Annotated in this window: 52 protein-coding genes, 5 pseudogenes and 1 riboswitch (1 of these 58 running past the window's edge); of the genes and pseudogenes, 36 read left to right on the plus strand and 21 right to left on the minus strand. The window is 63.6% G+C overall.

Annotation, left to right across the window (positions count from 1 at the left end):
• Positions 1 to 92: 92 nt before the first annotated feature.
• Entirely contained in the window at positions 93 to 2,048 is a 1,956-nt protein-coding gene (locus tag ACP7A3_RS17795) for a polysaccharide biosynthesis protein (RefSeq protein ID WP_426256784.1), read from the minus strand.
• 54 nt (positions 2,049 to 2,102) lie between these two features.
• Positions 2,103 to 2,663 carry a sugar transferase gene (locus ACP7A3_RS17800; RefSeq protein WP_426256783.1) on the minus strand — a complete coding sequence of 187 codons (561 nt, stop codon included), beginning with the start codon at positions 2,661 to 2,663 and terminating at the stop codon, positions 2,103 to 2,105.
• Between the two features lie 97 nt (positions 2,664 to 2,760).
• Here ACP7A3_RS17800 and ACP7A3_RS17805 point away from each other — a divergent pair, with 97 nt between their 5' ends.
• From ACP7A3_RS17805 to ACP7A3_RS17885, 17 genes are all read left to right on the plus strand, one after another.
• Complete coding sequence (locus tag ACP7A3_RS17805) at positions 2,761 to 3,618, plus strand: NAD-dependent epimerase/dehydratase family protein (RefSeq protein ID WP_426256782.1); 858 nt, start codon at positions 2,761 to 2,763, stop codon at positions 3,616 to 3,618.
• Between the two features lie 21 nt (positions 3,619 to 3,639).
• Entirely contained in the window at positions 3,640 to 4,869 is a 1,230-nt protein-coding gene (locus tag ACP7A3_RS17810) for a glycosyltransferase family 4 protein (protein WP_426256781.1), read from the plus strand.
• The gene (locus ACP7A3_RS17815) at positions 4,866 to 6,158 is read left to right on the plus strand and encodes a hypothetical protein (RefSeq protein ID WP_426256780.1); all 1,293 of its coding nucleotides are present in this window, start codon (positions 4,866 to 4,868) and stop codon (positions 6,156 to 6,158) included. Before ACP7A3_RS17810 ends, ACP7A3_RS17815 begins: the two co-directional genes overlap by 4 nt.
• A 71-nt stretch (positions 6,159 to 6,229) precedes the next feature.
• Complete coding sequence (locus tag ACP7A3_RS17820) at positions 6,230 to 7,498, plus strand: flippase (RefSeq protein ID WP_279333288.1); 1,269 nt, start codon at positions 6,230 to 6,232, stop codon at positions 7,496 to 7,498.
• An 82-nt stretch (positions 7,499 to 7,580) separates the two neighbouring features.
• Positions 7,581 to 8,567, plus strand: coding sequence for a hypothetical protein (locus tag ACP7A3_RS17825; RefSeq protein ID WP_426256779.1), 987 nt, complete (start codon positions 7,581 to 7,583; stop codon positions 8,565 to 8,567).
• Between the two features lie 5 nt (positions 8,568 to 8,572).
• Complete coding sequence (locus ACP7A3_RS17830) at positions 8,573 to 9,916, plus strand: hypothetical protein (protein WP_426256778.1); 1,344 nt, start codon at positions 8,573 to 8,575, stop codon at positions 9,914 to 9,916.
• A gap of 14 nt (positions 9,917 to 9,930) precedes the next feature.
• A complete protein-coding gene (locus tag ACP7A3_RS17835; protein WP_426256777.1) occupies positions 9,931 to 10,425 on the plus strand; it encodes an acyltransferase in 495 nt (164 codons plus the stop codon).
• Positions 10,426 to 10,593: 168 nt separating this feature from the next.
• Positions 10,594 to 11,619 (plus strand): glycosyltransferase family protein, encoded by a 1,026-nt coding sequence (locus ACP7A3_RS17840; RefSeq protein WP_426256776.1) that lies wholly within the window; start codon positions 10,594 to 10,596, stop codon positions 11,617 to 11,619.
• Positions 11,620 to 11,642: 23 nt separating this feature from the next.
• Positions 11,643 to 12,758, plus strand: a complete 1,116-nt coding sequence (locus ACP7A3_RS17845; protein WP_426256775.1) for a glycosyltransferase family 4 protein — start codon at positions 11,643 to 11,645, stop codon at positions 12,756 to 12,758.
• Positions 12,759 to 12,820: 62 nt separating this feature from the next.
• The gene (locus tag ACP7A3_RS17850) at positions 12,821 to 13,834 is read left to right on the plus strand and encodes a glycosyltransferase (protein ID WP_426256774.1); all 1,014 of its coding nucleotides are present in this window, start codon (positions 12,821 to 12,823) and stop codon (positions 13,832 to 13,834) included.
• Between the two features lie 20 nt (positions 13,835 to 13,854).
• On the plus strand, positions 13,855 to 15,243 hold the full coding sequence (locus ACP7A3_RS17855; RefSeq protein WP_426256773.1) for an O-antigen ligase family protein: 1,389 nt from the start codon (positions 13,855 to 13,857) through the stop codon (positions 15,241 to 15,243).
• A gap of 54 nt (positions 15,244 to 15,297) precedes the next feature.
• Positions 15,298 to 16,008, plus strand: a complete 711-nt coding sequence (locus ACP7A3_RS17860; protein ID WP_426256772.1) for a polysaccharide biosynthesis/export family protein — start codon at positions 15,298 to 15,300, stop codon at positions 16,006 to 16,008.
• 10 nt (positions 16,009 to 16,018) lie between these two features.
• Positions 16,019 to 18,229 (plus strand): GumC family protein, encoded by a 2,211-nt coding sequence (locus tag ACP7A3_RS17865; RefSeq protein ID WP_426256771.1) that lies wholly within the window; start codon positions 16,019 to 16,021, stop codon positions 18,227 to 18,229.
• Positions 18,230 to 18,234: 5 nt separating this feature from the next.
• Positions 18,235 to 19,449: a hypothetical protein gene (locus tag ACP7A3_RS17870; RefSeq protein ID WP_426256770.1), complete on the plus strand. Its 1,215-nt coding sequence runs from the start codon at positions 18,235 to 18,237 to the stop codon at positions 19,447 to 19,449.
• Between the two features lie 160 nt (positions 19,450 to 19,609).
• Complete coding sequence (gene gmd / locus ACP7A3_RS17875) at positions 19,610 to 20,737, plus strand: GDP-mannose 4,6-dehydratase (RefSeq protein ID WP_426256793.1); 1,128 nt, start codon at positions 19,610 to 19,612, stop codon at positions 20,735 to 20,737.
• 10 nt (positions 20,738 to 20,747) lie between these two features.
• Positions 20,748 to 21,701 carry a GDP-L-fucose synthase gene (gene fcl, locus ACP7A3_RS17880; RefSeq protein WP_426256769.1) on the plus strand — a complete coding sequence of 318 codons (954 nt, stop codon included), beginning with the start codon at positions 20,748 to 20,750 and terminating at the stop codon, positions 21,699 to 21,701.
• Between the two features lie 58 nt (positions 21,702 to 21,759).
• A complete protein-coding gene (locus ACP7A3_RS17885) occupies positions 21,760 to 22,122 on the plus strand; it encodes a hypothetical protein (RefSeq protein WP_426256768.1) in 363 nt (120 codons plus the stop codon).
• A gap of 369 nt (positions 22,123 to 22,491) precedes the next feature.
• On the opposite strand, the pseudogene ACP7A3_RS17890 reads toward ACP7A3_RS17885, so the two are convergent.
• Positions 22,492 to 23,282, minus strand: a pseudogene (locus ACP7A3_RS17890) (IS630 family transposase).
• Positions 23,283 to 23,337: 55 nt separating this feature from the next.
• On the opposite strand from ACP7A3_RS17890, the pseudogene ACP7A3_RS17895 reads away from it, so the two are divergent.
• Positions 23,338 to 24,142: pseudogene (locus ACP7A3_RS17895) on the plus strand (IS5 family transposase).
• 26 nt (positions 24,143 to 24,168) lie between these two features.
• On the opposite strand, the pseudogene ACP7A3_RS17900 reads toward ACP7A3_RS17895, so the two are convergent.
• From ACP7A3_RS17900 to ACP7A3_RS17930, 7 genes and pseudogenes are all read right to left on the minus strand, one after another.
• Positions 24,169 to 24,917: pseudogene (locus tag ACP7A3_RS17900) on the minus strand (IS5 family transposase).
• A gap of 202 nt (positions 24,918 to 25,119) precedes the next feature.
• Complete coding sequence (locus ACP7A3_RS17905) at positions 25,120 to 25,890, minus strand: hypothetical protein (protein ID WP_426256767.1); 771 nt, start codon at positions 25,888 to 25,890, stop codon at positions 25,120 to 25,122.
• 167 nt (positions 25,891 to 26,057) lie between these two features.
• A pseudogene (locus ACP7A3_RS17910) lies at positions 26,058 to 26,832 on the minus strand (IS5 family transposase).
• Positions 26,833 to 26,891: 59 nt separating this feature from the next.
• Positions 26,892 to 27,161: a ribbon-helix-helix domain-containing protein gene (locus ACP7A3_RS17915; RefSeq protein ID WP_426256766.1), complete on the minus strand. Its 270-nt coding sequence runs from the start codon at positions 27,159 to 27,161 to the stop codon at positions 26,892 to 26,894.
• Entirely contained in the window at positions 27,158 to 27,820 is a 663-nt protein-coding gene (parA, locus tag ACP7A3_RS17920; RefSeq protein ID WP_426256765.1) for a ParA family partition ATPase, read from the minus strand. Before parA ends, ACP7A3_RS17915 begins: the two co-directional genes overlap by 4 nt.
• Before the next feature lie 247 nt (positions 27,821 to 28,067).
• Positions 28,068 to 28,865: a helix-turn-helix domain-containing protein gene (locus tag ACP7A3_RS17925; protein ID WP_426256764.1), complete on the minus strand. Its 798-nt coding sequence runs from the start codon at positions 28,863 to 28,865 to the stop codon at positions 28,068 to 28,070.
• A 658-nt stretch (positions 28,866 to 29,523) separates the two neighbouring features.
• Positions 29,524 to 30,456 (minus strand): replication initiator protein A, encoded by a 933-nt coding sequence (locus tag ACP7A3_RS17930; RefSeq protein ID WP_426256763.1) that lies wholly within the window; start codon positions 30,454 to 30,456, stop codon positions 29,524 to 29,526.
• Positions 30,457 to 30,783: 327 nt separating this feature from the next.
• Here ACP7A3_RS17930 and ACP7A3_RS17935 point away from each other — a divergent pair, with 327 nt between their 5' ends.
• The 8 genes from ACP7A3_RS17935 to ACP7A3_RS17970 all read left to right on the plus strand — a co-directional run bounded on the left by ACP7A3_RS17935 (position 30,784) and on the right by ACP7A3_RS17970 (position 37,418).
• Positions 30,784 to 30,960: a hypothetical protein gene (locus ACP7A3_RS17935; protein WP_426256762.1), complete on the plus strand. Its 177-nt coding sequence runs from the start codon at positions 30,784 to 30,786 to the stop codon at positions 30,958 to 30,960.
• Positions 30,961 to 31,006: 46 nt separating this feature from the next.
• Positions 31,007 to 31,147 carry a hypothetical protein gene (locus ACP7A3_RS17940; protein WP_426256761.1) on the plus strand — a complete coding sequence of 47 codons (141 nt, stop codon included), beginning with the start codon at positions 31,007 to 31,009 and terminating at the stop codon, positions 31,145 to 31,147.
• A gap of 52 nt (positions 31,148 to 31,199) precedes the next feature.
• Positions 31,200 to 31,290, plus strand: a riboswitch (glycine riboswitch).
• A 119-nt stretch (positions 31,291 to 31,409) separates the two neighbouring features.
• Complete coding sequence (locus ACP7A3_RS17945) at positions 31,410 to 32,816, plus strand: L-serine ammonia-lyase (RefSeq protein ID WP_426256760.1); 1,407 nt, start codon at positions 31,410 to 31,412, stop codon at positions 32,814 to 32,816.
• A gap of 80 nt (positions 32,817 to 32,896) precedes the next feature.
• Positions 32,897 to 33,967, plus strand: coding sequence for a dTDP-glucose 4,6-dehydratase (rfbB, locus tag ACP7A3_RS17950; RefSeq protein WP_426256759.1), 1,071 nt, complete (start codon positions 32,897 to 32,899; stop codon positions 33,965 to 33,967).
• Between the two features lie 10 nt (positions 33,968 to 33,977).
• On the plus strand, positions 33,978 to 34,547 hold the full coding sequence (locus tag ACP7A3_RS17955; protein ID WP_426256758.1) for an NUDIX domain-containing protein: 570 nt from the start codon (positions 33,978 to 33,980) through the stop codon (positions 34,545 to 34,547).
• 23 nt (positions 34,548 to 34,570) lie between these two features.
• On the plus strand, positions 34,571 to 35,491 hold the full coding sequence (rfbA, locus tag ACP7A3_RS17960) for a glucose-1-phosphate thymidylyltransferase RfbA (protein WP_426256757.1): 921 nt from the start codon (positions 34,571 to 34,573) through the stop codon (positions 35,489 to 35,491).
• An 81-nt stretch (positions 35,492 to 35,572) separates the two neighbouring features.
• Positions 35,573 to 35,902, plus strand: coding sequence for a WGR domain-containing protein (locus ACP7A3_RS17965; protein WP_426256756.1), 330 nt, complete (start codon positions 35,573 to 35,575; stop codon positions 35,900 to 35,902).
• Between the two features lie 85 nt (positions 35,903 to 35,987).
• Positions 35,988 to 37,418, plus strand: a complete 1,431-nt coding sequence (locus ACP7A3_RS17970) for a M20/M25/M40 family metallo-hydrolase (protein WP_426256755.1) — start codon at positions 35,988 to 35,990, stop codon at positions 37,416 to 37,418.
• A 21-nt stretch (positions 37,419 to 37,439) separates the two neighbouring features.
• Here the strand turns inward: ACP7A3_RS17970 and ACP7A3_RS17975 are convergent, their stop codons facing one another.
• The 3 genes from ACP7A3_RS17975 to ACP7A3_RS17985 form a co-directional block, all read right to left on the minus strand.
• Entirely contained in the window at positions 37,440 to 38,474 is a 1,035-nt protein-coding gene (locus ACP7A3_RS17975) for a phytase (RefSeq protein ID WP_426256754.1), read from the minus strand.
• Entirely contained in the window at positions 38,471 to 41,272 is a 2,802-nt protein-coding gene (locus tag ACP7A3_RS17980; protein ID WP_426256753.1) for a TonB-dependent receptor, read from the minus strand. Before ACP7A3_RS17980 ends, ACP7A3_RS17975 begins: the two co-directional genes overlap by 4 nt.
• Positions 41,273 to 41,498: 226 nt before the next feature.
• On the minus strand, positions 41,499 to 42,533 hold the full coding sequence (locus ACP7A3_RS17985; RefSeq protein ID WP_426256752.1) for a mannose-1-phosphate guanylyltransferase/mannose-6-phosphate isomerase: 1,035 nt from the start codon (positions 42,531 to 42,533) through the stop codon (positions 41,499 to 41,501).
• 249 nt (positions 42,534 to 42,782) lie between these two features.
• On the opposite strand from ACP7A3_RS17985, the gene galU reads away from it, so the two are divergent.
• Positions 42,783 to 43,652 carry a UTP--glucose-1-phosphate uridylyltransferase GalU gene (gene galU / locus ACP7A3_RS17990; RefSeq protein ID WP_426256751.1) on the plus strand — a complete coding sequence of 290 codons (870 nt, stop codon included), beginning with the start codon at positions 42,783 to 42,785 and terminating at the stop codon, positions 43,650 to 43,652.
• A gap of 196 nt (positions 43,653 to 43,848) precedes the next feature.
• Here the strand turns inward: galU and ACP7A3_RS17995 are convergent, their stop codons facing one another.
• From ACP7A3_RS17995 to ACP7A3_RS18025, 7 genes and pseudogenes are all read right to left on the minus strand, one after another.
• Positions 43,849 to 44,571, minus strand: coding sequence for an RES family NAD+ phosphorylase (locus ACP7A3_RS17995; protein ID WP_426256750.1), 723 nt, complete (start codon positions 44,569 to 44,571; stop codon positions 43,849 to 43,851).
• A complete protein-coding gene (locus ACP7A3_RS18000; RefSeq protein WP_426256749.1) occupies positions 44,564 to 44,899 on the minus strand; it encodes an antitoxin Xre/MbcA/ParS toxin-binding domain-containing protein in 336 nt (111 codons plus the stop codon). Before ACP7A3_RS18000 ends, ACP7A3_RS17995 begins: the two co-directional genes overlap by 8 nt.
• A 144-nt stretch (positions 44,900 to 45,043) precedes the next feature.
• A complete protein-coding gene (locus ACP7A3_RS18005) occupies positions 45,044 to 45,442 on the minus strand; it encodes a VOC family protein (protein ID WP_426256748.1) in 399 nt (132 codons plus the stop codon).
• A gap of 251 nt (positions 45,443 to 45,693) precedes the next feature.
• Positions 45,694 to 46,530 (minus strand): annotated as a pseudogene (locus tag ACP7A3_RS18010) (transposase); the annotation flags it as partial.
• A 367-nt stretch (positions 46,531 to 46,897) separates the two neighbouring features.
• Entirely contained in the window at positions 46,898 to 47,980 is a 1,083-nt protein-coding gene (locus ACP7A3_RS18015) for an Abi family protein (RefSeq protein WP_426262742.1), read from the minus strand.
• 165 nt (positions 47,981 to 48,145) lie between these two features.
• Positions 48,146 to 48,388 (minus strand): zincin-like metallopeptidase domain-containing protein, encoded by a 243-nt coding sequence (locus tag ACP7A3_RS18020; protein WP_426256746.1) that lies wholly within the window; start codon positions 48,386 to 48,388, stop codon positions 48,146 to 48,148.
• Positions 48,389 to 48,420: 32 nt separating this feature from the next.
• Positions 48,421 to 48,648 carry a hypothetical protein gene (locus ACP7A3_RS18025; protein ID WP_426256745.1) on the minus strand — a complete coding sequence of 76 codons (228 nt, stop codon included), beginning with the start codon at positions 48,646 to 48,648 and terminating at the stop codon, positions 48,421 to 48,423.
• Between the two features lie 130 nt (positions 48,649 to 48,778).
• Between ACP7A3_RS18025 and ACP7A3_RS18030 the strand changes: the two genes are divergently transcribed.
• The 4 genes from ACP7A3_RS18030 (at position 48,779) to ACP7A3_RS18045 (ending at position 52,468) form a co-directional block, all read left to right on the plus strand.
• Positions 48,779 to 48,961 (plus strand): CsbD family protein, encoded by a 183-nt coding sequence (locus tag ACP7A3_RS18030; RefSeq protein ID WP_137788361.1) that lies wholly within the window; start codon positions 48,779 to 48,781, stop codon positions 48,959 to 48,961.
• Between the two features lie 130 nt (positions 48,962 to 49,091).
• Positions 49,092 to 51,185 (plus strand): catalase, encoded by a 2,094-nt coding sequence (locus ACP7A3_RS18035; protein WP_426256744.1) that lies wholly within the window; start codon positions 49,092 to 49,094, stop codon positions 51,183 to 51,185.
• A 58-nt stretch (positions 51,186 to 51,243) separates the two neighbouring features.
• Positions 51,244 to 51,477 (plus strand): hypothetical protein, encoded by a 234-nt coding sequence (locus ACP7A3_RS18040; protein ID WP_426256743.1) that lies wholly within the window; start codon positions 51,244 to 51,246, stop codon positions 51,475 to 51,477.
• A 61-nt stretch (positions 51,478 to 51,538) separates the two neighbouring features.
• Complete coding sequence (locus tag ACP7A3_RS18045; protein WP_426256742.1) at positions 51,539 to 52,468, plus strand: NAD(P)/FAD-dependent oxidoreductase; 930 nt, start codon at positions 51,539 to 51,541, stop codon at positions 52,466 to 52,468.
• A gap of 67 nt (positions 52,469 to 52,535) precedes the next feature.
• Here the strand turns inward: ACP7A3_RS18045 and ACP7A3_RS18050 are convergent, their stop codons facing one another.
• The gene (locus ACP7A3_RS18050) at positions 52,536 to 53,291 is read right to left on the minus strand and encodes a Crp/Fnr family transcriptional regulator (protein WP_426256741.1); all 756 of its coding nucleotides are present in this window, start codon (positions 53,289 to 53,291) and stop codon (positions 52,536 to 52,538) included.
• A gap of 172 nt (positions 53,292 to 53,463) precedes the next feature.
• On the opposite strand from ACP7A3_RS18050, the gene ACP7A3_RS18055 reads away from it, so the two are divergent.
• The 5 genes from ACP7A3_RS18055 to ACP7A3_RS18075 form a co-directional block, all read left to right on the plus strand.
• Positions 53,464 to 53,793, plus strand: a complete 330-nt coding sequence (locus ACP7A3_RS18055) for a hypothetical protein (protein WP_426256740.1) — start codon at positions 53,464 to 53,466, stop codon at positions 53,791 to 53,793.
• Position 53,794: 1 nt separating this feature from the next.
• Positions 53,795 to 55,171, plus strand: a complete 1,377-nt coding sequence (locus tag ACP7A3_RS18060; RefSeq protein WP_426256739.1) for a mechanosensitive ion channel — start codon at positions 53,795 to 53,797, stop codon at positions 55,169 to 55,171.
• On the plus strand, positions 55,168 to 55,527 hold the full coding sequence (locus tag ACP7A3_RS18065) for a hypothetical protein (RefSeq protein ID WP_426256738.1): 360 nt from the start codon (positions 55,168 to 55,170) through the stop codon (positions 55,525 to 55,527). Before ACP7A3_RS18060 ends, ACP7A3_RS18065 begins: the two co-directional genes overlap by 4 nt.
• A gap of 356 nt (positions 55,528 to 55,883) precedes the next feature.
• A complete protein-coding gene (locus ACP7A3_RS18070; RefSeq protein WP_426256736.1) occupies positions 55,884 to 56,810 on the plus strand; it encodes a DUF389 domain-containing protein in 927 nt (308 codons plus the stop codon).
• 53 nt (positions 56,811 to 56,863) lie between these two features.
• Positions 56,864 to 57,671, plus strand: the 5' portion of a protein-coding gene (locus tag ACP7A3_RS18075) for an L-lactate dehydrogenase (protein WP_426256735.1). 161 nt of this gene lie beyond the right edge of the window; only the first 808 of its 969 coding nucleotides appear in the window; the start codon lies at positions 56,864 to 56,866; its stop codon lies off the right edge, out of view.

Raw genomic sequence — 57,671 nt, forward strand, 5'->3', positions numbered from 1 at the left:
TCTTCTTCCGCGTTCGGGGTTTTGTTGTGGGGGCGGGGGGGGGGGGGGGGGGGGGGGCCCCCCCCCCCCCCCCCCCCCCGACCCCGTGGCGCTCAACAGGGGGGCAAGCCGGCCCTGTTCTCTTCCTGGCGTAGGGTGACGAAGTCGACGAGCGGACTGGTAGGGCTGAACTCCACGACGAGTTTCAGTAGCAACTCGCGTGCTGCCTCCGGTTCTCCACATTCGATCATCTGCTGAAGCTCTGCGATTTCGTCGCGCAATATGTTCCAGTTGATAAAGGGTTCGTTCGCACGCAGGATGCGCGCATGCCCCGAAGGACTGGGGCTGTTGCCGATCAACAACTCCTCATACAGTTTTTCACCTGGCCGCAGCCCGACATACTCGATCGCAATATCGCCATCGACCGACCCTTCCTCTCGGACACGCAGCCCGGACAGTTCGATCATCGAACGGGCAAGGTCAACGATCCGCACCGGCTCGCCCATGTCGAGCACGAACACATCGCCCCCCTGCGCCATCGCACCGGCCTGGATCACAAGCTGCGCAGCTTCGGGAATAGTCATGAAATAGCGCGTAATCTCGGGATCGGTGATCGTGATTGGTCCGCCCGCGGCAATCTGACTGCGGAATAAGGGAACAACCGACCCGCTCGACCCCAGGACATTGCCGAACCGTACCATGCAAAATTGTCCGGCCGTCCCGTCGGCATGAAGCGCCTGGATGATAATTTCGGCGAGCCGCTTCGTCGCGCCCATCACATTGGTCGGCCGGACTGCCTTGTCCGTGCTGATGAGAACGAAGCTCGCGACGTCGTGCACGCGTGCCGCGGTGGCGACATTCAGCGTGCCGAGAACATTGTTGGCAAGCCCTTCGAGAATATTATGCTCGACCAGCGGCACATGCTTATAAGCCGCAGCGTGATAGATGGTATAGGGCCGCCACGTCGCGATGATCTCATCGATCCTGCGGTAATCGCGCACGGTCGCCAGTAGCGGAACCAGGTGATGGGCGTTTGCCGTGCCCGCAGCCATGCTGCGGAGCAATTCCTGGTGAATCGCATATAGATTATATTCGCTGGAATCGACGATAAGAAGAATTTCCGGCGACAGGCGTGCGATCTGTCGGCAGATCTCGCTGCCGATCGACCCGCCCGCACCCGTCACCAGCACGACTTTGCCGGTGATGTTCCGACGCAGCAGCCCCTGGTCCGGCGGGATCGGCGCGCGGCCGAGTAGATCCTCGATCTCCAACTCCTTGAGGTCGCTGAAGGATACGCTGCCGGTTGCCAGCTGATCGACGCCTGGAACGGCGCGGACATGCATTCCGGACCGTTTCAACTGAGCAATGATCTCGTTTCGTCGGGCACGGCTTGCCTTGTTGATGGCCAGCAGGACGTCGGTCGCCCCCTTACGATCACGCAGGAAATCAATTTCGGTCGGCGAATAGACCCTCTTGCCGTTGATCGTCGCTTTCCACAGTGAACGATCGTCGTCCACAAAGCCGAGGACATGGACCTGACCGCTGAGCTGAAGAGCCGATGCAACCTGCCTGCCCGAAAAACCGGCGCCGTAGATCAACACTCGCGGCATGTCCTTGGCCGTGCTTCGGCCGGCGTCGCCACTGCGATAACTGTGCCCCAACCATCCACCAGCGGTCGCACGAAATCCCACGACCATAAGCAGCAAGACGATAGGCTGTAACAACCCGAGCGTGCGTGGCACGCCGGGAATGCCGATATAAGTATAGATCAGGATATAAGGAATCGAATAGATCGCGACCGCTTTGGTGATGGTGAGCATCGCGGCATTTCCCGTATAACGGAAAATAGCACGATACAGCCCCAGGCCGATGAAGATCGGTAGGGCGAGCAAGATGGCGGTGACGACCGCGTAGGCCGTGGGACCGAAAAGCGGCGCCCACTCGTTCGTTCGCAGATAATAAGCGACATGGACGCTTGTCGCGCAGAGCAATGCGTCACCGGCTAACACGATCAGCTTTTTAGCAGGGCGCGGCAAGGCAAGAATACGCTCGGAAACCGATACAGCCACGGTGACTTTATCCTAAAAAATACATATAGCTTCGTTCGATTTCTACCTGGACAATCAATGTGTCACGCTTTTATCGCCCAGAAGCCTTGCGGCAGTCTTCAGGATTATGGCTAAGTCCATCACTAGGGAGTGCCGCTCCAGATATTCACGATCATAGGCGACCTTAACCGGGATAGACAGTTCGTCGCGTCCGTTGATCTGCGCCCATCCGGTAATCCCGGGGCGCAGCGCGTTGACGCCGGCCTTCTCGCGCAAAGAGATCAGGTCGTCCTGATTGAACAAGGCGGGACGCGGTCCGACAAAGCTCATTTCCCCACGAAGGACGCTCCACAATTGCGGGATCTCGTCCAGGCTTGTCCGGCGCAGGAAACCGCCGATCGGGGTCAGAGCCGCACGGGCGTCCTGCATCAGATGGGTGGCCAGCGCCGGAGTACCGACACGCATGGTCCGAAACTTGGGCATGCGGAAGATGCGTCCGTCCCGACCGACACGATCGGACCAGTAGAGAGCCGGACCAGCAGACGTCCAGCGGACAGCAATCGCGATTGCCAGGGCGACCGGCATCAGGACAATCGCCGTCATTATTGCCAAAGTCAGATCGATGGTCCGTTTCACGATGGCTCCTGCCCCCTAATCCCTATTGCGCAATATTCGGTCGCGCAGTTGAGGGAAAGGGCTGTTATTACGCCAATGCCCGACTATAGCGGCAAGGATGAGGCCGGATGCGGAAATCCTGGTGATTGGTGGCGGCAGCCGGATTGCCGCCCTTCTCGCCGATCATCTGGGCGACCGGGCTGCATGCGTCACACGAAGGCCCACGGGGCGCAACAATGAAATCCTTGTCGCCGATTATGCCGATGTCCCGCCGACCTGCTTTGCCAGCCGGCGATGCGTCGTCAACTGCGTCGGCACGAGCGAGGGCGATGCGGCGACCCTTGAGCAGGTCAATGTCGCCACCCCGCTCGCGATCGCCCGTGCCGCAAGGGATGCCGGTGTGCGGCACATGATCCATATTTCCTCATTTTCGGTTTATGGGGCCGCGCGGACGATCGATCGGACGACCACCGAGCGGCCAACCGGGGATTATGGTCGATCCAAGCTCGCCGCGGATCGCGCACTCCGCGATCTTGCGACGCCCGATTTCGACGTGACGCTTTTGCGTCTCCCCTTGGTTTATGGCGGGCGGACACGAGGGAAGCTCGAACAATTGATCGGCCTGTGGTCGCGCCTGGGTATTTTGCCGGTTCCTGCGGTCGATGTGCGACGCGCCATGATCGGTGTCGACCTATCGGCGCAGGTCGTGCTTCAGCTTATCGACGCACCGAAAACCCATGTGGTGCTTGCGGCGGATCCATCCCCGTTCACCTATTCCGGTGTCGCTCAGGTACGCCCCGGACTTCGCCGCCTACCGCTCGGACGGGCCGTGACCACACTGGTCGAACGCCTTGCCCCTAGTATCGGTAGCCGACTGTTCGCCGACAGCGCTTTGGCGGATAGTGACAACGCCGCCATACGCTATGGCCTGTCGTCGCGATTATATCGTGATATTGCGGCGATCGCCCCCCTCTGACCGAATGATGCGAGCGAGCCGATGCCGAAGCCACGCCTGTGGGTCGTGTCCGAACTTTATTATCCCGAACAGACATCGACTGGCTATTTCCTGACCGAGATTGCCGAAGGCCTGGCCGATGTGTTCGATGTGCAGGTCATCTGCGGCAAGCCGAGCTATAGCGAACGGGGCATCGCCGTCGTCCGTACCGAAGAGCGGCATGGGACGGTCATCCACCGGATGCACGCCACCCATTTCAACAAGGATCGGCTCGTTCTGCGGACCGTCAATGCGTTGACGCTGGCGGTTGCCGCCTCTGTCTTCGCCCTAGTGCGATTGCGACGCGGCGACCGGATGCTGATTGTCACCAACCCGCCCACCTTGCCGCCCATTCTGGCGCTGATCGCCCGGCTGCGCGGCGTTCGCAGCTATCTGCTGGTGCATGACGTCTATCCCGAAGTGCTGGCGGCTACGGGCATGATGAAGCCGAGCGGGACCGCGTGGCGTATCGCAGGGGCATTCTTCAATCGCACGCTGGGCTGGTTCGACAGGATCGTGGTCCTCGGACGCGACATGCAGTCGCTGATCGATCGCAAGGTCGCTGCAGGCCATGGTCGCGCGGCAACGACCATCATTCCCAATTGGGGCGACGTCGACGAAATCCGTCCTATCGTCCGCGCCGAAAATCCCTTTGCGATCGAGCATGGTCTGGTTGACCGCTTCGTCATTCAGTTTTCGGGCAATATCGGTCGGACCCACGATGTCGAACTGCTTCTGGACGTCGCGCGACGTGTCGAGGACCTACCGCATGTCGTGTTCCTTTTCGTCGGCTATGGCGGGCAGGCGGGGACGGTTGCAGCGCGCGGGGGCGCGAACCTGCGCTATCTGCCGCGGCAACCGCGCGAACGGTTGAATGCCATGCTTGCCTGTTCCGATGCGACGGTTATCGCGTTCAAGCCCGCAATGAACGGGGTGTCGGTGCCGAGCCGCATGTACAATGTGATGGCCGCTGGCGTGCCGATCGTCGCGATCGCCGATGCCGATGCCGAACTGTCGCGCACCGTGGTCGAGAACGACGCCGGGTGGCAGCTTGCGTCGGGCGATGCCGATGGCCTTGAGGCACTGATCCGCCACCTGGCCGGACCGGATGGCCGTACCGAGGCAGCGACCCGCGGTTTGAACGCGCGTCGCGCACTCGAACCCCAATACACCTTGCCGCGCATCGTCGCGCAATATCGCGCGCTGCTGTCCGACCCGCAGGCCGGCGCATGAGCGAACTCGTTCGGCGACAGATACTAGGCGGGCTGCTTGCCGGATCGGTCTCGGCCTCGACCGCGACTGGTCCCGGGACGTTCGACAAGGCTGCGTCCCATCCCTGGCTGGCGCTGCTAGCCGCTAGTGCGACGTCGGTCTTGGACTTTATCCCGGAACGGCTTCATGCCACGATCCGTGCCGAGCGCTGCGCCGAGGATTTGGCGCCATATATCAATGCGGCGGTCCGTGCCGTTCTGGCTCAACCGAGCGGGGGCACGCTGTTCTTTCCGCGTGGCGCCTACCCCGTCAGCGAAATCGATGCGACGAACAGCGACCCCGCGCAATTTTCCAAGGCCCTCTCGATCGTCGGTGAGGGGCGCTTTGCCACGTCGATCCGTCCGGCGGGACCAGGGGCGGTCCTGCTGAATGCTGCCGGACGCAACAACATGATGGTCCAGTCGATCCAGTTCCTGTCGGCCGCTCATGAATCGCAGGCCGCCATCTATCTGTGCCGTACGGAGGCCAGCCCGAATTGTAACGGCAATCGCTTCTTCGACGTCCTGATCAGCGGCAATTATCGCGTCGCTTCGGTCGTCTCGATCGCGGCGGAAAGTACGTCCTGGACGATGTCGCGCTTCGAGAATGTCAACACTGCATCGCGCCATCGCTGCTTTGCGACGTCCAACCGGCCTCAAGCCGTTCCGGTGCGCACTCGCGCGACGCTTCGCCCAGTCGCCAGTTCCAATACAGACAATGTCATGACGGACTGTGAATTCTACGCCCCCTTCCCCATGGCGGCCCCGCTGCTGTTCGCCGAATCGGCCGCCTATGTGATGCAAGGGTGCACGGTCATCACGGGCGAGGCGAACGGGTCGCGGCTGGCAACCTATCGGCCCGACGGCACCGTCTTCAACGGCCCCGTCACCTGGAATGCACCGCATTTTGAGGTTTTCGGGCGCGACAACATCGTCCACTTCCTCGATGCGCCCGCCAATGTGTCCTATTTCCGTTCGATCAATTCTTTCGGGGGCAACTATGTCGTCGGCGATGGCACGACGCTGCTCGGCTATGATCGAAGCGGCAACCGGCAACCCGTGTTGATGGCATCGACCTGGGCGGTCCCGTCTGTGCCCTGGAATGTCCATGATATCCGGTTCGAGACATTCGGCCTCTCTCAGGCGGTGATCGATTTCCAGCTGGGGGACGATGTCGGCGCGGTCGATATTACCGGCTATGCAGCCAATTCCCGGATAACGGCCGCGCGGAGAACAATCGCGCGTACTGTCACGAATTCGGGCACCCCCTGAACGATGCTGTCCCGTCGAACCACAATTTCCGGCGTGCGGTACGATCCGCTACGCAAGCATGGAGCATATTCTTGAGCAGGCGTCGTATCGTTGCAGTCAACGCCGGGTGGCTGGTGTCCGACCGCGTGTTCAGGCTAGGCATCAGTTTCGTGGTCGGTATTCTTATTGCCCGCCACCTGGGACCAGACCGGTTCGGCTTGCTCAGCCTTGGCCAGATGCTGCTGACGATGGTGATGCCGCTCGCAACCTTCGGCTTGCCCGATATCTTGGTGCGCGAATTCGCCAAGGCCGAGCGTTCACCTGCGGTGGTGCTCGCCACCGCCTTGCGATTGCGGATGCTTCTGGCGATCGTGTCACTGGTCGTTATGACGCTGCTCGCCTTCATTCTGCGTGGCAGCGATTCCACGACACTCCTCGTAGTGATTGCATACGGCCTGTCCTTCATTCCTCAAGCATTTGACACAGTCGAAAGCCGCTTTCAGTCGCTCAATCGGGTCGGTGCGATCTCGACTATGCGGATGATCAGCACCGGCGTTTTCGGGCTGATCCGCGTCGCGGCGGTCATGCTGGATTTTGACGTCATAACCTTTGCGGCACTTTTCTCGCTGGAAATCGCGTTCGTGTATACGCTGGCCTGGTTCCAGGGACGGCGTTACGACCTGGAACTCGATCTTGGCGCATGGGACCGGGACGAGTCGCGCTTCCTGCTGCGCGAAAGCTTTCCGCTCGCCCTGCGGCTGCTGACCATCGGTATCTATATGCGTGTCGATCAATTCGCGATTGCATCCCTGCTGGGTGATCGCGATCTCGGCGTTTATTCGGTAGCGACGCGGATCTCGGAACTCTGGTATTTCGTACCCGTGTCGATCATCGCGGCCGCAATGCCCAGCCTGACACAGCAATATCAGGTTTCACTGGAACAATATGAACGCAGTCTAGGCCGTCTGCTGAGGCTGTTGATCCTAATGTCGGTCCCTGCGGCGCTCTTCATCTCGCTCTTCTCCGGTTTCATTCTGAATATCCTCTTCGGACCGGCCTATGCCGCGGCTGCGCTGCCGTTGTCGATCCAGGTGTGGGCGGGGGTATTCGTTGCCATGGGGGTCGGCGCGAACCCGTGGTTCATCAACACCGGCCATATTCGCTACGGCCTGTATCAGGCCGTGGCAGGAGCCATTGTCGGGATCGTCTTTAACCTGCTGCTGATACCACGCTATGGCTTGGTCGGGGCATCGATGTCGCTGGTGGCAAGTCAGGCGGTATCTGCCGTATTGCTGAATGCGGTGTTCGGGCGTACCCGGTCCTTGTTCCTGTTGCAGGCGAAGGCATTCATTCTGCGCTGACCAAAGAGGAGCGGGCGCTAGGCGGTTGGCGAACCGAGAACGCTTGTGGCACGGGGCAGCAGCCTCTTGCCGGACATGACTGATGAAGGCCGTCTTGATGCGAAGCGCGATACTGCTGATAACCTTCAACCGCCCGGAACCCACGAAGCGGGTGATCGAGGCACTGCGGGGCGTCCGTCCGTCCAGGATCTATATCGCCTCCGACGGACCGCGCGCCGGGCGTGCCGACGACGTCACCAACATTGCCGCCGTGAGGGCACTGACCGCGACGATCGACTGGGAATGCGAGGTCAAGACGCTCTTCCGCGAACGGAATGTGGGATGTCGCGAAGGACCAGCCAGCGCCATCGACTGGTTCTTCTCGCACGAGAGCGAAGGTATCATCCTCGAAGACGACTGCCTGCCTGCGGAAAGCTTCTTTCAATATTGCGATGAGTTACTCGAGCGGTTCCGCGATGACGAACGGATCGCGCAGATCTGCGGATCCGCATTCGTGCCGTCTCCCGTACCAGACCGGGATTACTGGTTTTCCAAATATGCCGATATCTGGGGCTGGGCGACCTGGCGCCGCGCATGGTCGCAGGTCGATCTCGACATGGCGGACTGGCCGGCGTGGCGCGATCGGGGCGAGCTGGCCCGCCTGCCCGGCGCCACCCCTGCGTTTATCGACTATTGGACTCATCTTTTCGATGTCACCTATGATGGTCGGCTGGCGGATTGCTGGGATTTCCAGTGGATGCTGACCTGTTGGCAGCGTGGTTGGTTGAGCATCGTGCCGAGGGTGTCGCAGATTACCAATATCGGCTTCGACGGCGATGCCACGCACACATCGGGTTACGACCGGCTGAACCCGGCGGTCCGGACGCCGTCAGGCACGCTGACATTCCCGCTGCGTCACAATGACAATGTCCGCACTTATCCCTCGGCCGAACGCGCGCATGGCCGGATCCGCTATTCGCTGAGCGCCGCATCGGAGGGTGCCGCGCGGGCAAGGCAGATACCGATCCTGGGCAATGCCCTGGTTGCTTCTGTCAAGATGGTGCGCGCCACTATCGCAAAGCGAGGCTGAACGCTGTGTTGCTGCTGCTGGTCATCGTCCTGGGCGCCCTGCTAGCTCTTTTGTGGAGTTGGGGCGGGCCGGTGCGTGCACTGCTGATCGCATGGCTGGTGTGTCTTGCTCCGACCGCCTTAGGGATAGTCAGCTACGACTATCTGGTTTTCACCGGAAATAATTATCTATTCGTGATCGCGGCTTCGATCGGTGCGTTTCTCATCGGTGCGGCCATGGTCCAGCTACCTCCCAATCGCTACGGCCAACCAAGTGCGGCAAGTCCGGTCCAAATCGATTTCGCGGCCGATTATGCCCGCTGGCGGCGGATCGGTACGTGGTGCCTGCCCATTGCGGCCATATCGATCATCATGACCGCGCTTAACATCGTGACCAGCGGTCTCGATCTGTCCAACCTGGCGGCGGTGCGTGCCGACGTTATCGACATGACGGGGGCCACGGTTTGGGCGCGGATCGCGGCAGTCACTACATGGGCGTGTTTCCTATGCCTTGGCCTGGGCATTTATTTTCGCAGCGAGATGGGACCCTGGCGCGCGGCGCTATACATGTCGATGGCATCCGGCATCTTTCTGAACATGTTATCGTTGGCCGGGCGCAATGCCGTGCTCCAGCTTATTCTGTTCTGCCTTGCGCTGGAGGCAACGCGCACTTATCGTCGGCGCGCGGCCGGCCACGACAATGCGTCGAGTCTGTCAAGCCGCCTGGCGATCGGGGGCGCCGGGGCGTTCTACATGCTGTTCATCACGCTCAATCGGTCGAGTGATGGCGGCGCGGGTGATCGCAACGCCACCCTGTACCGCTTGTTCAACGCCAACCTGTCTCCGAAGCTGGACGCCGCCCTTGACTATGTTCCGTTCCTGAAATCGACGATTGTCGAATTCATTCTGTACGTTACCCATACCGCGCCCCTATTCGCCATCTCGATGCGGGTCGATTTCGGCCGCCATTTCTACGGCATCTTCTCCTTCCCCTTCCTGCTGCGACAGCTGGAGCCCATTTTCGGCCATAGCGTCGCAGCCGCGCTCGACCTGAAGCGCCTGTATATCCAGAGCGCGGGCGTGATCGGATTTGGCTGGACGACGGCACTGTCCAGCTTCATCATGGACTTTGGCTATGTCGGCTGCATCGTGGTGATGTTCGTACAGGGCTTTAGCAGCCAATATATTTGGCGCATCACACGCGCTGGTGGAAACTTCGCCTTCGTGATGATGAATGTCCTGATGATCATTAGCGCCGCCTTCATCCCGTTTTTGCCGTTCTTTTCGGATACTGGCCAGTTCCTGTTGATGATTGCACTGCTGTCCTTCGCCTTTGCGCTGCGCAACAAGACGGCGGGCGCGCAGGGCTGACGGCGAAGGCGTCTATGTTTCTTCATCTTGTCCAGTTCCTTTTGCGGCTGCTGCCGCCCACCCGGCTGTTCGGGTTCCGTCGTGCGGTGCTACGCGCGGCGGGAGTTGACCTGGCCGACGATGCGCGGGTGTGCGGCGATGGCTGGTTCTACGGGCGGGGAAGCGTGACGATCGGCCGAGGAAGCTGGATCAGTCCGCGTGGTGTCTTCTATTCGCATCCGGCCGCAACGATCGTGATCGGCGAGCGATGCGACATCGGTCATGAGGTCAGCTTCGTGACCGGCAGCCATGATTTGGGCCCCGCCTCGCGTCGGGCGGGCACGGAAAAGGCGTTGCCGATCACGATCGGCGACGGCTGCTGGATCGGAGCCCGCTGCACCGTGCTGGGGGGGGCGACCATCGGCGCGGGGACCATCGTCGCTGCGGGCGCGGTCGTCGTCGGGCCTCTGCCCCCCAATGTTCTTGCCGCGGGTGTTCCAGCTGCAGTCAAGCGCGTGCTGGAAGGATAAGTGATGGACCGCCGCGATCGACGTATCGTGTTCTTCTATTCCAACGCCCTGCCCGAGGCGGTGCGGGTTCGGCGCGGGATCGTCACCGACAGCCCGGCCGCGACGCGCAAGATCCTCGCCATGGGCCGGGCGCTAAGGACCGCGGGCGCGCGCGCGATAGTGGTCAGCATGGCGCGCGGTCCCGGTCGTGGTGGTCGGTTCCATCGCGGCGGCATAACGCGGGTCGGTGGTGTGCCCGTGGTTTACGGGCCTTTGTGGGACGTCCCCGTCGCGTCCCAACTGCTCAGTGCGTTGTGGCTCGCCTGGTTCGCGTGGCGGGTGGCGCATCGCTCGCGCGGGGTCCGCCATCTCTTCTACAATCAGATGTCGCTTTACCTGCCAGCGTTGCACGCGCTGACGCTGCGTCGCGCCGCCATATCGGTCGACATCGAGGATGGCCCGCTTTCGGCCAGCGAGGCCGCCTATTCGCGGCGTGGGACCGATGCCTCGGCGGCATTTGCACGCTATGCAACCCATGGCGCGATCCTGGCCACGACGCGCCTGGCGCAGGGAACGCCCATTCGGCCGGTCCAAACCTGCTACGGCGCGGTACCCGAGCCCGTGGCGATCCGCCCCGAACGTTTCGCGGACGGGCCGCTGTGCGTCATGCTGGCCGGGTTCATCAATCAGGACACCGGACAGACGCAGTTCGAGGCAGCTCTGGAGCAGATGCGCGCGCTGCGCGATCCAGCGTTCGATCAGCTGCGCTTTGAAATCGCCGGAGCGGGCCCCGGTATCGATGCATTGCGCCGTTTCGAAGACGGCGCGTGTCCCGATGTCCGGATCCATGGACGGCTCGATGCCGCAGGCTATGCCGCGTTGCTGGGCCGTGCGCATGTCGGACTGTCGCTGAAGCCGGTTGGCGGTGGCGTGTCCGAAACGACATTTCCGTCCAAGACGGTCGAGATCGCCGAAAACGGACTGGCGCTTATTGCCACCGACATCAGCGATGTGAAAGCGGTGTTCGGTGATGCGGCCTGGTATCTGGAAACCACCGATCCCAACGAACTAGTGGCCTGCATCCGCCGAGCCGCGACCGATCGTGCGACCGTTCTTCAACTGGCCATGGCAGGGCAACGGCGCATGATCGAAAATCTATCCTATCATGCCGTCGGGCGAACGTTGAGCAACTTCCTCTACGGCGGGACGGCATAATGCGCATCTGCTGTTGGCAACCCGTGCTGACCGCCCACCAGTCGCACACGCTGCGGGGACTGGCCGATGCCGCTCAGGCTTCCTTGCGTGTCATCGCCTGCGCACCCGATATTGCGGCTCGCCGCGATCAGGGATGGACAACCGATGCCGCATCGGTCGTGCCGGTTGAAATCCTGCCCGATCAGGATTGGCAGGCCCGTATTCGGGCAATCCTTCGGGAAGAACGCGACAGCATCCATATCTTCGGGAGCCCATTCGAGCGGTCGCGTCAAAATATCGCGCTTGGACTGGCGTTGTGGCACAAGCTCGAAACCTATCTCATTTCCGAACCCTACTCCCCGGTCGCGACGGGATATCTGGCCGATGCGCCGCGGTGGAAGGAACGGGTCAAGACCTTCCTGCGCCCTCGCCTATATGGCCTCTATGGTCAGTTGCTGCGCGGGCGGCTGAGCGGCGTGTTTGCGATTTCCCCGGCGGGCGTCCGGCAATATCGACGCATGGGCATCGCGACGGATCGGATTTTTCCGTTCGGCTATTTCGTACCGCTGGATCCCGCTCCACAAGCTCGGCCCGTGGCGAGCGGCGGATTGAAGGTCGCGTATCTCGGGTCGTTCATCGAGCGCAAAGGCGTCGATACCCTCGTTGCTGCATTCGACAGACCCGAAATGGTCGCATGCGGGGCAACGCTAACGCTATATGGCGGCGCTCCGGCGGCAGGCGCGGCTCTTGAGGGAGAACGGGTGCGATATGGCGGTCGTCTGCCCTTCGGGGCGGTAGGAGCAGCGCTCGCTGCGCACGACCTGCTCGTGGTGCCCAGCCTGTATGATGGTTGGGCCGTTGTCGTGAACGAAGCGATCGGCGCAGGCGTGCCGGTTCTCGCATCGGACATGGTGGGCGCTGCCGCCATGGTCGCGCAGAATGGTTGCGGTGACACGTTCCCGCCCGGAGATGCGGGAGCGCTGGCCCGTTCGATCGCGAAGATCGCGGCGGATCCGGCCCACTTACAGGGCTGGCGTGACCACACCGCCGCGCTCGCCGGATTGCTGCAACCGATCGTGGCGGGCACCTATATGCGCGATTGCATCGCGGCCACGCACGCCGGCACCGCCCCTCCCCCAGCCCCTTGGTACACGGCATGAGTCCCATATCCCGCTCGGTCACAGTCGCGGCGACCAACATTCAGGGTCTGGGTGCGACCCAGTTGCTGTGCTCGCTGCTTCCCGCGTTGCAAAGGGTGGGTACGCCCTCGCTCGACACCGTCTGGCTTCCCGCACGCGGCGACGCGGCCGACGCGCCGACGGGTTCCAGCGCGGTCCGCGTCCAACACTATGCGCGCCGCCTGCCTAATGCCCTGTCGCGCGTGATCGAATGCATGACCACCGGGCGACGGATCGCCCGGGGCGGCGACCTGCTGGTGCTCGGCGACCTGCCCTACCGTCAGGGCGCACGGCGACAGGTCGTGTTCGTGCAGACACCGTTCCTGCTGGCCGGCAGCCGCAGCGCCTCGGCGATCACCAATCTAAAGTCGGCGATCAGTCGCGCGCTGTTCCGCGCCAATCTTTCGCGGATCGACCGGGTCGTCGTGCAGACGACGACGATGGCTGATGGATTGCTCGCCACCTATCCCGAACTGGCCGGCCGGATCACGATCATCGCGCAGCCCGCACCGGCATGGCTGTTGGCAACGCCCCCCGCCCCGCTACCAGCGCGCGCAGCAGGGACACCGCTGCGGTTGTTCTTTCCGGCATCGCCCTATCCCCACAAGAATCACCAGTTGCTGGGCCAGGCCCTGGCCGATTGCGGCGACGTCGTTTCGCTTGACTTGACGATTGCCGACGACGCCACAGCGGTCGGCCATGATCCCCGTATCGTCCGTCACGGAACACTTGGTCCCGACGCGATGATCGCACGCTACCGTGCTTGCGATGCGCTGGTGTTTCCTTCGCTCCAGGAAAGCTATGGCCTGCCGCTGGTGGAGGCGATGTTCCTGGGATTGCCCGTTCTGGCCGCCGATCTCCCCTATGCGCACGCGCTGTGCGGCGACAGCGCCATCTATTTCGATCCCAACGATCCTGGTGCATTAGTGGCCGCGATCCAGACGTTGCGTGCGCGTCTGGACGCGTCGTGGCGTCCCGATTGGACAACCCAGCTCGCTGCGATTCCACGCGATTGGGACGAAGTGGCGCAACGGATGCTCGCCCTGTTCACGGATTGATCCGGTTCGACGTGCGGCCTATGAACACGACCAGCATGCTAAAATCCCGTTCGACAAACCGCCGGTTGCAGATCGGTCCGATCTTCGCGCTCCTGTGCCTGATGCTAGCGGCGATATGGCTGGCCGGGGGGGCATCGCGGCCCGACGTCCTGGGTCAGGTGGTCGTGCGTAGCGTCGCGACCCTGGTACTGGTCATGGCGGTTCTCTTCGGGCCCGCTCCCGCCTGGCGCCAAGGGCGTCCGGTCGTCTTGCTGTTCGCAGCGATCGTGACGCTGGTCACGGTGCAACTCATACCATTGCCCCCGGCAATCTGGACTTCGCTGCCCGGCCGCGGCCTGCTCCTCAATGCCTCGGCGATCACTGGCGCCTCACAGCCCTGGCGACCGTTAACGGTGGTGCCGGGCGCAACCTGGAATGCCCTTTATGCCTTGATGGTGCCAGGCGTCATTCTGGTCCTAGCCCTGATGCTGGACGAACGCGATCGTCGCTATCTGCCTGATGCCCTGCTGGTCATGGTTATTGCCATGGCGCCTGTCGCCGTCCTGCAATTTTCCGGCACGGGATTGGAGAACCCCCTGGTCAACGACACAATCGGCCAGCCCAGCGGCAATTTCGCCAATCGCAATCACTTTGCACTTTTTCTGGCGATGGGATGCATGATCGCACCAGTATGGGCGGTACGCTCCGAACGCGCCATGCGCTGGAAAATGCCGATCGCCGGCGCCTTGATGCTGTTGTTCCTGCTGGCGATCCTGGCCAGCGGTTCGCGCGGGGGCCTGTTGCTCGCCGGGATAGCCCTCTTCGGAGCATTGGCGCTGGTACGGCGCGATCTCCATGCGGTCGTCCGGCTCGGACCGCGCTGGCTTTATCCCGTCCTGATCGCGCTGATCGTCACAGCTGTCGCCGGCATCATCTTCCTCAGCGTCGCAGCTGATCGGGCCGTGGCGATCAATCGGATCTTCGCTGTCGATGCGGGCAGCGACATGCGTGTGCGCGGGTTGCCGACCGTGCTGTCGATGATCGGCACATATTTCCCAGTAGGCAGCGGCTTTGGCGGCTTCGATCCGATCTTTCGCATCCATGAACCGATGGCGTTGCTGCGCCTCACCTATTTCAACCATGCCCATGACGACTGGCTTGAGGTCTTGCTGGACGGTGGGGTCGGTGCGCTGCTTGTCCTGCTGATGGCCTTTGGATGGTGGCTGTGGGCCAGCGTCCGGGTGTGGCGTCGTCCGCGCGATGAAGCCATTCTGCTCGGACGACTGGGGTCTGGACTCCTGTTGCTAATGTGGATCGCAAGCGCGTTCGACTATCCGTCCCGTACGCCCATCATGATGATGATCATCACATTGGCGGCGTTGTGGCTTCATTGGGGAAGTTCGGTACAGCGTTCAGCTTTACCCCGATAGGGTGAACATCTATAGCCCGGCTAATTTCCCATCAATTCGCGGAATTCATCGCGTATGCGCAAGACCTTCATCGCCCTTAGCTGCGCGATCCTGCTTACCGGTTGTGGCGTCCCCGAACCCATTCATTCCAACGGGCAACTGACCGTCGTCGAAGGCAGCGGTGTCCTGCCCCCGCCCGACCGCAGCGATCTGACTGCTGCCGACCGCCCGGCCCTGATTGGCCCGCTCGACACAATTGAGGTCGACGCCTTTGGCATCCCCGATCTGGGTCGGGAGATGCAGGTCGACGCCAGCGGGCGCATCGCAATGCCACTGGCCGGCACGATCGACGTTCGCGGCAAGACCGCGGCCGAGGTCGCTGCGGCGATAGAGGCCGCACTGCGTGGTCGGTATGTCCGCAATCCCCAGGTGACGGTGAACATCAAGAACTCGGTCAGCCAGGTAGTGACCATAGACGGAGCGGTTTCGGAACCTGGCCTGTACCCCGTCACCAACCAGATGACCTTGATGCGCGTGGTGGCGTCGGCCAAGGGACTTAACGAGTTTGCACGCCAGGAAGACGTCGTCATCCTGCGCACCGTCGGTACGCGCCGCATGGCGGGGTTGTACAATATCGCCGCGATCCGTCGCGGTGCTTATGACGACCCCCCCGTTTATGCTAATGATGTCATCATCGTTGGGGATTCGCCGCAACGTCGTCTCTTCCGCGACTTCGTCGCTCTCTCGCCGCTGCTCGCAGCGCCGCTGATCGCCGTCCTGCAGTAAGGGCCGTCTGATGAATCTGGTTATAACCAACCCGCGTGGTACCACGCCGGCCGGCCTTCCCGATCCCAAGATGCGGGATGTCGTCGGCGGTGATAATATGCACTTGCTGCGTCAGCTTCTGCGGATCTCTTATCGCTGGCGCTTTGTGATCATCGGGCTGACGGTTGCCTCACTCCTGCTCGGCCTGGTCGCAACGCTGTTGATGACACCGAAATACACGGCGACGGCAACCATCGAGATTTCACGCGAGTCCAATCAGGTCACCAATTTCCAGGGTGTCGAACGCGAAACGAGCCTGGCGGACCAGGAATTTTATCAGACCCAATATGGGCTGCTCCAGTCGCGGTCGCTGTCGGAACGGGTTGCGACCCAATTGCGCCTGGTTGACGATCCCGCCTTCTTCGAGCGCTTCGGCGCTGCCAAGAAAAGCCCGGATTTCCAGCAGGTCAATGGCCGCTATGCGGTCGCCGGCCGCGCGACGCGGTTGCGCGTGGCGGGTGAGGTGTTGCGTCGCAACCTGAATATCAATCCGACCCGCCTGTCTCGCCTGGTCCAGATCAGTTTCATCAGCCCCGATCCGGCCTTTTCCGCACGCGTCGCCAATGCGTGGAGCGATGCGTTCATCCAGATGAACCTAGAGCGCAAGGTCCAGGCCACATCCTATGGCCGCAACCTGCTCCAGCGTGAACTCGCGCAGGCCAAGGAACGCCTCGACGAGTCCCAGCGCCAACTGGTGGGCTATGCCTCGGCCCAGCGTATCATCAACCTGCCCGGGCAGACGACGGCCAACGGCACGACATCGGAACGCTCGCTCGTAGCCGACGAACTGGCCGCACTGACCAGCGCCCTGTCGCAGGCGACGGCCGACCGTATCGCCGCCCAGGCACGGTCCCAGGCGGGTGGTGCATCGGGGACCTCGAGCGAGGCGCTCCGCGACCAGACGATCAGCAATCTGCGCCAGCGTCGCGCGGAACTAGCGGCGGAATATCAGCGCCTGATGGTGCAGTTCGAGCCGGGCTATCCGCAGGCCCGGGCCCTTCAGTCGCAGATCAATCAGCTCGACCGGTCGATCGCGCGGGAAGAAGGCCGCGTGTCGGGGTCGGTTCAGGCCGAATACCGCCAGGCGATGGAGCGTGAAAATGCGCTTCGCTCGCGCGTCGAAAGCCTTAAGTCCAGCTTCCTGGATGTGCGTCGCCGCAGCATTCAATATAATATTTATCAGCAGGAAGTGGATACCAACCGCGCTCTGTATGACGGGCTGCTGCAGCGGTTCAAGGAAATCGGCGTCGCTGGCGGGGTCGGTATCAACAACGTTTCCGTCGTCGATCCGGCGGAAATCCCGCAATATCCCTCGAGCCCTCGCCTGATGCTCAACCTCCTGCTGTCCCTACTGATCGGCCTGGGGCTGGGGTCCGCACTTGCCTTCGCGCTGGAGCAGATCGACGAAGCCATTGCCGATCCGGCCGAAGTGGAACGGCGGCTCAATCTGCCGCTACTGGGTTCGGTGCCGAAGATCGGCATCGAACCCAAGGATGCGTTGCTCGACCGCAAGTCGGAAATGGTCGATGCCTATCTGGCCATTCAGACCAATCTGGCCTTCACGACCGCGCATGGCGTGCCGCGCTCGCTGGCAATCACGTCGACCCGCCCGGCCGAAGGTAAATCGAGCAGTGCGCTGGCGCTAGCGACCATGCTCACGCGTGCGCGCAAGAAGGTGGTGTTGGTCGACGGCGACATGCGCTCGCCGTCCGTGCACCAGCTCGCCAATATCAGTCACGATCGTGGGTTGAGCAACTTCCTGGCCGGCCAGGACGACGTCTCACCGCTGCTTTTCCAGATGCCGGAACTGGGGTTCGACGTGATGACCTCCGGGCCGCTCCCACCCAACGCGGCCGAACTGTTGACGGGCAGCCGGTTGCCCATGCTGATCGAACGGCTGCTCGAGCTATATGATCACGTCATCATCGACTCTCCGCCGGTGATGGGCCTGGCCGATGCGCCGCTGATCGCCAGCCGTGTCGAGGGCACGGTCTATGTGGTGGAGTCGCACGGTATCCGCTCCAGCATGGTCCGCACTGCGCTTGGTCGCCTGGCCGCCGCGAACGTTCATGTCATAGGCGGTATTCTCACGAAGTTTGAGGCCAGCAAGGCGGATTATGGCCGTGGCTATGACTATGGTTATGGCTATGGTCGTAGCCAGGAAGACCGCGCCGCACGCTGATGAAAATGCGTCCGATCCATCATGCCGCGCCCCGTCGAACGCCTGTCGAATGGGGTATTCGGGGTGGCATTGCCGTCGGCGCGCTTTTCCTAGGCTGGGCGGCGGTCACGCATTCGCTGGGCTATACACTGCGGGACAGCCGCCCCGAACTGGCCTATTCGCTCTCATCGCATGACGGCCGGATCGGGGCGCTGTTGTCGGCAGCGCTTTCTAGCACGGAGGTGGACAAGGCAACGCGGGAGCGTTCCGACCGGATCGCCCGACAGGCCCTGGTTCAGGATCCGACGGCCGTTGCGGCTGTCGCCACGCTGGGTATCAATGCCCAACTGCGGGGCGATACCGGCCCGGCACGCCGGATTTTTGCCTATGCCAATCAGCTGTCCCGTCGCGATCTTCGCACGCAATTATGGGCAATCGAGGATGCCGTAAGCCGGAACGATATTCCGGGGGTGCTGAACAATTATGACATCGCGCTCCGAACATCTCGCTTTGCGCCCGCGTTATTGTACCCGGTTCTCAATGCAGCGATCGCCGACGATAAAATCGCCGATGGCATGGTCGCCTTGTTGGCGAAGCGGCCCCCTTGGGGGAACGATTTTCTGAACCAGGCGGCGCTGGGCGGCAATCCGGTCGCCACGGCCGCTCTGTTGAGAAAGGCCCGCCGCGCACACGTCGCGGTGCCCCTCTCGGCCGATACGATAGTCATCGATGCCTTGAGCCATAAGCAGCAATATGATCTGGCTTGGGCGCATTATGCCGCGATCACGGGCGCCAACCGGCAGCAATCGCGTGACCCGCACTTCACCGCCGCCCGGACATCGATATCTCTGTTCGACTGGAAGCCGGTACTTGACGATGCGGGCGTGACCGCGACATTGCTGCCTGGCGGTTTCGAATATGTCGTCTCGCCTATGGCTGGCGGCGTGGTTCTGCAACAGGCTCAGGTCCTGCCGCCCGGCACCTACACCCTGTCGGGACGCGCGACCGGCATCGATTCTGCGTCGGGCGCGCGGGGATATTGGGTCGTGCGTTGCATCGGCGGAGCCGAGCTTGCCCGCGTCCCCCTGCCTGGATCGATCGCCGAAGGCCGCTTTGAAGGTCGCGTCAACATTCCCGCCACCTGTCCGGCCCAATATCTCGAGCTGACGGTACAGGCAGGCAACCAGTCGAGCGATGTTTCGGGACAGGTTTCCGAGGTGCAGCTCTTGCGCCGTCCGTAGGAACCGGCAATGTCGTGGTCATCTGACCGCGCACGCCATTGTTGCTAATCGCATCGCTGCCGCTATTCGGGCAGGATGGGTGATTGATATGTTGCCATCCTTGATGAGAAACCGATCGAGGAAAGCGCCTCTGATCGCACGAGATACGAAGGGAAGAACGTTGAGCGGGAAGAAGGTCGCACTCATCACCGGCATCACGGGCCAAGACGGTTCATATTTGGCTGAGCTGCTGTTGGAAAAGGGCTATGAGGTTCATGGCATCAAGCGGCGCGCGTCGCTGTTCAATACCCAGCGTATCGACCATATCTATCAAGATCCCCATGCGGCGTCGCCCGACCTGAAGCTGCATTATGGCGATCTGTCCGACACGTCCAATCTGACGCGTATCATTCAGGAAATCCAGCCTGACGAGGTCTACAACCTCGGTGCGCAGAGCCACGTCGCGGTCAGTTTCGAGGCGCCGGAATATACCGCCGATGTTGATGGTCTGGGTACGCTTCGACTGCTGGAGGCGATCCGCTTCCTCGGGCTCGAAAAGAAGACGCGCTTCTATCAGGCGTCGACGTCGGAACTTTATGGCCTGGTCCAAGAAATTCCCCAGCGCGAAACGACCCCCTTCTATCCGCGTTCGCCTTACGCCGTCGCCAAGCTTTATGCGTATTGGATCACGGTCAATTATCGTGAAGCATATGGCATGTATGCCTGCAACGGCGTGCTGTTCAACCACGAGAGTCCGCGCCGCGGCGAGACGTTCGTGACCCGCAAGATCACGCGCGGCCTCGCGAATATCGCGCAGGGCCTTGAATCATGCTTGTACATGGGCAACATCGATTCACTGCGCGACTGGGGCCATGCCCGCGATTATGTTCACATGCAGTGGCTGATGCTTCAGCAGGAAACCGCCGAAGACTTCGTCATCGCGACGGGCGTGCAATATTCGGTGCGTGAGTTCATCACCTGGTCAGCCCAGCATCTCGGCATCACGCTTCGCTTCGAAGGCGACGGCGAAGCGGAAATCGGCATCGTCGAGGCGGTCGAGGGCGACGATGCCCCGGCGGTCAAGGCGGGCGACGTCATCGTACGGATCGATCCGCGATATTTCCGTCCGGCTGAGGTCGACACACTGCTGGGCGATCCGACCCGCGCCAAGGAAAAGTTGGGCTGGGTGCCGGAAACCAGCGTGCAGGACATGTGCGCCGAGATGGTGGCCGAGGATCTGAAGGCCGCAAAGCGGCATGCTCTGCTCAAGCAGCATGGTTACCAGCTGCCCGTGTCGATCGAGTCCTGAGGAAGCGCAGATGCGGATTTTCGTAGCCGGTCACCGTGGCATGGTCGGTGGTGCCATTGCACGCAAGCTGACCGAGCGCGGGGCCGAAGTGGTGACCCGCACCCGTGCCGAACTGGACCTGACGGACCAGCACGCGGTCCGCGATTTCTTTGCGACCGAGGCACTGGATGGGGTCGTATTGGCGGCGGCCAAGGTCGGTGGCATCTATGCCAACAACACCTACCCCGCCGATTTCATTTACGAAAACCTGATGATTGAGTGCAATATCATTCATCAGGCATTCGCATGCGGCGTCCGCCGGCTACTATTTCTAGGTTCGTCCTGCATTTATCCGCGTGCCGTCGCACAACCGATGCGCGAAGATGCCCTGCTGACGGGCGTTCTCGAGCCGACGAACGAGCCCTATGCTGTCGCCAAGATCGCCGGCATCAAGCTGTGCGAAAGCTATAACCGACAGCATGGCACTGATTTCCGCAGCGTCATGCCGACCAATCTCTATGGCCCTGGCGACAATTTCCACCCCGAGAACAGTCATGTGATGCCGGCTTTGATCCGCCGTTTTCACGAAGCCGTCGAGTCACGGGTCGACAAGGTCGCGATCTGGGGCACGGGTACGCCGCGGCGGGAATTCCTGCATGTCGATGACATGGCGGAAGCGTCGCTGTTCGTATTCGAACTACCTGTGGAACGCTACCGCGCCAATACCGAACCGATGTTGAGCCACATCAATGTCGGCTATGGCGAGGATGTGACCATTGCCGACCTCGCACGATTGATCGCACAGGTCACCGGCTTTGACGGAGAGATCGTGTTCGATACCACCAAGCCCGATGGCACGATGCGCAAGCTAATGGATTCGAGCCGTATCGAAGCCATGGGATGGAAGCCTTCGGTCACGCTGGCCGATGGGGTTCGCGAAACCTATCAATGGTTCCTGGCGCATGTGGCGACGGCTGGCCGTTGAACCGTTGGGCGTGTAGATAGGCTAGGCGGATGGCGGTAAACGGTCTATGATCCGGACTATGCGTTGGATCATGCCGCTTGCTCTCCTGCTGTCCACCATGCCCGTTATGGCCCAAAATCGTCAGGATCGCGGACAGGCGCAGGAGATGCCGACACGTTCGGCCTCTCGGCTGCCCATGACCAGCCAAGGAGAAACGGCGCGGTCGTCAGTCGGGCAGGCTGGACAACGCCAAAGCCGTGAGCAAGTGGCGATCGACACCGGCATTGAACCCATGGGCCGGCTCAACAGGCGTATTCAAAACCGAGTGCAGTCGCGCATTCGCAATCGCATCGATCGCTATTATTCCCCGCAGGCCAATGCGACATCCCCGTTTGCGGTCGCAAGCGAGCAGGCGACCGGCACCGGACGATCGCGTCGCTGACGGCTTGCGCGTAAGGCCATGGCAAGGACCTGACACACCGACGCGCGCTCATGATGCCCCGACATCCTTCTGGCGACGCGCAATCCGTCCATGTCCGTGCTTGGGATGCGGTCGGGCGGCAGAGCCCAAACCCTTCGGAATGCGATGCCGTTGTCGGGGCGATCGGTAAGCGCCGCCCTGACGTCCGGATACCGCTGACACCATCGGTGAGCATCGTCTCAGCCACCTCGCGACAGCTAGCGATGGAGCAGAAGTGAAATATCCTACCCAATCTCGGAATCGCCGATCAGGGGGCGGGGATCACGGAATGGGCTACCCATCTATTCCCGCGCGGTACGGAAATTGAGGCCGGATTAGAGCCTTTTCCATTCAGTCTGCGTCATAGCCGCAGGAGCTGAAGTAATTGGTGCATTCCTGCGGCTGGAACAGGTCGACCAACCTGCCGATAAGAGAGCACAGGCCGGAGACGGTGCGCTCTCCGGCTTTGCGGAGCACGGCCTTGAGGCGGGCGAACGCCTTTTCGATGGGGTTGACGTCGGGGCTGTAGAGCCTGGCCCGGCGAAGGCCGGGGGCGGGAGAAATATGAGGCAGGCGCCGGCCACCTCGATCAGATCGCGGATGCTGGCGCGCTTGTGGCTGGACAGGTTGACCATGATGACAATGTCGCCGCGCCTGAGGTCAGGCACGAGCACCTGGTCGACATAGGCCTCGAACCAGTCGCCGTTGATCGGGCCATCGAGCACCATCGGCGCGACCATGCCGGTCATGCGCAGGCCTGCGACCAGCGTGGTCGTCTTGCGGTGGCCGTGCGGGTAGCTCATCCGCAGCCGCTCGCCCCGTGAGCAGCGGCCGTGGCTGCGGGTCATGTGGGTCGCCGTCCAGGTCTCGTCGATGAACACCAGCCGTGCGGGGTCGTGATCGAGCTGCCCGTCGAACCATGCCTCGCGCTGGCTACAAGACGTCGGCGCGGTCCGGCTCGATCGCGTGTCCCCGCCCTGCGCCTTGGCGGCATAGCCACCCGTTATGCGGCGCTGGTCGTGCCAGCGGATCACCGTCGCGGCCGCTACCCCGAACCGCCGCGCCGCAGCCCGGCAGCTCATCCCTTCGTCAACCGCGGCCAACTCTCGCGACCGCAGATCCATCGACAACGGCTTGCCCATCCATGCCGGCCTCCATCCAGCCAGCCCCGTGAATCAGATCAGCGCGCCCATGTGAATCCATCTTCGACTCAGGTCGGCCGGAAAACGCTCTAATGACCTGTTCTGGCTGACCGACGAGCAGATTCGCCGGATCGAGCCGTATTATTCATTGTCGCATGGCGTGCCGCGCGTGGATGACCGACGGATCGTCAGAGGGATCATCTTCGCGATCCGCAACGGTTTGCGCTGGCGGGATGCATCGGCGGCTTACGGCCCCCCAAGACGAACTACAACCGGTTCATCCGCTGGAGCCGGATGGGGATATTCAATCGCATCTTTGCAGGACTGGCAGCCGAGGGCGGGCCGCGGGATCAGTTGATGATAAATGCCACGCATCTGAAAGCACACCGGACGGCGGCCCGCCTGCTCAGAAAGGGGTTTAAGCGATGCTCTCGCCCCCGATGTATCGGGCGTACCAGGGATGGCCTGAACTCCAAGCTGCATGTCGTCTGCGATGATCGAAGACGCCCGCGCGCGATGCTCCTCACCGAAGGACAGAGAGCGACTACAAGGGAGCAGCCCTCATGTTGGAGGCGATACCGCCCGCTCCGGTTCCGCTCGCCGATCGCGGCTACGATGCCGACTGGTATCGGCAGGCCCTCGACACGCGCGGCACCGCGGCCTGCATCCCGTCACGCAAAGGCCGCGAGATGTCGATCCCACACGATGCCGTCTTCTACCGACGTCGCCACAGGATCGAGAACATGTTCGGCCGTCTCAAGGACTGGCGGCGTATCCACACCCGCTACGACCGATACGCTCACGCCTTCATGTCAGCCATCGCTCTAGCGGCAACCGTCATCTTCTGGATCAACCAATGAGTCCTGAGCCTAGGGCCCAGACTCATTCAGAGCCAGAATGCCAAGGCGGTGGCGAGGGCGCGTCTGAGAGGAAGTTGACAGCGAGTTTGTCGTAGCGGGTGGCTACACGGCGGAAGTCTTTAAGGCGGCAGCAGGCGTTCTCGATGAGGTGGCGTCCGGCGTAGCGCTGCTTGTCATAGCGGATGGCGCGCTTGCGGTTGCGCCGGCCGGGGATTGCCGGGACGGCACCGGCATCGCGGGCCAGGCGGCGGAGCCGAAGCGTCATAGCCCTTGTCACCGAGCAGGTAGCGCATGCGCCCGGCACGTTCGAGGAGGGCGGTCGCGGCCTTTACGTCGCTAACGTTGCCGGGCGTCAGCATCAGCGCATACGGACGGCCGATGACGTCGGTGAGCGCGTGGACCTTAGTGGTCCAGCCACCGCGGGAACGGCCGATCGCCTGTGCGAAACGCCCCCTTTTGCACCGAACGCGGCGCGCTGACCCTTGACGTAGGTGCTGTCGATTGCGGTGCTTTTCGTTTCCGCGCCTGCGTCTGCCAGCGCATCCAGCAGCTTGAGCCAGAAGCCCCGGTGCGACCATCGGTTGAACCGGTTGTAGACCGTCGTCGACGGACCGAACTCGGCCGGGCAGTCGCACCAGCGACAGCCGACCTTCAGCACGCGCAGGATGCCCGAGATCACCCGTCGGTCGTCTACTCGCCGCGCTCCGGGCTGGTTCTTTGGCAGGTGCGGCTCGATCGCCGCCCAAGCATCATCTGACAACCAGAACAGCGCCATCCCAGCACTCCCGTGGTCTACACCGGCAGTGAATCAGGAAAGCCGCTTCGCCTCAACCCGCTGATTGGGTTTGGACCCTAGTAGAAATTTATTGACACAGGATGACAAATACGTTGCCAATTAACACCTGGGTGAGATGGGGATTATCAATATAATTTAGGTAATATTACTTTTTTAAAGTCACAAAATGTATTTTAATTTCTTAATAAAATATTTCTTTCAATTTTTTAATAATTACCTTCCCCACAATATCATGCCCATTTGCATTTAAATGAATCGAGTCTAGTATAAGAGATCGTGCTGGAAAATTCACCGTCAGAAGGCTCGACTTTATCTCTTCCCAGACATTAATATAGGTGAAACCGTGTATATTGGCATAATATTTCAATATTTGGTTCATTATCAATCGATTGTGGTTTATCCTTATGCTTACAGTAGGAAATGTCGATAAAACAATAACAGCTTTAGGTGAGCTATAATTCAGAAATTTAGCTAATTTATCAAATTCATCAGAGATTTTTCGCTTTGCTGCATCAATCTCTTTATCTCTTATAGTCAGCCTGTCAAAAGCCCAGCCTAATATTCCCTCCGCTGCTTTGCGAGACAAATGAGTCAGAGAATTTTTAAAAACAGGGTCATAATTCTTCTTATCTGTTGCGATACTCGCGGGTCTAAATCCAGAAAAATTTTTTTTGCGAATCGGGCTAACCCTAGAAAATGCTTGCCAAGAGTCAAAATGACCGAGTTGCAGTATAAATAAAGATCCGGAAGGTAAGGTTACACGTCGTTGTAACATGTCATAGGCCTTCGGTATAGTTAAATGCCCGGAAGTCTCGATTTCGTCTGCATTCCACCAATCAGTTACGACTCGCCAGAATGGCGGATTTTCTCCAATTCCTACGCCCGCGATGTGACAACCACCGATAATAAATGCATGTCGGGGCGCGGCTACCGGTTCTTCAACATACGTCACGGTCATTAATCCCTAAGCTGTAGGCCGCGATGCAGCGAATATTTTTCAATATTAAATATCTTCGATTTCTGCATTATGCACCAATAGCCGATTGATTAAACGCTTAATTAGCCAAATTCGACTCCGCAGAATCGATAGGGGTTAGGGTCAGGACTCGTTGATCAAAGTCAGAAGATGACGGTGGCAGCGAGGGCGACGGCGGAAAAGAAGGCTGTGGGGCAGCGATCGTAGCGGGTGGCGACGCGCCGCCAATCCTTGAGGCGGTCGAACATGATTTCGATGCGGCTGCGCCGCCGGTAGCGGCGCTTGTCATACCTGATCGGGTCGTTGCGTGATCGCCGACCCGAAATGCATGGCTGGATGCCCTTTGCCTGAAGAGCGTCCCTGAACCAGTCGGCGTCATAGCAGCCACCACTGAGCAGCCACATGCGCTTTCGGCAGGTCATCGAGCAACGCGGCCGCGCCTGTGTAGTCACTGACCTGGCCGGCGGTCATGAAGAAGCACAAAGGGCGGCCGTTGGCGTCGGCAATGGTATGCAGCTTCGTGTTCATGCCACCCTTGGTGCGGCCAATCAGGCGGCCAAGATCCCCTTTTAATTCGCAGGCTTGAGGCTGTGCGGTGCGCCTTCAGGTAAAGCCTGCCCCGGCGAAGGCCGGGGTCGCGTCGATCATGACCGTCTTGGGCTCGACATTCGCCGCTGCCGACCCTTCCATGATCCGCGTGAACACACCTGCCTCGCCCCGGTGCTTCCACCGGTTGTCCAGCGTATTGTGCGGACCGTAGGCGCTGGGCGCATCGCGCCAGCGCAGCCCGTTGCGGTTGACGAAGACGATGCCGCTCAGCACCCGTCGATCATCGACGCGCGGCTTGCCATGGCTCTTCGGAAAGAACGGTCGCAGTCGCGCCATCTGCTCGTCCGCCAGCCAAAACAGGCCGCTCATCTCAGTCTCCTCGCAGCGCCTGAATCAGATCACGACACTCACATCAATAGGTCCTGACCCTAATCACCGATCGGGCTTTCCCCGTGCTTCCGTAACACGTCATTGAACGCTTCCGCCATCAGCGCTTGGAGGCTCCGCCCCTGACGCCGAGCCAGCGTGTGCATTGCGAAGGACATTTCGGGGCTGAAGAAGCCGGCGATCTGCTTGCGGCCCTGGCGGCTCGCCGGGGTCGCGGTCTGTGCCGGTGCCGGCGCGGCGGGCGCTGCGACGGGGGCGGGCGCCGGCGTCGTGGCGCTGCGCAGGTTGGCGAAGCTGGGTTTGCGGCTCATGCGGCGGCTTTCTTGGCTGCAGATTTGCGGGGAGCGGGCAGATCGACCTGTCGACATGTCCACGTGTAGATCTGTCGGATGTCGTCGGCGGCCTTGCCGGCAGGTTCGTATTCCATGACGGTGCGCCCTTCCCCGCTGGCGTGACGATAGGCGGCGCGGTCGGGGATCTGGATCGGACAGGGCGGGGTGCCGAAGCCCTCGACCAGCTCGCCGGCCTCTTCGTAGACGCGCGGGGCGTTGGGGTTGCCGGCGGTGAAGACGACATAGGCCGGTTTCTTGAGCAGCTGGACAAGCTTCGCAGTCGTCTGGATCGCCGAAAGGTCGAAGGCACTCGGGCGGCACGGGATCAGCACCAGGTCGGCGACCTCGACCGCGGCGCGGGCGGCGCTGTCGGCGTGGGGCGGCGTGTCGATGACGATCAGTTCAGCGCCCTGCCCCTGCGCCGCGGCGACCTTGGCGGCGAGGCGCGGGGGCGGGCTGTCGATCACTTCGGGCGGCGCGTCGCCGCGCCAGGCGGCCCATTGGCTGGCGGTCGCCTGCGGATCGGTGTCGATGATGAGCGCGACGCGCCCCGCATCCTGGGCGGCCGCGGCGAGGTGGATGGCGAGCGTTGTCTTCCCCGCCCCCCCCTTCTGGCTGATGATCGCGATGACTGGCATGCACACCTCCTACATGTCGACATGGCGACGTGGCAAGTGGTCGACATGTCAAACCGCGTCTCATTCCTACCCGTCGGGCAGGATCGCGCCGGCAACCGCTTGCTCCTTCTAGGGAGCATGTGACGGCGTTAGCCGGCACTCCTGCATTGGGCGTGATGCGATTACGTTCGGCTATTTGTTGTCGTTTACGTGTCATCGCCGTCAGGCGGAGGATGTTGGCCGTCTAGGCTAACGCAGATGTCCATGATTAAAGAGAATCCATGAGCGGTTGCGGATAGTTTTGAGACTCGCTGGCGGCATCGATCCGGGCACCCAGCCGGGCGAGGATCCGCCCGAGTGCGCCGCCCACCGTCACCTGTGCGAGATCCCGGCAGCTGAGGCCGGCACGCATCGCCGCCTCCGCCTCGTGCCGGTCGGCCTCGCGCTGGAGCACATCGTCGGGCACCGGCGCCGGGCGCAGCCAGCGCGGCAGATAGGCGCGCACCGCCGCAGGCAGCAGCGGGCGATAGGCGTTGGAGGTTTGGCGATAGCGCGGCGCCTCCCCTGCCCCGCCGCCTGCCCCCTGGCCCTCGGCACGGACGAAGCGACGCTGGCGCAGCAGGAAGCCCGCTGCCTCGAGCAGCACGAGCGCGCGCGCGATCGTCGCCCGGCCTAGGCCCGTCGCCTCGGCGAGCCAGTCGTAGCTCGGGAAGACGCGGCCGCGGTTGAGGCGGGCGAGCGTGCAGATCTCCTCGAACACGCGCACCGCGCCCGCGGTCAGCGCGGCGAGGCGGCGTTCGGTGGCCGAGAGTGTACGCGTGCCGGCGCGCGCCTCGCGCGCCAGGCGGCGGCCGGCGTCGCGCGCGCGGCGGCAGGTGGTGAGCAGCCGATCGGTCTCGCCGGGCGCGGGGACGGCGAAGAACGCCTCCTCGAACGTTCCCGCCTCGATACTGCCGCGGCGCACGGGCGCGCCGGTGCGGTGCAGCCCGCCCGATCGCGTCGGCCGCGCGCCGGCGGCACGCGCGAGTACGCGCGCACTCGCCGCGCCGAGGGCAAATGCCGTCATCTTCCTTCCCCCTTGGGGGCCGGGACCGGGGACGAAAAAGACCGTGGCGCGAAACGCGCATCCTTGCACCCGATGGGGCGGGACGGTAGGAAGAGCCCGTGAAGTGGTGATGCTTTCACGTGGAGTGACGTTTGGCGACGCCGCTCTTCAATACCCCCTCTGGGATGCCCGGCCTTCGTGCCGGGCTTTCCTTTATGTGGTCACGGCCGCTTCCTGCTTTCCGCTGCGTCGACATGACGCGCATCGCCGATCTTGTTGCAGCAATGATCCAACAACGGAAGCGACCAAGATTCGTGCTTTCGAGTATTTAAGCCAGAAAAAGTTCGTGCTTTCGAGTAGGAATTACCGCTCCATTCGTGCTTTCGAGTAGAATAAGCGCGGCTCGACTTCGTGCTATCGAGTAACAATTGACGACAATCGGTCGGATCGGTGCGCCGTCATGCCCCGATTGGGGGCGCGCGATTCGGCCAGTGATTCGCGCAAAGACGCGAAGAAGGGGTTCACGCGGAGACGCGGAGTGGTAGCGCGCGCGGCAGCGCAGGCCTTCCTCCCGGCCATGATAGACAGGCCGCTGCCGCGGCAGGCGCAACACCTCTGCGCCCTCCGGGCCTCTGCGTGAAAACACCCTTCTTCGCAAACCCTTCAAGGCCGACCCGTCTTACCCCTCGCGCGGTGCGTCCGCAGTCAGCGCAGGTCCACGCGGCGTGATGACGACGCGAGCCTGGGGCGCGCGCCGGCCGCGGCGTGCCGGTGCGTCGACCACAGGCGTGGCCTCGGTCTCCTCAACCAGCTCGAGGTGGTAATCGGGGATGCCGTCGGTCGCGACGATCTGCTTCAGCGCCGCCTTGAAGTTCGACAGCGGGTTCTGATAGCCGATCTGGAGCCGGAAGGTGGCAAGATCGATGTCGAGCACATTCCCCTCTTCGCAGGTCGAGCGTGCGACTTCGTAGATGCGCCGTTCGATCGGCCCGAGTTGGAAATAGGCCGCGGCATAGTCGAGCACATGACGATCGAGCAGGATCGCGCGATACAGCCAGTCGCACAGCCGCACCTTGACGGCTTTAAGCCGCCGTTCGCCGCTCTTCGTCTTGCTATAGTGTAGCTTTGCTTCGGACAGCCATGAGAAGAAACCCTCCTCCCCTTCGCCACCTGCTTCGATATTGGTCTTGATCTGCGTGCCCTGCAGCCGTTCCAGCGCCTCAGACAGCCGGCCATAGCTGCGCGCCGAATGGTTTGAGCCGGTCGCCGAGAACAGGTCGTGCGCGGTAAAGACGAAATCCTGCTCGACCCGATCGCCCGCCTCCAGCTTCGCCGCCATCAGGCTGGCGATGTAGAGTACGATTTCCTTGTCGTAGATCGTCGCGACGCCGCTCGCCGAGGGGCGCACCTCGATCGAGACGGTCGCATGATCGTAGGTCAGCGGCTTCATCCAGGCGTTTTTCGACAATGCGAAGAACGGGAACGCCATCAGCGAGCGCTCGCCGCGGATCTCGCCGTGCAGCGGGCTGTCGAGCGCGAACAGATCGCGCTGGGGGATGCCGTCAGCACCATGAGCAGGACGATTCGAAGCAGGGGTACGAGCCATGGCCATTTCCTACTCGAAAGCACGAAGATTTGGACCCCCATGCCGTTTTCACGAGGGGAAATGGGGGTAAGCCTCCAACAGTTCGTGCTTTCGAGTAGGAAATGGGGACCCTTGCGGGTTGATCCCTTCCCCCTCGCGACATGTCGGTGTGTCGACATGTCGGAAACAGGCAGACGCCCTCGGACCCGCCCTCTAGCCGTGTTCCGATCGCCGGCAAGCGGCAATCCGTCCGTGTGACACACGGTCAATAGCCCGAGACACGTCGGCACTATGCCCCGACTATCCCCTCAACGCCGCTTTCTGTATGAAAGCCCGCGTATCGGGGAGATAATCATGCCATACGAACTATGGCACAGCGCCAAGCAACCGCAGCCGTCTGCGCAAGCCTTCACCTTCGACGGCTGGTCGCATGAGCCACTGACCCTCGATAAGGCCGCAGACCTGCAACGCCCGCGCACCCGGACAGAACCGATGACCCCCGATCGCAAAGCGGCGCAGTCGATCGTCTGACCGTTCACTGGCGCAATCCGGTTACTCTGCATCGACGATCAACGGCATGCAACGACACGATCGGATCCGCCGCGCGGGCGAACTGCGCGCGCAAGGCCTGTCGCTGAAGGTCATCGCCAGCCGCCTTGGCGTCAGCGAGGGGCAGGCCTCCAAGCTGGCGAAAGCGGCGGCCCCGCATAGAGCCTGACGCGCAACGCCACGCGCCCTTGACCCCTCCCCCGCCCCGGCCGATACCCACCGCCATCGACATGGGAGAGACCGGGGCCAAGCCCCGGCGCCGAAGGAGCAACCGCCCCGGAAACTCTCAGGCAGAAGGACCATGGCGATGCGAGGATATCTGGAGAGAGGCGCGGGGGATGCTCCCCTGCGTCCGCCGACGGGATAGCGATCTCAGGCACAAGCGACAGATGGGGCGCGGCCGGCAGCGACGCCGGCGATGGGGACCCTGCATGCACGTCGACACGTCTACACCTATACCCCTCGACCGGGGGCTGCATCGGCCGATCAGCGTCGCCGAGCTGTTCACGATCGGGATCGGCCCGTCGAGTTCGCACACCGTCGGGCCGATGCGCGCCGCATTCGACTTCGCGCAGCGGGCCGTGGGGCAGGGGGCGGCACCGACCCGCGTCACCTGCGACCTGTACGGCAGTCTCGCGCTGACCGGTCGCGGCCATGCGACCGACACCGCGACGATCCTGGGCCTTGCCGGCTGGGAACCCGAGCGGCTCGATCCCGACGCCGCGCCCGGCATCCTTGCCGGGATCGCCGCGGACGGACGGCTGCCGCTCGCCGGCACGCACGGACTCGCCTTCGCCGCCAGCGACATCGTCTTCCACCCGCGCGAATTTCTGCCCGAGCACCCCAACGGCATGACCTTCACCGCGCAACACGCTGACGGCAGCGCTTATACCGAAACCTATTTCTCTATCGGCGGGGGCGCGATCCTGCGCAAAGGCGCGCCGGCGTCGGCAAGCAACGTCGCGGTGCGCCACCCGTTCAGTTCGGGCGCCGAGCTGCTCGAGCTGGGCGAGGCGACCGGCCTCACCATCGCCGAGATCGTCCGCGCGAACGAGACCGCCTGGCGCGAGGCGGCCGAGACCGACGCCTTCCTCGACGCGGTGCGCGCCGCCATGCACGCCTGTATCGACCGCGGCATCGCGCAGGAGGGGATGCTGCCCGGCGGCCTCAAGGTCCGGCGCCGCGCGCGCGCGATCGAGCAGGGGCTGACCGGCTGCGTCCCCGGCAGCAACCCTGCCGAAGTGTTCGAATGGGTCAGCCTATGGGCGCTCGCGGTCAATGAGGAGAATGCCGCGGGCGGCCGTGTCGTCACGGCGCCGACCAACGGTGCCGCGGGCGTGCTGCCCGCCGTGCTGCGCTTCTACGAGACGCTGGTCGCGCGCGACGAGGACACGCGGCGCGAGGGCGCACGCACCTTCCTGCTCACCGCCGCGGCGATCGGCATGCTGTACAAGAAACGCGCCTCGATCTCGGCCGCCGAGATGGGCTGTCAGGGGGAGGTCGGCGTCGCCTGCTCGATGGCGGCCGGCGCGCTGGCCGCAGTGCTGGGCGGCAGCAACGCGCAGATCGAGAATGCCGCCGAGATCGGCATGGAGCACAATCTCGGCCTCACCTGCGATCCCATCGGCGGGCTGGTGCAGATCCCCTGTATCGAACGCAACACGATGGGCGCGGTGAAGGCGATCAACGCCGCCTACCTCGCGCTACGCGGCGACGGCAGCCACGTCGTCAGCCTCGACGCGGTGATCGAGACGATGCGCCAGACCGGCGAGGACATGCGCTCGCAATATAAGGAAACCAGCCTCGGCGGGCTGGCGGTCAATGTGGTGGAGTGTTGATATGTCTATATGTCGACAGTTCGACATGTCGGGGAAGGTGTCGGCAGGTGCGTTAACCCTCCTGTGCTAAAAGCCCTACCGTGCGCATCTTCGTTACCGGCGGGGCCGGGTTCATCGGTTCGGCGCTCGTCCGCCACCTGATCCGCGAGACGGAGCATGAGGTGCTCGTCTACGACGCTTTGACCTATGCCGGTACGCTGACCGCGCTCACGCCGGTCGCGAGCGATCCGCGCTACCGCTTCGTGCGCGGCGATATCCGCACCGGTGCCGCGGTCGCGGCCGCCCTGCACGATTTCCGCCCCGATATCGTGACGCACCTGGCTGCGGAGAGCCATGTCGACCGGTCGATCGACGGCCCCGCCGCGTTCGTCGACACCAATATCGTCGGCACCTTCACGATGCTGACCGCTGCGCGCGATTATTGGCAGGGACTCGACACGGCCGGCCGCGCCGCCTTCCGCTTCCACCATATCTCGACCGACGAGGTGTTCGGCAGCCTGGGGCCGACCGGCCGCTTCACCGAAGAGACGCCCTACGACCCGCGCTCGCCCTATGCGGCGAGCAAGGCGGCGTCCGACCATCTGGTCGGCGCCTGGGGGCATACTTACGGCCTGCCGGTGCTCGTCACCAATTGCTCGAACAATTACGGGCCGTATCACTTCCCCGAAAAGATGATCCCGCTGATGATCGGCAAGGCGCTCGCGGGCCACGCGCTGCCCGTCTACGGCCGCGGCGAGCAGGTGCGCGACTGGCTGTTCGTCGATGATCACGCCCGCGCGCTGCGGGCAGTATTCGAGCGCGGCCAGCCCGGCCGGCGCTATGCGATCGGCGGGGATGCGGAGCGCCGCAACATCGACGTGGTGCAGGCGCTGTGTCGCACGCTCGACCGGCTGCGCCCGCGCGCCGACGGCCGCTCCTACGCCGCGCAGATCGCCTTCGTCGCCGACCGGCCCGGCCACGACCAGCGCTATGCGATCGATGCCACGCGGATCCGCGACGAACTCGGCTGGGCGCCTCGCGAAAGCTTCGACACTGGGCTGGAAGCGACGATCCGCTGGTATCTCGACAACGAAGCCTGGTGGCGCCCGATCATCGCAGACCGCGCCGCGGACGTGCGGCGGGGGCTGGCGGACCCACGCGCCAGCCTCTAGCGGCCCCAGCATGACCGATGTCGTCCTCGCCGTTCGCCCACTCTACAGTGGCTGGCTCAGCCTTCAGATGCTGCGGCTGCGGCTCGGCGACGTCGAATGCGACCGGGCGGTGGTCGAGCATGTTTCGGGCGCAACCGTGCTCGCCTACGATCCCGTCCGCCGCGTCGCGATGACCGTCCGCCAGACGCGCGACGCGGTCCTCTATCTCGGCGGGCGGCCCTTCGCCGAAGCGATCGCCGGCGTGACCGAGGACGAGGCACCCGCCGACACTGCCCGGCGCGAGGCCTATGAGGAAACCGGGCTGCGCCTGCGCCACGTCGAGCCGGTCGCGCACGTCTGGATGACGCCGTCGAGCACCACTGAGCGCGTCCACCTGTTCCTCGCCGAATATGCTGCGGCGGACCGGGTCGACACAGGGGGGGGCGCCGTGGACGAGATCGAGACGATCGACGCGCGCGAGGAACCGCTCGACGCGCTGTGGGCAGAGGCGGTCAGCGGCCGCATCGGCGACGCCAAGTTCTTCATGCTGCTCCAGGCGCTGCGGCTGCGCCGGCCGGAACTGTTTGCATCGAATTGTTAGCGCCCCGCTGATACGCTGCGGGCATGAAGGGCATCATCCTCGCCGGCGGCACGGGCACGCGGCTTCACCCGGCGACGCTGGTCGTCAACAAGCAGCTGCTGCCGGTCTACGACAAGCCGATGATCTATTATCCGTTGTCGGCACTGATGCTCGCCGGCATCCGCGACATCCTGATCATCTCCAGCCCCGAATATCTGCCGCATTACCGCACGCTGTTTGGCAACGGATCGGCGCTCGGCCTCGCCATCGCCTATGCCGAACAGCCCGCGCCGGAGGGGCTGCCGCAGGCGTTCACGATCGGGCGCGACTGGATCGCGGGGCAGGCGGTGACCCTGGTGCTCGGCGACAACATCTTCTTCGGCAACGGCCTGTGCACCTTGCTGCGCCAGGCCGTTGCCCGGATCGAGGCGGAGGGCGGCGCGACGCTCTTCTCCTACCGGGTCGACGATCCCGAACGCTATGGCGTCATAGCCTTCGACGACGGCGGCCGGGCGATGTCGCTTGAGGAAAAGCCCGAACACCCCCGATCGAACCAGGCGGTGACGGGCCTCTACATGTTCGATGCCGGCGTCTGCGACCATGCCGCGGCACTCGTGCCCTCGGCACGCGGCGAGCTGGAGATCACCGACCTCGCGCGCCGCTACATGACCGCAGGCACGCTCCACGTCGAAGCGATGGGCCGTGGTTTCGCCTGGCTCGACACCGGCACGCACGACAGCCTGCTCGAAGCGGCGGAATTCGTCCGCACCATCCAGCACCGCCAGGGCATCCAGATCGCTTGCCTGGAAGAGATCGCCTACCTCCAAAGCTTTATCCCCCGCGAAGCGGCGGAGGCCCGCGGCCAAGCACTCGCCAAGACCGCCTACGGCCGCGCGATCCTGACCGCGATAGCCGAAACGCCCATTCCGCAGGGGGACCGAAGGGCGGGCGAGCGGCGCGGCTGATTCACCCGCTGAATCACCCGCCCATCACTGATTCAGGAAATCCGTCGGACAGGGCGGGCGGCGTCGCTTAGACTCGCGGGCATGGACGAGCTGCCGTTCACGCCCATTGATCTCGTCGCCATCGATGTGGCGCGCAACGTGCGTCGGCGGTGGCGGGTGGCGGCGTATCGGGATTTGTTCGGGCAGGTGATGATCGAGACGCGCTGGGGGCGGATCGGGACGCAGGGGCGCGAACTGGTGCGCAGCTTTGCTGATGAGGCGGCGGCCCGTGCCTATGTACGCGGGCTGCTCGCGCGGCGGGGGAGGGCGGTGCGGCGGATCGGAGTCGCTTATCGCCCCGTGGTCCCGACGCGCCGACATGTCGACACGTCGACTAATCTTGACCGGCCGGGTAACGCGTTGACGACATAAGGCGTAAGCGGCGGTGGCTGCCGGATTTCCCTTTCTCGCTGGCGGGCGTCATGCATAGTGTCCGCACAACGAATGGGGGCGGGCGATGGCGGGACGGACGCAGGGAATCCTCGGGGCGACGATCGGCGCGATGCTGCTGACGCTGTCGGGCAGCGGGGCGGCACAGCAGCCCGCGACGCCGCTGCGCCCCGACCAGGTCCGCTTCCGCGCGCTCTACCAGGAGATGGTGGAGACCGACACCAGCATCACGACGGGCAGCTGCACCGCGCTCGCCGGCACGATCGAGGCGCGGCTGCTGGCGGCGGGCTATCCGGCGTCGGCGATCACCCGCTTTGCCGTACCCGATCATCCCAAGGAGGGCGGGCTGGTCGTGACGCTGCCGGGCACCAGCCGCACGGTGAAGCCGATGCTGCTGATCGGCCATCTCGACGTCGTCGTCGCCAATCCCAAGGACTGGACGCGCGATCCCTATAAGATGGTCGAGGAAAACGGCTATTTCTACGGCCGCGGCACCGCGGACATGAAGGCGATGGACGCGATCTGGGTCGATACGATGATCCGGTTCAAGGAGAGCGGCTATCGCCCCAAGCGCACGATCAAGCTGGCGCTGACCTGCGGCGAAGAAACCAGCTGGGCGTTCAATGGCATGAATTGGCTCGCGCAGAACCGGCCCGAGCTGATCGCGGCGGAGTTCGCGCTCAACGAAGGCGGGGGCGGGCGGTCGGACGGCAAGGGCAACCTCGCGATCGCCAATATCCATGTCGGCGAAAAGGCGGCGGTCAATTACCGGATCGAGGCGACCAACCCCGGCGGCCACAGCTCGGCGCCGGTGCGCGACAATGCCATTTACGAACTGTCCGACGCGCTCGGCCGCCTGCGCGCCTATGACTTCCCGTTGCAGATGTCCGACACCACGCGCGCCTATTTCCGCGTCGCAGGCAAGGCGCGGGGGGACGCGATGGGCGCGGCGATGCAGCGGATCGCGGCCGACCCGACCGACAAGGCTGCCGAAACGCTGCTCAACACCGACAAAAGCTATCATTCGATGCTGCGCACGACCTGCGTCGCGACGCTGCTGGACGGCGGCCATGCCAACAATGCGCTGCCGCAGCGCGCGGGCGCCAATATCAATTGCCGCATCTTCCCCGGCGTGTCGGCCGAGGCGGTGCGCGCGACGCTGGAGCGGATAATCGCCGATCCGCGCATGACGGTGAAGCAGGTCGACGATCGCGGGCCCGCGGCCGTGCCCCCGCCGCTCGACCCGAAGATCGTCCAGCCCGCCGAACGGCTGCTCGCGCGTTACTATCCGGGCGTACCGCTCGCGCCGATGATGTCGACCGGCGCGACCGACGGCATCTATCTGGAAGCGATCGGCATCCCGTCCTACGGCCCGCCCGGCCTGTACGGCGATCCCGACGGCAACGGCACGCACGGCCTGAACGAACGCGCGATCGTGAAGGCGGTCTATACGGGTCGCGATTATCTATACGACCTGGTCAAGGCCTATGCCGGCTGACACCTCAACGTGTCGACAATCCTACAGGCCTAGCGCCGCCTTCACCTTCGCCCAGCTGACGTATTTGAAGTTCTGCGTGTCGGGCGCATTGTCGCCGTCCTGCGCGACGAACAGGCCCTGCGGGTAGGCCGGACCGAAATCGCCCAGCGCCAGCTCGATGCCATCGGTGTCGCTGGTGCCGTCGATCGCGCCCCCGCCGATGCGGAAGCGCCCGGCATAGGTGACGGCAGGCAGGCGGTAGAGCGTGTAGGCATTGTCGCCCTGACTGGAGACGACGAGATAGCCGCCGGTCCTGCCCTGTGGGGCAAGCGCCAAGCCCTCGGCGTCGGCGACGAGCGTCTTGCCGTCGACGCGCGCGATCGGCGTCGCGGTTGCAGGCGCGGCGGGATCCGCGGCGAAGCGCCACAGGCCGACGTCTTCCTCGGCGACGTAGAGCGTGGCCGTCCGGTCGTCGACGACGCAGCCTTCCGCCTGCGTGCCGAGCTTCATGCTGCGCACCGTCGTCACGACGGGGGAGGGGCCGGATACGTCAATACGGACCTGATCGATCCGGCCGTCCTTCAGCACGACGAAGCCGAACAGCGCCTTGTCCTTCGCGCGCGTCCACAGGCACATGCCGTACGCCTCGCCGGGGCCGACCGGGTAACGCCCCATCGGCACCAGTCGACGTGTCGACGTGTCGAGCGTGAACAGCACGACATGCGCCTGGGCGACGTCCGCCCGGTCGCTCGCCACCGCGATCACCCTCGTCGTTCCTGGGCGCCCCCCGACCTCGCGCAGATCGACGTTGTTGAGCCGCGCGGCCGGGGTGAAGGACACGCGCTTGCCCGTCATGTCGTAGACGTGGATGCCCGCCTTCTTATCGGTGCCGATGACCAGGCTCTTTGCCGGGTCCTTGGCATTGCGCCAGATCGCGGGATCGTCCGCCGCGTCGTGCGCGGTGTCGACCGGATCGGTCTCGGCGCTCGCCGCGACGAGCGGCGCCTGCGTCAGCGGCGCCGCGGCCGGAACGCTCGCGCAGCCGGCGAGCAGCAGGGCGGAGAGGACGCTCCTCACAGCTTCACCCGCACGCCGGCGAAGATCGAATAGCCGAACTTCTCATATTCGTACGTCCGGAACCGCTCGCCGAAATAGCGCACGCCCGGCGTGTTGGTGAGGTTCTTGCCCTCGGCGAACAGGTTGATGCCCTTTGCAAGCTGCACGCTGCCCGTCACGTCGAGCTGGCCGCGGCCTTCCCAATAGAGGTCCAGCGCGGGATTGTCGGCGTTGATTTCGTCCAGATAATCGCTGCGCTTGGTATAGGCGACGCGCAGGTTGACGGGCCCACGCTCGTAGAAGACGCTGGCGTTCCACATATGCGTCGACTGGCCGGGCAGCGCGAAGCGGCTGCGGCCCCCGTACGTGCCGTCGAACGTCGCGTGGCCCTGCGTGTAGGTATAGTTGGCGAAGACGCCGAGGCCGCCCAGCAGGCCGGGCAGGAACGACAGCTGCTGCTGCCAGTTCAGCTCGACGCCGTACAGCTCGCCCTTGCGCGCATTGATCGGGCTGCTGAAGATCGCGGGCAGGCCCAGATACACGCCCTGCCGGTTGAGCGTGTAGCGATAGTCGGTCAGGTCCTTGTAGAAGCCGTTGACCGACACGACGCCCAGCGGCCGAATATAATATTCCAGGCCCGCATCGACGTTGTTCGCCAGCGTCGGGTTGAGGCGCGGATTGCCCGATTCCACCCGGATCGTATTGCCCTCGGTCGTCTCGAGCACGCGCGGCGCGAGCTGCGGGAAATTGGCGCGGTTGATCGCACGGCTGAGGGCCGCGCGCAGGATCAGGTTGGGCGTGAACGCCTGGCGCAGCGTCACATTGGGGAAGAAATCGACGTAGCCCGCCTTGCCGGTCGCGGTCTGGATCGCCCCCGTGCGCGACACCGACGGCGCGCTCGACTGGAAGTTGGTCGTCTCGACGCGCAGGCCCGCGACCAATGTCGTGCCGCCGTTCACGTATTTCGTCATGGCGAACAGGCCGAGGATGCTTTCCTCCGCGGTATAATCGGCGGTCAGCGATTGCGGCAGGCGGCGCGGCGAGTTCGAGCGGCTGGCGTCGAAATAGGCGTCGGCGAGGCCCGGATCGATCCGCTTGCCCAGGTCGTACCCGAAGTTGCGCGAATCCTCGTCGGAGAGGAAGCCGGCCAGCGTCTGGCTCGGCGCGGCCGACGCGCTGGTGTTGCGGAGGCGCTCTTCGTCCGCGCTGATATGGCGCTCGCGATATTTGCCGCCCGTCGACAGCGTGACGAATTCGGCGATCGGCAGGTCGGTGCGGATGGCAACCGTCAGCTCGTCGTTCTTCGTCGTGTTCGACCGGAACGTGTTTTCCTGAAAGCCGTAGCGATTGGTCTGGAGGTGCTCGTTGCTGGTGAACAGCGAATAGCTCGGCAGGTCGGCGTCGGCGAAATTGTACGAGAGCGTCGGGCGCAAGGTCGAGCGGAACAGCAGTTCGTCGCGACGTGGATAGGTCTGCGAGCTTTCGCTGTAGGCGACGTCGGCGCGGATCGTGCCGTCACCCAGCCGCTGTTCCAGGCCGCCGGTGACGGTCCAGATCTCGTTGACCTGTTTCCTGTGACGCACCTGCTTCTGGATACGCGTATTGGTGTAAGTCGCGGTCCGATCGGTCGATCCTGCCTGCAACGTCCCCGCATCCCAGGTGATGCCGATCCGGTCGCGGAATTCGTCGTCCTGGAAGCGCGCATAGGTGCCGCGCACCCAGGCGTGCGTGGCGTCGGACGGGCGCCATTCGAACGCGCCGGTGCCGGCGATGCGCTGGCGCTTGGTGTCGTAATCCTTGAACAGGGTTTCGGTGACGCGCAGGCCGGCGGGCGTCTGGCTCCACGTATTCTCGACATTGTCGGGGCGGCGGTGGGTCGAGGAATAGCTGCCCGACAGCAGCACGCCGAACTGGCGATCCTGGCCGAACGTGTCGCTGATCGCGGCCGACCCGCGATAATCGTGCCCCTTGCCGAACTGGTTGTAGCTCATGCCGCCCATGCCGGTCAGCGCGAAGCCCTTGCGATCGAACGGCGAGCGCGTCGTGATGTTGACCGCACCCGCGATCGAATCCGCGTCCTGATAGGGGAGCAGCGACTTGGTCACCTCAAGGTTGGCGACGATGTCCGACGGGATCGTGTCGAGGTCGACGGCGCGCGTCGTCGGATCGACCGAGGGGATCTGGATGCCGTCGACCGAGATCGCCGACCATTCCGACGGCGCGCCGCGGACGTTGATGTAGCGGCCCTCGCCCTGGTCGCGCTCGATGCCGACGCCCGGCGCGCGCTGCAGCGCCTCGGCGATATTGGGATCGGGGAAGCGGCCGATCGCGTCCGCCGAGATGACGGTGATCGTATTGTCGGCGGTGCGCTGCTGGTTGAGCGCGCGCGCGGTATTGTCGACCAGCGACGCGCCGACGACGACGATGTCGCCCTCCCCGCCGCTCGCCGCGGGCAAAGTGAACGACACGGCGCGACCGCGCTCGGCCGCGGTGATCGTCCGCGTCACCGGCGGGCGGCCGAGATAGTCGATCAGCAAGGTGACGTCGCCGCTCGCATCCGGCGTCGAAATCGTGAACTCGCCCTGCAAATTGGTCGTCGCCTGCGCGCCCGTCCCCTCGACGACGATGCGTGCGCCGGGCAGCGCAAGGCCGCTCGCGTCATAGATGCGGCCCGACACGATCGGCCCTTCGACGGGCGCCCCCGCCGGCGTGGCGGCGGGCGCATCCACCGAGGCGGCGAGCACCGGCTGCGCGGCGAAACCGAGTGCGACAAGCGAAACCCCCGCAAGCGCGCGGAAGGCCGGACGAATGGCGTGCATGATGCTCCCCCTGAGCGTGATGGCGCCGATGCGTGGCCGCACCGGTCGTGTCGCTGCTGCCCGTGGCGGGAGAATGTTACGTCAGGATGCGACGGAGGTTACCGCTGTGTGACAGCCGTCAAACCCGCCTGCCGCTCGTGGTCTTTCGAGCAGGGCGGCACATGCCGCGATGGCATCGCCGCGCTATTAGCCCAGGCCGTCATTGCCTGACGGCCCGGGCCGATCCTTACTTTTGCATCGCTTCGATCAGTTTCTTGACGTCCTGGCTTCGGCCGCTCGGCACGATCATCACGTCGTTGCCGCACGCCACCACGATCAGATCGCTGACGCCCACCGCCGAGATGCGGACGCCGTCTGATCGGATCAGGCAGTTGTTCGTGTCGATCGCCAGCACCTCGCCGCGATGGTGGTTGCCACGCTCGTCGCACGGGCTGATCGCGAGCAGCGCGTCCCAGCTGCCGACATCGCTCCAGCCCATCGCCACCGGCACTACCGCGACGCGATCGGCGCGTTCCATCACCGCATAGTCGATCGAATCCGACGGCGACGCCCCGAACGCGTCCGCATCCGGATAGACCCGCACGCCTTCGTGCCGGGCTTGCCGCATCGCCGTCTGCGCCGCAGTTAGGATCGCCGGGGCATGCGCCGCCAGCGCGCCCAGGAACATGTCGGCGCGGAACAGGAAGATGCCGCCGTTCCACACATGGTCGCCCGCCGCCAGCATCGCCTCGGCACGGTCGCGCGGCGGCTTTTCGATGAAGCGCGCGACGCGATGCACGCCTTCGGCCAGTTGGTCGCCCACCTGGATCCAGCCATAGCCGGTTTCGGGCGCATCGGGCGCGATCCCGAACGTCACCAGCCAGCCATCCGCGACCATCGGAATCGCGGCGTCGACCGCGGCGCGGAATGCCTCGACATCGGCGATGACGTGATCAGACGGCATCACCAGCAGCGCGTCTTCCCCCGCCGCCAGCGCCGCCAGCGCGATTGCCGGCGCGGTGTTGCGGCCGACCGGCTCTAGGATGACGGCTTGCGGCCTGGCATCCACCGCTGCCAGCTGTTCGTCGATTGCACCGGCGTGGCGGGCATTGGCGACCACGATCGGTGCGGCGAAGGCCTCGCCATGCGCCCGTCGCGCGGTCAGTTGCAGCATGGTTTCGTCCGCGGTCAGCGGCAGCAGCTGCTTGGGGCTTTCGGGCCGCGACATCGGCCACAGCCGGGTGCCGGATCCTCCCGAAAGGATCACAGGAACGATCGTCATGGGGGTAGCAAACTCTATGGTAAGTATTGCCTGTAGCCCGAAGGGCCAAGATCGTAACGGTAATTTATAGCGGTTTGTCGAAGCACTCATCCGCATATCGAGCAGAATAGCTGACATATTGGCTGTTGAATTGGTACGAATGAGAAGCCTGATGACCCTCCATGGTCGATTATAACGCAAGCAGTCCGAGCAATCGTTGCGATTGCAACGGGGGGTGGCTAGTGCTGCGCGCCCTGCGGGGAGGATGAAATGATGATCAAGCGCGTACGTAAGGCGGTATTCCCCGTGGCGGGCCTCGGCACCAGGTTCCTGCCAGCGACCAAGGCGATGCCGAAGGAGATGCTGACCGTCGTCGACAAGCCGCTGATCCAGTACGCGGTCGACGAGGCGTTGGAGGCGGGGATCGAGCAGATCATCTTCGTCACCGGTCGCGGCAAGCACGCGCTCGAAGACCATTTCGACATCGCCTACGAACTGGAAGACACGATGCGCGCGCGGGGCAAGAGCCTCGAAATCGTCAACGGCACGCGCATGAAACCGGGCAGCCCGGTCTATATCCGCCAGCAGGAGCCGCTGGGCCTCGGCCACGCCGTCTGGTGCGCGCGCGAAATCGTTGGTGACGAACCGTTTGCGGTGCTGCTGCCCGACGAATTGATGGTCGGCACGCCGGGCTTCGTCGCGCAGATGGTCGCGGCCTATGAAAAGGTCGGCGGCAACATCGTCGGGGCGCTGGAAGTCGCGGACAGTGAGACGGACAAGTATGGAATCATTTCGCCGGGCAAGGTCGATGGGCGGCTGACCGAGGTCACGGCGCTGGTCGAAAAGCCGGCGAAGGGCACCGCCCCTTCCAACCTGATGATTCCCGGCCGCTATATCCTGCAGCCGGAAGTGATGCGCATCCTGGAGCGGCAGGAAAAGGGCGCAGGTGGCGAGATCCAGCTGACCGACGCGATGGCGCAGCTGATCGGGCAGCAGCCGTTCCACGGCTTCACCTTCGACGGTGCGCGCTACGATTGCGGGGACAAGGCGGGATATATCCAGGCCAACCTCGCGCTCGCGCTGGCGCGGCCGGACATCGGCCCGGGCGTGCGTGCCTTTGCCACGGATTTGCTGGGTTAGAATTCCGAAATTTAGCGGCTTCATGCGAGTTGAAACCTCCTCAACGTTGCCGGCGACATCGAGGAGGCGCTGAACGGCACGCTCTGGGCGCTGCGCGATGGCAATGGCGCCTTGGTGGAGCTGACACCAACATAGCTTTTTGAACCACTCGAAACCAGTACATGTCGAATAGCCGACATGTCGACACACCGACATGTCAACCGATTCCAAACCCCGCAGCGGTGAAGCGCAGCGCCTCGCTGCGCATCTCGCGCGTCGCGATCAGGCCGTCGTGCGTGGCGAGGAACGCCCAGCTCGAATGCGGGGCAGGGGGCGGCACCAGAGCGGCGGGGTCGAGCACCGCGACGTTGATCCCGCCCCGTGCCCGCGCGAACGGCGCCCGCAACACCACGATGCCGGCGACCCGCGCGGCCGCAGCCAGTGCCTGCGTCGCCGTATAATCGGTCGGATGCGTCCAGCGGCCCGCGGGGGTGTCGAACGGCGCCTGCGTCAGGTCGAGCGCGGACCCGCTCGCGACATGGACGGCGAAGGCCGACATCGGCGTCGGCGTGCGCGGCCGGCGGAAGCCCGGCGAACGCGAAAAGGCGACCAGCCGCCAATAGGCCGTCTCGGCGACCGCGGTCGCGATATCCTCCGCCGCGTAGAAGATGCCGGGCAGCACGTCGGAGCCGCGGAACCGCGACGGGCGCCCCAGGCCATACCGGAACGGCGCGGCGAGCAGCCAGGGCAGGCTCTGCGCCGCGGGCGGCAGCGCCGGCTTGACGTCGTCAGCCAGCGCCTCGAGCAGCGCCTGCGCCTTACCATCGTCCGCGAGGCGGTTGGTGGCGATACGGTGCTGCGCCTCGACCATGCGGATCACCCGCCCGCGATAGGGGCGGGCGTGATCGGCGAGATACCCCGCGTCCAAATCCTCAGACACGCGCACGCAGCGCGTCGACATAGTCGCCGGTGCGCAGCAGCCCGCGCACGCTCGCGATCAGCTCGAGCGGCGTCGCGCCCAGATCGAGGTTCGGCGTCGCCAGCCACGATCGCGCCGCCTCGTCGTCCTGCCCCAGCCAGCTGTCGAGCGAGCGGAACAGGCGGAGCAGGTGTTGCGCCAGCTCGAACGGCTTGCTCCCCGCCTCCAGCCGGTAGCTGCCGCCGCGCAGCCGCGACACGGTCGGCGCCGACAGACCGAGGATCGCCCCCAGCCGCGCATTCGACAGCTGCCAGAACGTCGCAATCCGCGCAATCGCCTCGCTCAGCACACGCGGCGCATCTGAATGGGGTCGGTTCCGGCTGAGGGCGAAATGACACCCCAAGCTAAATGGCAATGTCTGGTGGGAAGCGGACACTAGCGCGATCGCAAATCCGGGTCCGCTAGGATCAAAAGCGAACCCGTGTCGATCAGATCATGCCGGAAAATGAATTCCGCATAGTTTGTTGCCGTCAGGGTCGCGAAAATAGGCAAGTTCAACTGTTCCCAGCGATGCCGTATTACGCGGGCCGGGCGGGGCTTCGATCGAGGTGCCGCCGTTGGCGACCGCGGTATCATGAAGCTGCTTCACTTGTTCAGGCGAGTTGCACGAAAAGGCGACGGTGCTGCCGTTGGCGACGCTTGCCGGTTCGTCGTTTATCGGCTGGCTGACGATGAAGTTGGTTCCGTTGCCATTATTGTAGATCAGCCGCGTATGGCCGCTGTCGGCGATGTTCCGCGTCCCTTCGCCTGCCCCCAAAGTGGCGAGCACCGTGTCGTAGAAGCGCTTCGACCGTTCAATGTCGTTCGATCCGACCATGGTGTGAAACAGCATACGGGCTCTCCTTGGGCTGATCGACTTCCGATCACCACTAGCTTCTCACCTAACCGGCCCATAGGACGCGGTCACCCCCGCGTCGTCGAAATATCCACGCGACCGCTTATGGGCGATTTCTGCCCTTGCCGGCGATCAGATTTCTGCCGCCACCTCAATGACGCGAGTGGTGTCCGCCTTGGCACGCCCGACGATCGCAGCGACGGTGTTCTTGCTGAGACTGAGATCGCGGGCGATCCAGCGATAGCTGCGGCGCGGGCGAGCGCGTTGCGGGCCTCACCCTTGTTGAGGATGCTGCCGGTGCGACGCCGCTGTTCGGGATCGTCGAACCAGTCGAGCATGAACAGTGTGCGCTCAATCCGCCCGATCTCACGCAGCGCGCGGGCGACGGGGTTTTGACGCGGGAAACCCGCCAGCTTGCGCAGCATGACCGAGGCACTGACGGTGCCGGCGCGGATCGAGGCGGCGAGCCGCAGCGTCTCGTCCCAATCCTCTTCGATCGCGCGAACGTTGACCGGGCCCGCGACAAGTTGGCGCAGCGTCGGCCAAGGATCGAGCGACGACAGGCTATACAGGCGGCGTTCGTTGAGGTCGCGAATACGCGGTGCGAAGCGGAAGCCGAGCAGATGGCACAAGCCGAAGACATGATCGACCGCCCCGGCGGTATCGGTCGCATGTTCGCGGATCACCAGTTCACTCTCATGATCGAGCAGGCCGTCGAGGACATGCGCGGCCTCGCCAGCATTGGCGGCTATGACCTTGGTATGGAACGGCGTGAAGCGGTCGGTGACGTGGGTGTAGAACAGCACGCCGGGTTCGCTGCCGTAGCGGGCGTTGCGATCGGCGCGCGCCTCGCCCTGACCGCCGGCGCGGAAGAACTGCCCGTCCGAGGACGATGTGTCGCCCGGTCCCCAGACCTGGGCGAGCGGATGCGCGGTGTGGCAGTCTACGATCGCCGCCAGCGCCGACAGGTACGTTTCATCGCGCACATGCCATTCCGCAGTCCAGCGCAGGCGTGACAATGTCAGCCCACGCGAGCTTTCCGCCATGCGCCCGAGGCCGAGATTGGTCGCATCGGCGAGGATCTGCCTCTCCGGCGAGGAGCGGGATGGGGAGGGAGGAGCGAAATCGATGGCCTGGCGCGGGCAGGCCGCCCTAGCGCGGCCGACGCCGACAAGGCGTCGGGTGCCGCGCTTGGCGGACCACACGGGGCTGTCGATTTTGCTTCGGGAACGAAAGGGCAGCAGCCCTTGGTGTTCCCCGCGTTGACGGGCCTCCGGGGGAGGGCCGCGGCGCATGACCGGCTACGTCCCGCGCGAAGGTGCGGGGCCATATGTGTGCCACGTGGCACACCCTACGCGAGGATCGTCACCCATATGCGGCACGGTGGCTTGGTCGGCGCGCAGGCGCCGATAGAGCCGTGCCCGGCAGGGTCGCGCCCGCTGTGGGCTTAGATCAGGCCCAGATCGCTTCTGCGTCCCAACCGGCCAAGAAGCCGCCTTGGATGGGACTTGCGAACGGCATGGCCGGGAACGCCTGCCAGTGGCCCTTCATGCGGGCGGGCCAGGATGTCCCGGGATTGATCCGCCCGACGAAGTAGCTTGCGACTGCTGCGGCACCATAGACGCGCGTGCGACGATGGAGATCGCTGCCGATATGCACGAGCTGCGGTGCCTCGAAGGGCTTTGGCACCAGCGGCTGATTGATGATGCCCGCGTTCCACAGACGGGCGTGATGCGCGCTGATGTTGCGCACGAACGCCAGCGTCTTGATCCAGCTCACCAGCGTGTTGGGAAGAAGGCCGTAGCGTTTGGCGATGGCGGCGCGATCATTGGGGTGCGCCATCTCGAGCAGCCAGGACAAGGTGCCGAAATCCCAGGCCTCGACCGCCATCCAGATCGGCACGGGCGGACTGTAGGTGGCGTAGAACTCCTTGATCCAGTCGTCCTTGGAGCGGGCGATCGCCCCATCGGCCTTGGCGAGCCAGTTCTGGTGCCGGGTTCCCCCTCCGGGCACCGCCTGGTTGGCACGACGGGCGTCGAGAAAGGCGGTCGCGCGGTGGGCAAAGGGATCGCGCTTGCCCAGCGCGTGTGCGAGATCCACGCGCAGCGCGACCTCGATCCGCTCGATCGCATCGAGGAAGAGAAGACGGAGCTGCTTGTCGAACAGGTAGAGATCGACCGCGTGGCGGAACTCGGCGCCTGGCCGGAACTGCTCGGTGCGGATGGTCCGCGTCGCGTCACCGGGATCGGGGACGAGCTGCTGGAACGGCTGCCAATAGGGCGTGAGGCGCCCATAGCCGATCCTCTGGAGATGGAGGATCGCCCTGACCGGGTCGGTCACGACCAAGCCGCGCTGCACGAGGAGCGCGAGCTGGTCGGCGAAACTGAGATGGGGTTTGGTATAGGGCGGAAGCATCCGGCCCAGATATGAAGAAGGCCGCCCCTTGATGCCAGTGGCAACAGCGGGGACGGCCATGTTGCGACCGATATATGCGTGGGCGCATGAGGATTCAATTAAAACCTGAAACAGGGTCAAGCTCCTCCTGAACCTCTCCCCGGGCCGCAATCCGTGCCAGCGGATCAGCGGCGCCGAAGGCGCCGGTGCCGGTCACGCCAGGGAACGGCGCGGCCCGGCCACCCCGCCTACGGACATCCGGCCATCCCCGGCCCGTGCAGGAGCCGGGGAAGGCTGGAGGCTATCTCATGCAGCCTCCTCCATACGAGCCGCGCTCTCCGCGCCCATCCGGCCCAACAGCCAGTCGGCCGCGGCCTGTGCCTGTTTGGCGGCGGTGAAGATGCACCTTTTGTCGTTGCGCAGCGCTTGCAACCAGCTCGCCAGATAGGCGGCATGGTCCTCCCGGTCGTGGAGCTTGATGCCGATCGCGCCGCTGACGAACGCCGCACCCGGTTCGGCGACCAGTTCCTCATGACATGAGTGTACCACGTGGCACACCTCACAAGAGAATCGTTACCATATCAGTCGAGACGCCGGCTTGGTGGCGCGGTTAGCATACGAGCGCCGATAGAGCCGTGCCCGGCAGGGTCGCGCCCGCTTTTGGGGCTTGGATCAAACCCAAATCGCTTTTGCGTCCCACCCGGCCGAGAACCCGAGTTGGATGGCACGTCGATACTGAGGTCGCGCGCGATGGTTTTGATATCGACGGCGATGGCCGGAATATCCTCGGCGATCAGCAAACGGTGCATCGGCATTCCCCTGTCACCGTCCGAACAGGTTCAACCGCCAACCGTTCCAGCCTTATGCATTTTTCCGGGCATAACGGGAGCCAATAGTCATTCGGGTCGTTTTAGGTTCGGTCAACATAGGAGGCATCTGATGGGCGAGTTCGTGGACAAGGTGAAGGGTGCGATTAACGACATGGTCGGTGATGCCAAGCAGGAAGTCGGCACTCGCACCGACAACCCCGACATGGCGGCAGATGGTGCCGCACAGCAGGCGACGGGTAAGGGGCAGAAGCTCAAGGGCAGCATCAAGGGTGCGCTCGGCGACAAGATCTAACCCGGCGTGGACAGCCGGATCGTAGCAGGGAAGGGGGTGCCTTTGATGGGCGCCCCCTTTGCCTGTTGAGCAAACATATTGGCATCGCACCGCGCACGCCTGGCTGCGTGACGACAAAGGGGCTTAGAACATGGCATCAGAACGCAAATCGCAGCAGCAAGGCTACGCAGGCGGCGAAACCCATCAGACCACTGACGACGATCATCCGGTGCTGACGACCAATCACGGCACGCCGATCGCCGATAACCAGAACCAGCTAAAGGCCGGTGCGCGTGGTCCGGTGCTGCTCGAGGATGAGATCTACCGCGAGAAGATCAACCACTTCGATCACGAGCGCATCCCCGAGCGGATCGTCCACGCTCGCGGCAGCGCCGCGCACGGCTATTTCGAATGCACCGAGAGCCTCGCCGACATCACCGTCGCCGACCTGTTCCAGAAGAAGGGCCAGCGGACCGAGGTGTTCACCCGCTTCTCGACCGTCGCGGGCGGTGCCGGTTCGATCGACACGCCCCGTGACGTGCGTGGTTTCGCGGTCAAATTCTATACCCGTGAGGGCAACTGGGACTTGGTCGGCAACAACATCCCGGTGTTCTTCATCCAGGACGCGATCAAGTTCCCCGATCTCGTGCACGCCGCCAAGATGGAGGCCGACCGCGGATATCCGCAGGCGGCGACCGCGCACGATACCTTCTGGGATTTCATCAGCCTGATGCCCGAGTCCACCCACATGATCATGTGGGCGATGTCGGACCGCACGCTGCCGCGCACCTTCGCCAACATGGAGGGGTTCGGCGTCCACACCTTCCGCTTCATCAACAAGGCGGGCAAGAGCACCTTCGTCAAGTTCCACTGGAAGCCGAAGGCTGGCCTCGCCTCGACGATCTGGGACGAGACGGTGAAGATCGCCGGCGCCGATCCCGACTTCCAACGCCGCAACCTGTTCGAGAGCATCGACCGCGGCGACTTCCCGACCTGGGAGCTGGGCGTGCAGCTGTTCGACGAGGATTTCGCGAACAGCCAGCCCTATGACGTGCTCGACGCGACCAAGCTCATCCCCGAGGAGGTGCTACCGGTCCGCATCGTCGGCAAGATGGTGCTCGACCGCTATCCCGACAATTTTTTCGCCGAGACCGAACAGGCGGCGTTCGTGCCGAGCCATGTCGTCCCCGGCATCGGCTTCTCCAACGACCCGCTGCTGCAGGGCCGGTTGTTCAGCTATACCGACACCCAGTTGTCACGGCTCGGCTCGGTCAACTTCCATCAGCTGCCGATCAACTCGGCCAAGGGCCGCGCCGAGGCGGCGGGTTGCCCGTTTCTGAACCAGCAGCGCGACGGCCACATGCAGATGGCGATCCCCAAGGGACGCGCCAATTACGAGCCGAACAGCCTTGCCAAGGCCGGCGAGGAAGCCGGCGCGCGCGAGGACCCCGACAAGGGCTATAAAACCTTCCCTTCGGAGGAGCAGGGCGAGAAGCTGCGCATCCGCCCGGAGAGCTTCGCCGACCACTACAGCCAGGCGCGCCTCTTCTTCCGGTCGATGGACCCGGCAGAGCAGGCGCATATCGCGTCTGCGCTGGTGTTCGAGCTGTCGAAGGTCAGCCTGGAGCATATCCGCATCGCGGTGATGGCCAACCTGCGCAACGTCGATGAGGATCTGGCGCAGCGCGTTGCTGACGGCCTCGCGATGGACCTGCCGAAGGCGTCACCGACCGCCGCACCTGTTCTCGATCTGGATCCGTCGCCGGCACTCCGCATCATCCGCGGGCCACTGGAAAAGCACACGCTGGAGGGCCGCACGGTCGGTATCCTGATTGCCGACGGCACCGATGCCGATGATCTGAATTCGGTGAAGGACGCAGTGAAGGCCGCAGGCGGCACGCCGCTGACGATCGCGCCCAAGGTCGGCAAGGTGCCGCTGTCCGACGGGACCGCGATCGCTGCGGACGCACAGTTGTTCGGTCAGCCTTCGGTCACAGTCGACGCCTGCGCCGTCATCCTGTCGGAGGAGGCCTGTGCCAAATTGGTAAAGGAAGGCGCGGCCGTGCAGTGGGTCATGGACGCCTTCGGTCACCTCAAGGCCATCGGGTTCAACGATGAAGCCAAGCCGTTGCTCGACAAGGCGGGTGTCGAACCCGACGACGGCGTGACCGACCTCGCGACGTTCGTCGAGGCGGCGAAGAAGCGCTACTGGGACCGGGAGCCGTCTGTCCGGACGCTGGCGTAACCATTCTCCAACGGTGCGCCCGGCCTCGTGGCCGGGCGCACATCAGTAAGGACAGGCCATGGCTAATCTACTCGGCGCGCTGATCGGCGCCGCCATTGATCGCGGTGACGGCGATAGCGGGATCAAGGGAGCGATCATCGGCACCGTCGCCGAAAAAGCAGTTCGCGGCATCGCACCGTTGGTTGCGACCTACGCGCTTGGCTGGGGCGTACAGTATGCGATCCGGAAAGGATGGAACCTGGTCGCGGGGGCCGATCCCATCGAGCCTGGCAGCGGCGCTTTGCGCCGGTGATATCAAGGGTAATCGCTCCGTAAGAAGCCGAGGGAGCGGTTCGTATTGACAAGGACCAGCCATGCTTACGGATTGCGTGATTATCGGCGGCGGACCGGCAGGATTGACCGCTGCCATTTATCTTGCCCGTTTCCATCGTCAGGTAGTGGTCGTCGACGAGCGCAAAAGCCGGGCAAGTTGGATCCCCAGATCGCATAACCACCCGGGTTTCCCCGACGGCATCGGCGGCGACGAGTTGCTTGATCGCATGCGGGAACAGGCCGAACGCTATGGCGCGGCGATATGCTACGAACGAGCAACAGCCCTGCAGCGGGATGGCGACACGTTTCGTGTGTCGACGGCTGATCGCGTGTTGGAGGCGCGCACGGTGTTGCTCGCCACCGGCGTGGTCAATCGCAGCCCCGCGATCGACCCGGAAACGCACCGACAGGCTTTGGTAAGCGGGAAGTTGCGATACTGCCCCATCTGCGACGGGTTCGAGGCGACCGGATCACGTATCGCCGTCATCGGTGGCGACGAGCATGGAGTGGCCGAAGCACTGTTCCTTAGAACATATTCCGAGGACATCACGTTGGTGGCGAACGAGACCGCCGAACTTGACGACAACGATCGACGCGCGCTGGATAAGGCCGGGGTCACACTTGCTGCTGCCCCAGTCGCTTCGATCGATTTCGGCTCGGGCGATGAGGTTTCGATCACTCTCGAAAAAGGTGCCGGCACCATCGTAGTGGATACCGTCTATCCGGCGCTCGGTTCTGACATCAACACCGAACTGGCGGTCGCGGTCGGCGTTGCGTTAAGTGACTGTCGGTGCATCGCTGTAGACGACGATCAGCTGACCAACATCACCGGTTGTTACGCTGCCGGTGATGTCGTTGCCGGCCTCGACCAGATCAGCGTTGCAACCGGGCACGGTGCTAAGGCAGCAACCGCCATTCATAATGCTCTGCGGACGATCGACGGCGAGACGGCGAAGCAACTGTCAACGTGAAACGCGTTTTTAGAAAGACGTACCCCAAGCGCCTTCGTCCGCATATCGACGATCCGGCACCGGGACGTCAGTCCTCGCATTCACTACTCGGAGGCTGCGTGAACAGCTTCGATATTTCGCCCCGGATGAGCGTATAGCATTCGCAGGACTCTTCCCTGAGCAGTTCGGGATTGATGACCGAAATCTTTCCGCGCTTGTATTCTATCGCGCCGATCGCAAGAAACTCTCGAGCCACGATATTGACGGCGTTACGCTTCACCCCCAGCATTTCGGCCAAAAACTCCTGCTTTAGCGGCAGTCTGTCGGTTTCGGTCCGATCGTGAGTGGTCAGGATCCAACGCGCAAGCCGCTGCCGAACGGTATGGAGCGCGTTGCAGGCGACCGATTGTAACGACATCCGAATCATGACCTCGCGCCAGCGCGTGACCGCGGAACAGAATTCGACGCTTTCATCGACCAGGTCTTCGAAGTCCTCGGCTTTGACCCGGTAACCGCTGCCGGGCAGCTGCACCACGTAGCGATTGAAAGCATCGTCTACATAGCCGCTTGCACTGAGGGCAGCGGCGCCCTCGCGGCCGATCGTCATCCCTTCTGCGGTCCGACCATCGCTCATGACCGCGACCAGCGATATCATGCCGGTCAAAGGCAGAAAGACGTGGGTCAGCGGTTGGCCCGGCTCGTACAGCACTTGTCCTGCGACAAGAAGGACGGGTTCAAGGCGGCTGTCCATACGAGCGCGCTCGTCGGGCGGCACCCGATCAAGAAGGTGATTGCTGCTGGACTGAGCGGCGCCGTTCTCGCGATCTTCCCGGTCGTCAGGCAATGCAAAACTCCTTCATATGTCGAGGCTCAACGCTCGGCTCTACACCTCGATCAATCCCGGCAAAAGAAACGCAGCCGGTGGGAACACGGATGCTGAACAGCCGTTAAGACCGGTTGAATACATAGCAGGGTGTCGATGCATGATTGAGACGAGGCGAAGCAGGCTAGCCGGAATGGCGCTGCTCGTTGCCGCCTCGGCGTTGACCGCGTCGTGTGCCAGCCCGTCCGCGCGGATCGCCCAGGGACTGGGCCGCTACGGACTCAGCGAAGGGCCGGCGCGATGCATGGGTGATCGACTGCAGTCTAACCTGTCGATGGGCCAGCTCCAGCAGCTAGGCCGTGTCGCGCAGAGCGTGCAGCAGACGCGCGGTCATAGGCTGACGGCGAGCGATCTTATTCGGGCCGGCACCCGTATCGATGACGTGAAGATACCCTTGGCAGTGACGAAGGCGGCTGCGTCGTGCGGTGCGTTGAGCGAAGCGGTTGGGGTTCAGGGAGGTTGATATGAACGATGTCCAATATGCGGGAGGAACCGTCATTAACGGGACCCGCGATTTCACCAACCAGGCCTGGCTTTATGCGCAGGAGTGGGGCCCTCGCATCATCGGCGCCCTGGTTATCCTCCTGATCGGATGGCTGGTTGCTCGCGCGGTCAAGTGGGGAGTGGCAAACCTCATCAACAGGACACCGCTCGCCCGGCGGGCAAATCAGCCCAACCATCCACCGCGCGACAAGTCCACCATCGGCGCACAGGTCGGCGATGCGGCTTTCTGGGTCGTGCTCCTGGTCGCGTTCTTTCTTGCTGCACAACCGCTCGGCCTTGCCAGCGCGACAGGCCCTCTGGCCGACATGCTGAACGGCTTTGGCAATGCGGTCCCCCGGATTATCGGTGCCGGCCTGATCCTCTTCCTCGGTTACATTCTTGCCAGCGTGGCGAAGAAGGCGGTCGAGGCGGTAATCACTGCGAGCCATGTGGAGCGCTTATCGGCGCACGTGGGCAGCACGCCCCCGAACGACCCCAGCGCGCTGCCGCGGGCGGTCGGTAGCGTCGTCTTGGCTCTGATCATCATCCCCGTGGCGATCGCCGCCCTGGACACGCTCAACATCGCGGCAATTTCGCAGCCGGCGACTGCCATGCTACGGATCATCCTTGATGCGATCCCGCACGTGATCGCGGCAGGCATCATTATCACGCTTGCTTACTACATCGGCAAATTCGCCTCGCAGCTGATTACCTCGTTCCTGGGGTCGACCGGCGTCGACAAGGCAATTGAGTCCCTCGGCCTGTTCCCGCAGTCGGGAGCCGCTGATCCGCTTTCCGGGACCGATCGACCTTCGCCTGGGACGACGGCCGCGTCGCTGACACCGTCGAAGCTGATCGGGTCAGGTGTCTTCATCGCGATCGTCATTTTCGGTCTGATGGAGGCATTCCGCCAGCTTAACTTTGCCTATGGGTCGCGGATCATGGCCGAAGTGCTAACGCTCTTCGGCCAGGTGGTATTCGGCGCGATTATCATCGCCGCGGCCGTCGCGATCGCACGCCTGATCTCGACGACGATCAAGGCGACCGGGGGTGCCGGAGCAGAGTTCACCGCGTCGCTTACGAAGGTCGCCATCATTGTGCTGGGAACGGCGATCGGATTGCGGTTCATGGGTCTTGCCGATGACATCATCAACCTCGCTTTTGGTCTGATCCTCGGCGCTATCGCGGTGGCATTTGCCCTCGCGTTTGGCCTTGGCGGGCGTGAGCAGGCGGGCAAGGTCGTCCAGCGACTGCTGGGCAAGGCCGAAGAGGAAGCTAACAAACCGGTGTCGGCTGATCCCCCGAAGGTCACTCCGACACCTCCAGCGGTCGCTCGTGACATGGATACGCAGGCATGACGCGGCGGCTCGGTAGCCTGGTGTTGATTGCGGGCATGCTGCTCGCGGGTTGTGATGGGCCGCGGGAGAACGCCGGCGAACAGGCGGACGCCAACGCGGGCATCGTGTCGAGCGAGGACACGCTGGCGAGCGGTCCTGCCGAGACGGCCGGCGAGGCACAGGATCGTGCCGCCGAAAGCGCCAATGCGGCGATCGAAGCGCGTGCCGATGCTGCAGAGGACCGTGCGGACGCCTTGCGCAGCACGGCCGACGAGAAGGCCGACGCTCTTGAAGAGCAGGGCAGGCAGGTTCGACGCAATGCCGAGCAAAAGGCCGATGCAGCCGAAGACAGGGCCGACGCCATTCGCGGCAAATAGGGTTCGCGGGCTGACAGGCCCGCGGCTGTACCCAAAGGCCCGCAGAGGTCGCGCGTAGCAACTTTGGGCGGGGCCTTGGCGCGGTTGCGTGCCCGGGCCCCTTCTTTTCGCACCACTTACCTACGGATCGATGGCTGCACGATTATGGAAAACCCGGAGGGTCTTGAACCTGCAACTGTCAAGCAAGAGCTGGGCTATTACGTCGAGCGTGCACAGGCCGAGAGGCAGGCCGCTGAGGTGAGCGACAGCGTCGAAGCGGCGATTGCCCACCGACGACTTGCCGCAGCCTACGAAACGAAAGCGTGCGCTCTGCGATCACAAGCTGCGCAGACCTCTGATCCGCACAAGGAATAATCGTGCATCGTGTAATCGACATTACCGTTCCCTCGGACCGTTCCGACCAATTGGTAGCCGCGCTCGACACGATCGAGGACGTAGTCGGCCTGACATTGCACCGCAGCGCATCCGTCAAGCCCAAGGGAGACGTCGTCACCGTCCATGCTCTCAATCGTGCAACCGATGCGGTCATGTCCGCGGCGGCGAGCGTCTTGAGTGATGCACCATACACCATCGTGACCGCGGAAGTGGCCAGCATCAGCGATCCCGAACATCAGAAGCGGATCGACGCCGACGTCGATGAGGCGGTGTGGGAGGAACTCGAAACCGGGCTGCGGCACCAAGGCCGCCTTACCGCCAATTTCCTGCTGCTGATGGCGCTGGGCGGCATTATCGGCGCGGCTGGAGCGTTTACCGAACCCGCGATCGCGGCGGTAGCGTATGTCGCGTCTGCGATCATTGCCCCTGGATTCGAGCCGCTGGCGAAGTTGCCGCTGGGCGTCGTCCTGAAGAGGGGCGAGGTGATCCGCGCCGGTGCGCTGGCGACGATCGTCGGCTATGCCGTTCTGGCGGCTGCCGCCGGAGCGACCTGGCTGGTCCTGTCCAAAGTAGCCGGTGTCGAGGCTTCGGCGTTTCTCGACGGCGACGTCCTCAAACACACGATCCATCCCTCGCCCGAGCTTTTGACGATCGCATTGGCCGGCGCTTTCGCCGGAGTGCTCATCCAGGCCTCCTACCGACGGAGCGTTATCGCCGGTGCACTGGTTGCCATGCGACTGATTGAGGCGGCATCCGTAGCAGGTATATCACTTGCGATGGGACGTCTTGATCTGGCGGCGGCCAGCGGGGCCCGGTTGGCCATCGATGCAGGCTTCGTCCTCGTCGCAGGTGTGCTCGTCTTTGGCCTGAAGCAGCTCATCGTCCACCGCCGCGCGCCGCTGCATTGACACTCTCACCTGTTACGTCCGCGATTGTTCCGGTCGACCGAAAGAAGATATGCATGAAAGATCATTCCGCCTCCGCAACGCACGAAAACCGGGTCTGCATCGTCGGCTGCGGACGCGTCGGCATGGCCAGCGCCTACGCCTTGATCCAGAGCAGCTTCATCCGTGAAATCGTGCTGGTTGGCCGCGACCGCGAGAAAACGGAGGGCGAAGTGATGGATCTCGAGCACGCCGTCGCAGTCCCGATGAAATCCCCGATCAACGTGATCAACGGCAGCTATGCGGACGCCGCTGCGAGCTCGATCGTCGTCATCGCGGCCGGGCAGGCGACAGGGGGCAGCGACACATCGCGGCTCGACCTTCTCGATGCCAACGCCCCGGTAATCCGCGAGATCGTTGGCAAGCTGAGGAATGAAGGGTTCGAAGGGGTGCTTGTGATGGCATCGAACCCCGTGGACCTTCTGGTCCAGGTCGCTCTCGAGGAATCCGGGCTTCCGGCCGGGCGTGTCATCGGAACGGGAACGCTGGTCGATACCGCCCGCCTGCGCGGGATGCTCGCCGAGGCCTTCGATATCGAACCGCGCGGGGTCGATGCCTACATCATCGGCGAGCATGGCGACTCTGAAGTCGCCGTCTGGAGCGGCGCCCACATCGCCGGCGTGCCGCTAAACCGATGCGCTCCCCAAGAACCGCAGGATTATGCGCGGATGCTCGAGCGTGTTCGTCGCGCCGCACCCGAGGTGGTCCGGCGCAAAGGCCACACCGAATATGCGATCGGCCTGTGCGTCCAGCGGATCTGCGAAGCCGTGTTGCGCAACGAGCATGCGGTTCTCGCGGTCTCTACCGTTCTCGGCGGGGAATACG

It is taken from the genome of Sphingomonas sp. DC5200-1 (assembly GCF_049897245.1).
Taxonomy (GTDB): Bacteria; Pseudomonadota; Alphaproteobacteria; order Sphingomonadales; family Sphingomonadaceae; genus Sphingomonas; species Sphingomonas aquatilis.

Excerpts from the sequence above, each read along its gene's own strand:
- ACP7A3_RS17865 (WP_426256771.1), top strand. The coding sequence starts at position 16,019 with ATGAATCTGGTTATAACCAACCCGCGTGGTACCACGCCGGCCGGCCTT.
- ACP7A3_RS18065 (WP_426256738.1), top strand. The coding sequence starts at position 55,168 with ATGACGCGGCGGCTCGGTAGCCTGGTGTTGATTGCGGGCATGCTGCTC.
- ACP7A3_RS17860 (WP_426256772.1), top strand. The coding sequence starts at position 15,298 with ATGCGCAAGACCTTCATCGCCCTTAGCTGCGCGATCCTGCTTACCGGT.
- ACP7A3_RS17935 (WP_426256762.1), top strand. The coding sequence starts at position 30,784 with ATGCCATACGAACTATGGCACAGCGCCAAGCAACCGCAGCCGTCTGCG.
- ACP7A3_RS17965 (WP_426256756.1), top strand. The coding sequence starts at position 35,573 with ATGGACGAGCTGCCGTTCACGCCCATTGATCTCGTCGCCATCGATGTG.
- ACP7A3_RS18045 (WP_426256742.1), top strand. The coding sequence starts at position 51,539 with ATGCTTACGGATTGCGTGATTATCGGCGGCGGACCGGCAGGATTGACC.
- ACP7A3_RS18030 (WP_137788361.1), top strand. The coding sequence starts at position 48,779 with ATGGGCGAGTTCGTGGACAAGGTGAAGGGTGCGATTAACGACATGGTC.
- ACP7A3_RS17810 (WP_426256781.1), top strand. The coding sequence starts at position 3,640 with ATGCCGAAGCCACGCCTGTGGGTCGTGTCCGAACTTTATTATCCCGAA.
- ACP7A3_RS17970 (WP_426256755.1), top strand. The coding sequence starts at position 35,988 with ATGGCGGGACGGACGCAGGGAATCCTCGGGGCGACGATCGGCGCGATG.
- ACP7A3_RS18055 (WP_426256740.1), top strand. The coding sequence starts at position 53,464 with ATGGCGCTGCTCGTTGCCGCCTCGGCGTTGACCGCGTCGTGTGCCAGC.
- ACP7A3_RS17840 (WP_426256776.1), top strand. The coding sequence starts at position 10,594 with ATGGCGCGCGGTCCCGGTCGTGGTGGTCGGTTCCATCGCGGCGGCATA.
- fcl (WP_426256769.1), top strand. The coding sequence starts at position 20,748 with ATGCGGATTTTCGTAGCCGGTCACCGTGGCATGGTCGGTGGTGCCATT.
- ACP7A3_RS18040 (WP_426256743.1), top strand. The coding sequence starts at position 51,244 with ATGGCTAATCTACTCGGCGCGCTGATCGGCGCCGCCATTGATCGCGGT.
- ACP7A3_RS17815 (WP_426256780.1), top strand. The coding sequence starts at position 4,866 with ATGAGCGAACTCGTTCGGCGACAGATACTAGGCGGGCTGCTTGCCGGA.
- ACP7A3_RS17930 (WP_426256763.1), bottom strand. The coding sequence starts at position 30,456 with ATGGCCATGGCTCGTACCCCTGCTTCGAATCGTCCTGCTCATGGTGCT.
- ACP7A3_RS17835 (WP_426256777.1), top strand. The coding sequence starts at position 9,931 with ATGTTTCTTCATCTTGTCCAGTTCCTTTTGCGGCTGCTGCCGCCCACC.
- ACP7A3_RS18035 (WP_426256744.1), top strand. The coding sequence starts at position 49,092 with ATGGCATCAGAACGCAAATCGCAGCAGCAAGGCTACGCAGGCGGCGAA.
- parA (WP_426256765.1), bottom strand. The coding sequence starts at position 27,820 with ATGCCAGTCATCGCGATCATCAGCCAGAAGGGGGGGGCGGGGAAGACA.
- ACP7A3_RS17915 (WP_426256766.1), bottom strand. The coding sequence starts at position 27,161 with ATGAGCCGCAAACCCAGCTTCGCCAACCTGCGCAGCGCCACGACGCCG.
- ACP7A3_RS17925 (WP_426256764.1), bottom strand. The coding sequence starts at position 28,865 with ATGACGGCATTTGCCCTCGGCGCGGCGAGTGCGCGCGTACTCGCGCGT.
- ACP7A3_RS17985 (WP_426256752.1), bottom strand. The coding sequence starts at position 42,533 with ATGACGATCGTTCCTGTGATCCTTTCGGGAGGATCCGGCACCCGGCTG.
- ACP7A3_RS17980 (WP_426256753.1), bottom strand. The coding sequence starts at position 41,272 with ATGCACGCCATTCGTCCGGCCTTCCGCGCGCTTGCGGGGGTTTCGCTT.
- ACP7A3_RS18005 (WP_426256748.1), bottom strand. The coding sequence starts at position 45,442 with ATGCTGTTTCACACCATGGTCGGATCGAACGACATTGAACGGTCGAAG.
- ACP7A3_RS17955 (WP_426256758.1), top strand. The coding sequence starts at position 33,978 with ATGACCGATGTCGTCCTCGCCGTTCGCCCACTCTACAGTGGCTGGCTC.
- ACP7A3_RS17945 (WP_426256760.1), top strand. The coding sequence starts at position 31,410 with ATGCACGTCGACACGTCTACACCTATACCCCTCGACCGGGGGCTGCAT.
- ACP7A3_RS17825 (WP_426256779.1), top strand. The coding sequence starts at position 7,581 with ATGAAGGCCGTCTTGATGCGAAGCGCGATACTGCTGATAACCTTCAAC.
- ACP7A3_RS18060 (WP_426256739.1), top strand. The coding sequence starts at position 53,795 with ATGAACGATGTCCAATATGCGGGAGGAACCGTCATTAACGGGACCCGC.
- ACP7A3_RS18025 (WP_426256745.1), bottom strand. The coding sequence starts at position 48,648 with ATGCACCGTTTGCTGATCGCCGAGGATATTCCGGCCATCGCCGTCGAT.
- rfbA (WP_426256757.1), top strand. The coding sequence starts at position 34,571 with ATGAAGGGCATCATCCTCGCCGGCGGCACGGGCACGCGGCTTCACCCG.
- ACP7A3_RS17870 (WP_426256770.1), top strand. The coding sequence starts at position 18,235 with ATGCGTCCGATCCATCATGCCGCGCCCCGTCGAACGCCTGTCGAATGG.
- ACP7A3_RS17805 (WP_426256782.1), top strand. The coding sequence starts at position 2,761 with ATGAGGCCGGATGCGGAAATCCTGGTGATTGGTGGCGGCAGCCGGATT.
- ACP7A3_RS17885 (WP_426256768.1), top strand. The coding sequence starts at position 21,760 with ATGCGTTGGATCATGCCGCTTGCTCTCCTGCTGTCCACCATGCCCGTT.
- ACP7A3_RS17940 (WP_426256761.1), top strand. The coding sequence starts at position 31,007 with ATGCAACGACACGATCGGATCCGCCGCGCGGGCGAACTGCGCGCGCAA.
- ACP7A3_RS17855 (WP_426256773.1), top strand. The coding sequence starts at position 13,855 with ATGAACACGACCAGCATGCTAAAATCCCGTTCGACAAACCGCCGGTTG.
- galU (WP_426256751.1), top strand. The coding sequence starts at position 42,783 with ATGATGATCAAGCGCGTACGTAAGGCGGTATTCCCCGTGGCGGGCCTC.